The organism is Micromonospora sp. NPDC047521 (genome assembly GCF_055587305.1).
In genome coordinates, this window is record NZ_JBVJGN010000011.1 from 111897 (window position 1) to 163219 (window position 51323).

Annotated in this window: 71 protein-coding genes, 1 tRNA gene and 1 pseudogene (2 of these 73 cut by a window edge); 23 read left to right on the forward strand and 50 right to left on the reverse strand. The window is 71.7% G+C overall.

What is annotated here, in order from left to right; genetic code table 11:
• The 26 genes and pseudogenes from ACZ6N8_RS23205 to ACZ6N8_RS23330 form a co-directional block, all read right to left on the reverse strand.
• Positions 1–87: the beginning of a recombinase family protein gene (locus ACZ6N8_RS23205; RefSeq protein WP_466012631.1), read on the reverse strand. The gene continues 651 nt to the left of window position 1, outside the view; 87 of the gene's 738 nt are visible here — the first part of the coding sequence; the start codon lies at positions 85–87; its stop codon lies off the left edge, out of view.
• Positions 84–311, reverse strand: coding sequence for a hypothetical protein (locus tag ACZ6N8_RS23210; RefSeq protein WP_466012633.1), 228 nt, complete (start codon positions 309–311; stop codon positions 84–86). The genes ACZ6N8_RS23205 and ACZ6N8_RS23210 overlap by 4 nt, the downstream gene beginning before the upstream one ends.
• Positions 312–405: 94 nt before the next feature.
• Entirely contained in the window at positions 406–594 is a 189-nt protein-coding gene (locus ACZ6N8_RS23215; RefSeq protein WP_466012635.1) for a hypothetical protein, read from the reverse strand.
• 55 nt (positions 595–649) lie between these two features.
• Positions 650–1144 carry an endonuclease VII domain-containing protein gene (locus ACZ6N8_RS23220; protein WP_466012637.1) on the reverse strand — a complete coding sequence of 165 codons (495 nt, stop codon included), beginning with the start codon at positions 1142–1144 and terminating at the stop codon, positions 650–652.
• 60 nt (positions 1145–1204) lie between these two features.
• Positions 1205–1387, reverse strand: coding sequence for a hypothetical protein (locus tag ACZ6N8_RS23225; RefSeq protein WP_466012638.1), 183 nt, complete (start codon positions 1385–1387; stop codon positions 1205–1207).
• The gene (locus tag ACZ6N8_RS23230) at positions 1384–2304 is read right to left on the reverse strand and encodes an endonuclease VII domain-containing protein (RefSeq protein WP_466012640.1); all 921 of its coding nucleotides are present in this window, start codon (positions 2302–2304) and stop codon (positions 1384–1386) included. Before ACZ6N8_RS23230 ends, ACZ6N8_RS23225 begins: the two co-directional genes overlap by 4 nt.
• Entirely contained in the window at positions 2301–2693 is a 393-nt protein-coding gene (locus ACZ6N8_RS23235; protein WP_466012642.1) for a dATP/dGTP pyrophosphohydrolase domain-containing protein, read from the reverse strand. The genes ACZ6N8_RS23230 and ACZ6N8_RS23235 overlap by 4 nt, the downstream gene beginning before the upstream one ends.
• Before the next feature lie 309 nt (positions 2694–3002).
• Positions 3003–4541 carry a YfjI family protein gene (locus ACZ6N8_RS23240; RefSeq protein WP_466012644.1) on the reverse strand — a complete coding sequence of 513 codons (1539 nt, stop codon included), beginning with the start codon at positions 4539–4541 and terminating at the stop codon, positions 3003–3005.
• Entirely contained in the window at positions 4538–5032 is a 495-nt protein-coding gene (locus ACZ6N8_RS23245) for a hypothetical protein (protein ID WP_466012646.1), read from the reverse strand. Before ACZ6N8_RS23245 ends, ACZ6N8_RS23240 begins: the two co-directional genes overlap by 4 nt.
• Before the next feature lie 92 nt (positions 5033–5124).
• The gene (locus ACZ6N8_RS23250) at positions 5125–5583 is read right to left on the reverse strand and encodes a single-stranded DNA-binding protein (protein WP_466012647.1); all 459 of its coding nucleotides are present in this window, start codon (positions 5581–5583) and stop codon (positions 5125–5127) included.
• Complete coding sequence (locus tag ACZ6N8_RS23255) at positions 5580–5882, reverse strand: hypothetical protein (protein ID WP_466012649.1); 303 nt, start codon at positions 5880–5882, stop codon at positions 5580–5582. The genes ACZ6N8_RS23250 and ACZ6N8_RS23255 overlap by 4 nt, the downstream gene beginning before the upstream one ends.
• Entirely contained in the window at positions 5882–6769 is an 888-nt protein-coding gene (locus ACZ6N8_RS23260) for an ATP-binding protein (RefSeq protein ID WP_466012651.1), read from the reverse strand. Before ACZ6N8_RS23260 ends, ACZ6N8_RS23255 begins: the two co-directional genes overlap by 1 nt.
• Positions 6770–6777: 8 nt before the next feature.
• Positions 6778–6921 carry a hypothetical protein gene (locus tag ACZ6N8_RS23265; RefSeq protein ID WP_466012653.1) on the reverse strand — a complete coding sequence of 48 codons (144 nt, stop codon included), beginning with the start codon at positions 6919–6921 and terminating at the stop codon, positions 6778–6780.
• On the reverse strand, positions 6918–7280 hold the full coding sequence (locus ACZ6N8_RS23270) for a hypothetical protein (RefSeq protein WP_466012655.1): 363 nt from the start codon (positions 7278–7280) through the stop codon (positions 6918–6920). Before ACZ6N8_RS23270 ends, ACZ6N8_RS23265 begins: the two co-directional genes overlap by 4 nt.
• Positions 7281–7483: 203 nt before the next feature.
• A pseudogene (locus ACZ6N8_RS23275) lies at positions 7484–7678 on the reverse strand (WhiB family transcriptional regulator); the annotation flags it as partial.
• Positions 7679–7713: 35 nt separating this feature from the next.
• Positions 7714–8133, reverse strand: a complete 420-nt coding sequence (locus tag ACZ6N8_RS23280) for a hypothetical protein (RefSeq protein WP_466012656.1) — start codon at positions 8131–8133, stop codon at positions 7714–7716.
• Complete coding sequence (locus ACZ6N8_RS23285; RefSeq protein WP_466012658.1) at positions 8130–8771, reverse strand: hypothetical protein; 642 nt, start codon at positions 8769–8771, stop codon at positions 8130–8132. The genes ACZ6N8_RS23280 and ACZ6N8_RS23285 overlap by 4 nt, the downstream gene beginning before the upstream one ends.
• Complete coding sequence (locus ACZ6N8_RS23290) at positions 8768–8926, reverse strand: hypothetical protein (protein ID WP_466012659.1); 159 nt, start codon at positions 8924–8926, stop codon at positions 8768–8770. The genes ACZ6N8_RS23285 and ACZ6N8_RS23290 overlap by 4 nt, the downstream gene beginning before the upstream one ends.
• Positions 8923–9417 carry a DUF4326 domain-containing protein gene (locus ACZ6N8_RS23295; RefSeq protein ID WP_466012661.1) on the reverse strand — a complete coding sequence of 165 codons (495 nt, stop codon included), beginning with the start codon at positions 9415–9417 and terminating at the stop codon, positions 8923–8925. The genes ACZ6N8_RS23290 and ACZ6N8_RS23295 overlap by 4 nt, the downstream gene beginning before the upstream one ends.
• Positions 9414–9647, reverse strand: a complete 234-nt coding sequence (locus ACZ6N8_RS23300) for a hypothetical protein (protein ID WP_466012663.1) — start codon at positions 9645–9647, stop codon at positions 9414–9416. The genes ACZ6N8_RS23295 and ACZ6N8_RS23300 overlap by 4 nt, the downstream gene beginning before the upstream one ends.
• The gene (locus tag ACZ6N8_RS23305; RefSeq protein ID WP_466012665.1) at positions 9647–10372 is read right to left on the reverse strand and encodes a DNA-methyltransferase; all 726 of its coding nucleotides are present in this window, start codon (positions 10370–10372) and stop codon (positions 9647–9649) included. The genes ACZ6N8_RS23300 and ACZ6N8_RS23305 overlap by 1 nt, the downstream gene beginning before the upstream one ends.
• Positions 10372–10653 (reverse strand): hypothetical protein, encoded by a 282-nt coding sequence (locus ACZ6N8_RS23310; protein ID WP_466012667.1) that lies wholly within the window; start codon positions 10651–10653, stop codon positions 10372–10374. The genes ACZ6N8_RS23305 and ACZ6N8_RS23310 overlap by 1 nt, the downstream gene beginning before the upstream one ends.
• Complete coding sequence (locus ACZ6N8_RS23315; protein ID WP_466012668.1) at positions 10650–10862, reverse strand: hypothetical protein; 213 nt, start codon at positions 10860–10862, stop codon at positions 10650–10652. The genes ACZ6N8_RS23310 and ACZ6N8_RS23315 overlap by 4 nt, the downstream gene beginning before the upstream one ends.
• Positions 10859–11107 carry a hypothetical protein gene (locus ACZ6N8_RS23320; RefSeq protein WP_466012670.1) on the reverse strand — a complete coding sequence of 83 codons (249 nt, stop codon included), beginning with the start codon at positions 11105–11107 and terminating at the stop codon, positions 10859–10861. The genes ACZ6N8_RS23315 and ACZ6N8_RS23320 overlap by 4 nt, the downstream gene beginning before the upstream one ends.
• Complete coding sequence (locus ACZ6N8_RS23325) at positions 11104–11772, reverse strand: hypothetical protein (RefSeq protein ID WP_466012672.1); 669 nt, start codon at positions 11770–11772, stop codon at positions 11104–11106. Before ACZ6N8_RS23325 ends, ACZ6N8_RS23320 begins: the two co-directional genes overlap by 4 nt.
• A 278-nt stretch (positions 11773–12050) precedes the next feature.
• Positions 12051–12305, reverse strand: a complete 255-nt coding sequence (locus tag ACZ6N8_RS23330; protein ID WP_466012674.1) for a helix-turn-helix transcriptional regulator — start codon at positions 12303–12305, stop codon at positions 12051–12053.
• A 233-nt stretch (positions 12306–12538) separates the two neighbouring features.
• On the opposite strand from ACZ6N8_RS23330, the gene ACZ6N8_RS23335 reads away from it, so the two are divergent.
• The 4 genes from ACZ6N8_RS23335 to ACZ6N8_RS23350 all read left to right on the forward strand — a co-directional run bounded on the left by ACZ6N8_RS23335 (position 12539) and on the right by ACZ6N8_RS23350 (position 16419).
• Positions 12539–12976, forward strand: a complete 438-nt coding sequence (locus ACZ6N8_RS23335; protein ID WP_466012676.1) for a helix-turn-helix domain-containing protein — start codon at positions 12539–12541, stop codon at positions 12974–12976.
• 29 nt (positions 12977–13005) lie between these two features.
• The gene (locus tag ACZ6N8_RS23340; protein WP_466012678.1) at positions 13006–14412 is read left to right on the forward strand and encodes a recombinase family protein; all 1407 of its coding nucleotides are present in this window, start codon (positions 13006–13008) and stop codon (positions 14410–14412) included.
• Between the two features lie 349 nt (positions 14413–14761).
• Complete coding sequence (locus ACZ6N8_RS23345; RefSeq protein ID WP_466012680.1) at positions 14762–15202, forward strand: HPF/RaiA family ribosome-associated protein; 441 nt, start codon at positions 14762–14764, stop codon at positions 15200–15202.
• Positions 15203–15366: 164 nt separating this feature from the next.
• Positions 15367–16419 (forward strand): alpha/beta hydrolase, encoded by a 1053-nt coding sequence (locus ACZ6N8_RS23350; RefSeq protein ID WP_466012682.1) that lies wholly within the window; start codon positions 15367–15369, stop codon positions 16417–16419.
• Between the two features lie 10 nt (positions 16420–16429).
• Here the strand turns inward: ACZ6N8_RS23350 and ACZ6N8_RS23355 are convergent, their stop codons facing one another.
• Positions 16430–17125 carry a hypothetical protein gene (locus ACZ6N8_RS23355; RefSeq protein ID WP_466012684.1) on the reverse strand — a complete coding sequence of 232 codons (696 nt, stop codon included), beginning with the start codon at positions 17123–17125 and terminating at the stop codon, positions 16430–16432.
• A 157-nt stretch (positions 17126–17282) separates the two neighbouring features.
• Between ACZ6N8_RS23355 and ACZ6N8_RS23360 the strand changes: the two genes are divergently transcribed.
• A tRNA-Arg gene (locus ACZ6N8_RS23360) sits at positions 17283–17355 on the forward strand.
• A 43-nt stretch (positions 17356–17398) separates the two neighbouring features.
• Here ACZ6N8_RS23360 and ACZ6N8_RS23365 read toward each other — a convergent pair.
• Positions 17399–18109: an SDR family oxidoreductase gene (locus ACZ6N8_RS23365; protein WP_466012685.1), complete on the reverse strand. Its 711-nt coding sequence runs from the start codon at positions 18107–18109 to the stop codon at positions 17399–17401.
• 58 nt (positions 18110–18167) lie between these two features.
• Here ACZ6N8_RS23365 and ACZ6N8_RS23370 point away from each other — a divergent pair, with 58 nt between their 5' ends.
• The 3 genes from ACZ6N8_RS23370 to ACZ6N8_RS23380 all read left to right on the forward strand — a co-directional run bounded on the left by ACZ6N8_RS23370 (position 18168) and on the right by ACZ6N8_RS23380 (position 21405).
• Positions 18168–18530 carry a MerR family transcriptional regulator gene (locus tag ACZ6N8_RS23370; RefSeq protein ID WP_466012687.1) on the forward strand — a complete coding sequence of 121 codons (363 nt, stop codon included), beginning with the start codon at positions 18168–18170 and terminating at the stop codon, positions 18528–18530.
• A gap of 222 nt (positions 18531–18752) precedes the next feature.
• On the forward strand, positions 18753–20834 hold the full coding sequence (locus ACZ6N8_RS23375; RefSeq protein WP_466012689.1) for a PQQ-dependent sugar dehydrogenase: 2082 nt from the start codon (positions 18753–18755) through the stop codon (positions 20832–20834).
• A 115-nt stretch (positions 20835–20949) separates the two neighbouring features.
• Positions 20950–21405 carry a hypothetical protein gene (locus tag ACZ6N8_RS23380; protein ID WP_466012691.1) on the forward strand — a complete coding sequence of 152 codons (456 nt, stop codon included), beginning with the start codon at positions 20950–20952 and terminating at the stop codon, positions 21403–21405.
• Positions 21406–21415: 10 nt separating this feature from the next.
• Here ACZ6N8_RS23380 and ACZ6N8_RS23385 read toward each other — a convergent pair whose 3' ends face one another.
• Together ACZ6N8_RS23385 and ACZ6N8_RS23390 are read right to left on the reverse strand one after the other, a co-directional pair.
• On the reverse strand, positions 21416–21847 hold the full coding sequence (locus ACZ6N8_RS23385) for a VOC family protein (RefSeq protein ID WP_466012693.1): 432 nt from the start codon (positions 21845–21847) through the stop codon (positions 21416–21418).
• Between the two features lie 45 nt (positions 21848–21892).
• Positions 21893–22444, reverse strand: coding sequence for a hypothetical protein (locus ACZ6N8_RS23390; RefSeq protein ID WP_466012695.1), 552 nt, complete (start codon positions 22442–22444; stop codon positions 21893–21895).
• Between the two features lie 108 nt (positions 22445–22552).
• On the opposite strand from ACZ6N8_RS23390, the gene ACZ6N8_RS23395 reads away from it, so the two are divergent.
• The 5 genes from ACZ6N8_RS23395 (at position 22553) to ACZ6N8_RS23415 (ending at position 26905) form a co-directional block, all read left to right on the forward strand.
• Positions 22553–22948, forward strand: coding sequence for a VOC family protein (locus tag ACZ6N8_RS23395; RefSeq protein ID WP_466012697.1), 396 nt, complete (start codon positions 22553–22555; stop codon positions 22946–22948).
• Between the two features lie 118 nt (positions 22949–23066).
• Positions 23067–24245, forward strand: a complete 1179-nt coding sequence (locus ACZ6N8_RS23400) for a sensor histidine kinase (RefSeq protein ID WP_466012698.1) — start codon at positions 23067–23069, stop codon at positions 24243–24245.
• Entirely contained in the window at positions 24235–25425 is a 1191-nt protein-coding gene (locus ACZ6N8_RS23405; protein WP_466012699.1) for a hypothetical protein, read from the forward strand. Before ACZ6N8_RS23400 ends, ACZ6N8_RS23405 begins: the two co-directional genes overlap by 11 nt.
• A complete protein-coding gene (locus ACZ6N8_RS23410) occupies positions 25398–26111 on the forward strand; it encodes a response regulator transcription factor (protein ID WP_387120898.1) in 714 nt (237 codons plus the stop codon). The genes ACZ6N8_RS23405 and ACZ6N8_RS23410 overlap by 28 nt, the downstream gene beginning before the upstream one ends.
• A 71-nt stretch (positions 26112–26182) precedes the next feature.
• Positions 26183–26905: a hypothetical protein gene (locus ACZ6N8_RS23415; protein WP_466012700.1), complete on the forward strand. Its 723-nt coding sequence runs from the start codon at positions 26183–26185 to the stop codon at positions 26903–26905.
• On the opposite strand, the gene ACZ6N8_RS23420 is transcribed toward ACZ6N8_RS23415, so the two are convergent.
• The 6 genes from ACZ6N8_RS23420 to ACZ6N8_RS23445 all read right to left on the reverse strand — a co-directional run bounded on the left by ACZ6N8_RS23420 (position 26787) and on the right by ACZ6N8_RS23445 (position 32364).
• Entirely contained in the window at positions 26787–27767 is a 981-nt protein-coding gene (locus ACZ6N8_RS23420) for a GlxA family transcriptional regulator (protein WP_466012701.1), read from the reverse strand. The two genes, ACZ6N8_RS23415 and ACZ6N8_RS23420, sit on opposite strands and share 119 nt — an antisense overlap.
• A 4-nt stretch (positions 27768–27771) precedes the next feature.
• Complete coding sequence (locus ACZ6N8_RS23425; protein ID WP_466012702.1) at positions 27772–28380, reverse strand: isochorismatase family protein; 609 nt, start codon at positions 28378–28380, stop codon at positions 27772–27774.
• 84 nt (positions 28381–28464) lie between these two features.
• Positions 28465–29217, reverse strand: a complete 753-nt coding sequence (locus tag ACZ6N8_RS23430; protein ID WP_466012703.1) for a lysophospholipid acyltransferase family protein — start codon at positions 29215–29217, stop codon at positions 28465–28467.
• Positions 29218–29311: 94 nt separating this feature from the next.
• Positions 29312–31372: an amylo-alpha-1,6-glucosidase gene (locus ACZ6N8_RS23435; RefSeq protein ID WP_466012704.1), complete on the reverse strand. Its 2061-nt coding sequence runs from the start codon at positions 31370–31372 to the stop codon at positions 29312–29314.
• Positions 31372–31743: an SCP2 sterol-binding domain-containing protein gene (locus ACZ6N8_RS23440; protein WP_466012705.1), complete on the reverse strand. Its 372-nt coding sequence runs from the start codon at positions 31741–31743 to the stop codon at positions 31372–31374. The genes ACZ6N8_RS23435 and ACZ6N8_RS23440 overlap by 1 nt, the downstream gene beginning before the upstream one ends.
• 204 nt (positions 31744–31947) lie before the next feature.
• Positions 31948–32364, reverse strand: a complete 417-nt coding sequence (locus ACZ6N8_RS23445) for a CBS domain-containing protein (protein WP_357990259.1) — start codon at positions 32362–32364, stop codon at positions 31948–31950.
• A 176-nt stretch (positions 32365–32540) separates the two neighbouring features.
• On the opposite strand from ACZ6N8_RS23445, the gene ACZ6N8_RS23450 reads away from it, so the two are divergent.
• Complete coding sequence (locus tag ACZ6N8_RS23450; protein WP_466012706.1) at positions 32541–33119, forward strand: nucleotidyltransferase family protein; 579 nt, start codon at positions 32541–32543, stop codon at positions 33117–33119.
• Between the two features lie 10 nt (positions 33120–33129).
• On the opposite strand, the gene ACZ6N8_RS23455 is transcribed toward ACZ6N8_RS23450, so the two are convergent.
• From ACZ6N8_RS23455 to ACZ6N8_RS23470, 4 genes are all read right to left on the reverse strand, one after another.
• Entirely contained in the window at positions 33130–33603 is a 474-nt protein-coding gene (locus ACZ6N8_RS23455; RefSeq protein ID WP_466012707.1) for a PPOX class F420-dependent oxidoreductase, read from the reverse strand.
• A gap of 83 nt (positions 33604–33686) precedes the next feature.
• Complete coding sequence (locus ACZ6N8_RS23460) at positions 33687–34712, reverse strand: aspartate-semialdehyde dehydrogenase (protein ID WP_466012708.1); 1026 nt, start codon at positions 34710–34712, stop codon at positions 33687–33689.
• 162 nt (positions 34713–34874) lie between these two features.
• Positions 34875–36218 carry a M16 family metallopeptidase gene (locus ACZ6N8_RS23465; RefSeq protein WP_466012709.1) on the reverse strand — a complete coding sequence of 448 codons (1344 nt, stop codon included), beginning with the start codon at positions 36216–36218 and terminating at the stop codon, positions 34875–34877.
• A complete protein-coding gene (locus ACZ6N8_RS23470) occupies positions 36215–37507 on the reverse strand; it encodes a M16 family metallopeptidase (protein ID WP_364373658.1) in 1293 nt (430 codons plus the stop codon). Before ACZ6N8_RS23470 ends, ACZ6N8_RS23465 begins: the two co-directional genes overlap by 4 nt.
• Positions 37508–37608: 101 nt before the next feature.
• Between ACZ6N8_RS23470 and ACZ6N8_RS23475 the strand changes: the two genes are divergently transcribed.
• Positions 37609–38346 carry a phosphodiesterase gene (locus tag ACZ6N8_RS23475; RefSeq protein WP_466012710.1) on the forward strand — a complete coding sequence of 246 codons (738 nt, stop codon included), beginning with the start codon at positions 37609–37611 and terminating at the stop codon, positions 38344–38346.
• On the opposite strand, the gene ACZ6N8_RS23480 is transcribed toward ACZ6N8_RS23475, so the two are convergent.
• The gene (locus ACZ6N8_RS23480; RefSeq protein ID WP_466012711.1) at positions 38313–38528 is read right to left on the reverse strand and encodes a hypothetical protein; all 216 of its coding nucleotides are present in this window, start codon (positions 38526–38528) and stop codon (positions 38313–38315) included. The two genes, ACZ6N8_RS23475 and ACZ6N8_RS23480, sit on opposite strands and share 34 nt — an antisense overlap.
• Before the next feature lie 274 nt (positions 38529–38802).
• Between ACZ6N8_RS23480 and ACZ6N8_RS23485 the strand changes: the two genes are divergently transcribed.
• From ACZ6N8_RS23485 to ACZ6N8_RS23495, 3 genes are all read left to right on the forward strand, one after another.
• A complete protein-coding gene (locus ACZ6N8_RS23485; RefSeq protein ID WP_466012712.1) occupies positions 38803–39897 on the forward strand; it encodes a 3-deoxy-7-phosphoheptulonate synthase in 1095 nt (364 codons plus the stop codon).
• Positions 39898–40157: 260 nt separating this feature from the next.
• Positions 40158–40391 carry a hypothetical protein gene (locus ACZ6N8_RS23490; RefSeq protein WP_466012750.1) on the forward strand — a complete coding sequence of 78 codons (234 nt, stop codon included), beginning with the start codon at positions 40158–40160 and terminating at the stop codon, positions 40389–40391.
• A 23-nt stretch (positions 40392–40414) separates the two neighbouring features.
• Positions 40415–40609, forward strand: a complete 195-nt coding sequence (locus ACZ6N8_RS23495; protein ID WP_466012713.1) for a hypothetical protein — start codon at positions 40415–40417, stop codon at positions 40607–40609.
• A 52-nt stretch (positions 40610–40661) separates the two neighbouring features.
• Here ACZ6N8_RS23495 and ACZ6N8_RS23500 read toward each other — a convergent pair whose 3' ends face one another.
• Genes ACZ6N8_RS23500 through ACZ6N8_RS23510 form a run of 3 tightly spaced genes read right to left on the reverse strand, consistent with a single transcriptional unit; the run spans position 40662 to position 41899 of the window.
• Positions 40662–41201 (reverse strand): DUF1360 domain-containing protein, encoded by a 540-nt coding sequence (locus ACZ6N8_RS23500; RefSeq protein ID WP_364373673.1) that lies wholly within the window; start codon positions 41199–41201, stop codon positions 40662–40664.
• Between the two features lie 60 nt (positions 41202–41261).
• Entirely contained in the window at positions 41262–41594 is a 333-nt protein-coding gene (locus ACZ6N8_RS23505; protein WP_364373676.1) for an SRPBCC family protein, read from the reverse strand.
• Complete coding sequence (locus tag ACZ6N8_RS23510) at positions 41594–41899, reverse strand: DUF6158 family protein (protein WP_466012714.1); 306 nt, start codon at positions 41897–41899, stop codon at positions 41594–41596. Before ACZ6N8_RS23510 ends, ACZ6N8_RS23505 begins: the two co-directional genes overlap by 1 nt.
• Before the next feature lie 129 nt (positions 41900–42028).
• On the opposite strand from ACZ6N8_RS23510, the gene ACZ6N8_RS23515 reads away from it, so the two are divergent.
• Positions 42029–42457, forward strand: coding sequence for a hypothetical protein (locus tag ACZ6N8_RS23515; protein WP_364373682.1), 429 nt, complete (start codon positions 42029–42031; stop codon positions 42455–42457).
• Between the two features lie 26 nt (positions 42458–42483).
• A complete protein-coding gene (locus ACZ6N8_RS23520; RefSeq protein WP_354822632.1) occupies positions 42484–42813 on the forward strand; it encodes a DUF3817 domain-containing protein in 330 nt (109 codons plus the stop codon).
• A 16-nt stretch (positions 42814–42829) separates the two neighbouring features.
• Here the strand turns inward: ACZ6N8_RS23520 and ACZ6N8_RS23525 are convergent, their stop codons facing one another.
• Positions 42830–43351, reverse strand: coding sequence for a DUF6232 family protein (locus ACZ6N8_RS23525; protein ID WP_466012715.1), 522 nt, complete (start codon positions 43349–43351; stop codon positions 42830–42832).
• 500 nt (positions 43352–43851) lie between these two features.
• Between ACZ6N8_RS23525 and ACZ6N8_RS23530 the strand changes: the two genes are divergently transcribed.
• Positions 43852–44829: a C40 family peptidase gene (locus ACZ6N8_RS23530; protein ID WP_466012716.1), complete on the forward strand. Its 978-nt coding sequence runs from the start codon at positions 43852–43854 to the stop codon at positions 44827–44829.
• Positions 44830–44894: 65 nt separating this feature from the next.
• Here ACZ6N8_RS23530 and ACZ6N8_RS23535 read toward each other — a convergent pair whose 3' ends face one another.
• The 4 genes from ACZ6N8_RS23535 to ACZ6N8_RS23550 all read right to left on the reverse strand — a co-directional run bounded on the left by ACZ6N8_RS23535 (position 44895) and on the right by ACZ6N8_RS23550 (position 49222).
• On the reverse strand, positions 44895–45884 hold the full coding sequence (locus tag ACZ6N8_RS23535; protein ID WP_357993907.1) for a sigma-70 family RNA polymerase sigma factor: 990 nt from the start codon (positions 45882–45884) through the stop codon (positions 44895–44897).
• A gap of 377 nt (positions 45885–46261) precedes the next feature.
• Complete coding sequence (gene murQ / locus ACZ6N8_RS23540; RefSeq protein WP_208760886.1) at positions 46262–47218, reverse strand: N-acetylmuramic acid 6-phosphate etherase; 957 nt, start codon at positions 47216–47218, stop codon at positions 46262–46264.
• Positions 47215–48129 (reverse strand): MurR/RpiR family transcriptional regulator, encoded by a 915-nt coding sequence (locus tag ACZ6N8_RS23545; protein WP_139583574.1) that lies wholly within the window; start codon positions 48127–48129, stop codon positions 47215–47217. The genes murQ and ACZ6N8_RS23545 overlap by 4 nt, the downstream gene beginning before the upstream one ends.
• Positions 48130–48205: 76 nt before the next feature.
• Positions 48206–49222, reverse strand: coding sequence for an NAD-dependent epimerase/dehydratase family protein (locus ACZ6N8_RS23550; protein ID WP_466012717.1), 1017 nt, complete (start codon positions 49220–49222; stop codon positions 48206–48208).
• 104 nt (positions 49223–49326) lie between these two features.
• On the opposite strand from ACZ6N8_RS23550, the gene ACZ6N8_RS23555 reads away from it, so the two are divergent.
• A complete protein-coding gene (locus tag ACZ6N8_RS23555) occupies positions 49327–50019 on the forward strand; it encodes an SDR family NAD(P)-dependent oxidoreductase (RefSeq protein ID WP_466012718.1) in 693 nt (230 codons plus the stop codon).
• Here ACZ6N8_RS23555 and ACZ6N8_RS23560 read toward each other — a convergent pair.
• Positions 50004–50771: a dTMP kinase gene (locus ACZ6N8_RS23560; RefSeq protein ID WP_466012719.1), complete on the reverse strand. Its 768-nt coding sequence runs from the start codon at positions 50769–50771 to the stop codon at positions 50004–50006. The genes ACZ6N8_RS23555 and ACZ6N8_RS23560 overlap by 16 nt on opposite strands.
• 57 nt (positions 50772–50828) lie before the next feature.
• Between ACZ6N8_RS23560 and ACZ6N8_RS23565 the strand changes: the two genes are divergently transcribed.
• A protein-coding gene (locus ACZ6N8_RS23565; protein ID WP_466012751.1) for a nucleotidyltransferase family protein crosses the window boundary here: on the forward strand, positions 50829–51323 show its 5' portion. It continues 198 nt past the right edge of the window; the window shows 495 of its 693 coding nt (coding positions 1–495); it begins with the start codon at positions 50829–50831; its stop codon lies off the right edge, out of view.

Consider the following 51323-nt stretch of genomic DNA (forward strand, 5'->3'; position numbering starts at 1 on the left):
TTCTTGGACGTGGAGGCCGTAGCCTTCGTCGGCTTGGCGGTCGGTACTGACGCGGAGGTACGCGACCAGCGGCGGCAGGGTGATCACTGCCCCGTGCTCTCGTAGCTCGCGACTACCTCTTCGGTGGTCACGACTCGGTATCGCACGACCTGACCGCGGGGCACGCCGGCCGGACGGTTGGCCGCGAGGCGGTAGGCGCGCTCCTTGGCTGTCTCGCGGATGTTGTCGCGGGCCGGCATCTCGTCCAGCACGTCTCCGTCGGAGTCGAGCCAGCGGTACGCCCACTCGAAGTGCTCGCCAATCTCGGTCATCTCTCGTCCTTTCATGTGCTCTGACCTGCGGTGCCGTAGCTATTGAGATAGATCCGGCGCTTTCGGTGTCTGATTCGGGGTGCTCTGGGTGCTTTCAGCGGGCCAGCAGGTCCGCGATGTCGTGGAAGCCGTGCCGACGGAGCAGGCCGGGCTCGTCTGTGTCCCTGCGGATCAGCTCGGCGATCTGGGTGTCGAGGATCGCGGCGAAGTAGTCGTTGACCTTCTCGCGGTCCGGCACGTCGCGGTCGGCGATCTCGTTGATGCGGGTCAGCGTGCGGTCCATGTCGGCGCTCCTTCGTCTTGGGCCACTACTCGGGCCATAACCTCGGTCTGATGGCTCACGGATTGGTCACTGGCTGTTGATGTGCCTGAGGGTTGGAAGTGGCATCCCCGCTTCTGCGCTCAGTGAGGTAGCGGATCGCGGCGGCGAGCACCGCCGGCGAGTCCTTCAGGAGCCCGAGCGCCGAGTTGCAGGCGACGCAGAGCAGCCCGCGAACCTCGTTCGAGTCGTGGCAGTGGTCGACCACCAGACGGAAGCCCTCACTCGGCCCTGACCCATCCAGGCGGGGGCGGCCACCCCGGGACGTCGAGAGGTCGTCCTCGTGGGTGCGGCAGATCGCGCAGCGGTAGTCCTGCTCGGCACGGAGCGCGTCGTACTGCTCCGCCGTGATCCGGTACTTGCTCCAGAGGTTCATCGTGCGGACCCGGTCCGGCGTGCGCAGCGTCGACTTCCGGTCGCGGCACGGCCGGCACATCGCGGTCGGTGAAGCGCTGACGAAGGCGTCGCCCTCGCGGGACCGTCGGCACTTCGGACACTGGCGGGTCGTGATCACGTCTACCTCCTTGATCGTTTGGAGGGGGTTATAGCGGGGCTTATGGACCTGCGGGGTTGGTCAGCGCCGCCGGCGGCGGTACGCCCGGCGGGTCGCGGAGATCCGCTCCCGCACCGCGTCCCACTCGACGCAGCCGGCGCAGCCACGCCGGGCCACCCGCACCCACGAGCGCGGGACCGTGTCCCAGTCCACGAACTCGGCGCGCACGGAGAGCGGCGAGTGGTCGCTGAGGTCGGTGGTCACGACGCCACCTCCGCGGGCAGGGGCACGTCGGTGGCGGGGAGGGCGCCGGTGTGCCGGTACGGGGCCACCACCGGCCGGTCCGGTTCGCCGTAGCCGGCGGCGCGCAGGAGGGTGACGGCGTCGGCGAGCAGCTCGGGCGGCGTGGAGCCAGGGACGTACTTCGGGTCGCCGAACACCTCACGCGGGGCGAACTCCTCGAGGTAGTCCGCCGCGCGGCGCAGGCGAGCCGGGTCATCGTTGGCGGAGCCGAGCAGGTCTCGGTTGCATCGGGAGCAGAGCAGCCCGCGGATCTCGCCGGTCTTGTGGTCGTGGTCGACTGCGAGCATGTGGCGCCGGGGGCGTCCGCCGCAGATGGCGCACTTGCCGTCCTGGCAGGCAAGCAGCAGCTCGTACTCGTCCCAGCTGAGACCGAAGGTCAGCTTGATGCGGCGCTCGGTGTTGTAGAACCGCTGGCAGGGCTTGCAGTACGACGCCGGCTTGCCGCCGCCCTTCCGCTGTGGGAACGAAGTGAGCGGGCGGAACTCCTGGCACCGGGCGCACCACTTCTGACCGGGCGGCACGTCCTTGCGCCGGGACTTGATCCGCTTGCCCTCGGCAAGCTTTCCGTCCAGCTTCGCCAGGTAGCGGCGTCGGCTGCGTTCCTGCTCGAGCTGCTGCGTGGTGTCGGCGTGGAGGCGCTTGCACTCGGCGCAGAATCGACCGCCGCGGGTGCCAAACTCCTTCTGCCCTCCGCACCGCTGGCAAGCCTGCATGCGGCGCTCCTGCCGGGCGCGGTGCTGCTCGGCGTAGCCGACCCCGGCGCACTCCTCGGAGCAGTAGACGGGGCGACCCTTCGGCCGCTGCTTGCCGCAGATCTTGCACGGGCGGACGGTGGCGTCTTCGGCGGCGGTGCCGATGTCGCGGGGCCGGCGCTTCACGACTGCACCTCGGCGGTCCGGTCGTGCTCGATCGCCTGGCCCGGCTTGGCGGTGCGCCAGTCCGGCCAGACGCGGGCCTCGTTCTTTGCCTGCTTCGCCACGATCGCGTCGATGATGGCCTGCGGTTCGTGTCCGGCCCGCCAGGCTCCGTCGAGGCCGAGGATGACGACGTCGACCCACTCGTACAGGTCGTGGGGCGCGGCCTCGATCTCGATCAGCTCCTTGCGGATGTGGTCGAGCACGCCCTCGGTGCGCGGGCCGGGGCCGAAGGTGCGGTGCGAGAAGTCGCGTTGGCGGCTGAGGTGGTCGGCGTCGATGACGGCGGGCGCCGGGTCCTCGGGGCCCCAGATGTCGACGTTGGTGTAGGTGGTCTGGTTCGGCTGGGTCATGACGGCTCCCTGCTGGTTCGGATGGCGGGCTTCTGGCTGCGGAGGCGGTCGAGGACGCCGCGGCGTCGGGCGGTGAGGTCTGGGTCGTCGGGTTGCGCTGCGAGCCGGTCGAGGAACTGCTCGGCGAGAGGACCGACGGACTCGGGCTCCGAGGGGTGGACATCAGGCCCGGGGGGTGGACAGGTGGACATGTCCACCCCCGACCCCCCGAGGGTTTGCCTCGCGCGCGTCACGTAGTCAGGGGTTTTTTTGTTAGTTGATCTTTCTTTTATATGGTCAGGGCCCATGTTGCGATCTGTAGTCGTTTCGTCACTCACTGTGATTCACCCCAATTCCGGCTCCCGGAGCCCCTTTTTCGCCCCCAGGGGGTGGACACGTGTCCACCTGTCCACCCCCCCTGTCCACCCGCGCCGGACCGGGCACCACGTAGCGGTCGTCATCGATGACCGCCCACCGCAACGCCTCAGCGTGAGATAGACCGGCCTCGAACCAGTCGCGGTCCCGAGCGGGCAGCAACTTGCGCAGCGCGCCCTTGGCGATGCGCTCCTTCTCGCGGACCTTGTCGCAGATCCAGGCCGCGACCCGCTCCACCGTGGAGTCGACGCCCCGCTCGGCCAGCCGGATCGCCACCGCCTCCTGCCGCCGCTTCTCGATCTGCGCCAGGCGGGTCCGCTCGGCCTCCTGCCGCCCGAACTCGATGAGCCGGTCGCGCACCGCGCACGACGTGGCCCAGATCAGCCCGCCGAGCTCCCAGTCCTCCCCGGTGACCTCGAACCGCTCATCGAGCAGGGCCAGGAGGGCGGCGAGCTTGCAGCGCATCAGCGGCACGTGCGAGTCGAGCTCGTCGATCACGACCTCGCCGCGCTGGCGGGCCAGCTGCTCGCGACGCAGCTGCGCGCGGAGCTCCGGCGGGAACGAGATCACCGGGTTGATGTCGCGGACCAGGTCGCCGCCGAGGGTGAGCCGGGTCGGGTCGGGCAGCGGCACCGGCTCGTCGGGGATGTTCGGGTCGATCGCCGACAGCCACAGGAACCGCTGCGGGGTGCCCGGTCCGCCGTCGGCGAGCAGGTGCTGGGCGACCTGCGGCTGGTAGCCGATGATCAGGCCCATGGCGTAGGTGCCGTCGGGCAGGAACCGGGTGTTCTCCTCGCGGGCGTTGGACTGGCCGAGAGCGCCACCGGTCCAGGCGGTGCGGATGGCCATGCCGACGGTGGAGCCCTGCCGCTCCTGCATCATCTTCGCGAGGGTCTGGCCCTCGTCGACGTAGAAGAACGCGTTGTGGCGGACCTGGGCGCGAACCTTCTCCATCTTCGGTTCGCCCTTGCGGTCGAGCTCGCCGGTTTCGCGCTGCACCCAGCCCATGTACGCCTCGGCCATGCCCTCACCGGTGCCGAGGCCGATGCCGTCGCGGTAGAGCTCCGGGTCGGCGCTGCCGTCGAGGCGGGCCAGGTAGCGGGGCGGCAGGATGAGCCGGGTGGCGGTGCGCATCGCTTCGGTCTTGCCGGCGCCGGACTGGCCGATGAGGTTGACGAAGGTGTTGAGCGAGCCGGTGGGGCCGCGGCCGGAGTCGAACTTGATGTGGTGGTGGACCATCGCCGAGGCGCGGGCCAGCAGTGAGCCGAGGACGGCGTCGGCGGAGGTGACTGACGCCCATGCGGCTTCGCGTACGTGCTTGAACAGTGGCCGGGCGCTCCAGAACGCGTCAGGCAGGTTGACCAGCGGCACGGTGGGGGCGCCGGAGTCGAGGGCCTGTTGGGCGACCTCGGCGGCCGGCTCGAAGTGCTCCCACCCCTCGGGCCAGAGCTCGTCCGAGTAGCCGGTGAGCGGGTCGACGTCGAGGTCGGTCACGCCGCTGCCTCCAGGTGCCGGACCGGTCGGCCGGTCTCCCAGTCGACGCCGAGCCCGCCGCCGGGATAGTCGCCGACGCGTGGCGTGGGCCGGTCGGCGACGCGTCGCGCGTCGCGCTGCTCGACGGCCCGCGTGTGCCACCAGATGGCGTCGGCGGCGGTGAGGGTGCCGCGTACGCCGTCCTTCGCGGCGCGACGCGGCCCACTGAACCCGTACCGCAGCCCTTCCCAGACCTCGGCGAGGGCGGCTTCGTCGCCGTCACTGAACCCGTTGGCGTAGCCGGTCTCATAGGCGAGGTTCCACAGCGCCGGGTCGTCGCCGCGCTGCTCTGTGGCGTCGCAGCCGACCTGGAAGGCGAGGGCCATCAGGTAGGCGACCTGCGTACGGGTGAACGTCTCCTGTCCGCTGGTGAGGGCGGTGATGGCGCGACCGGCGGCCGGCATGTGTGGCAGGGCGCGGACCTCGTCGGCGCTCGGGGTGGTGCTGGTCATCAGGTCCCCCCTGGTGGTCGTGGTCTTCGGTGGTGCCGGATGGTCGGAGCCCCGCACCGGCAGGTGCCGATGTGGGACTCCGGCGAGCCGGATCAGAACGGGATGTCGCTATCGGCGCCGGGGACGCCGCCGGTCGACCACTGGTCGTCGCTGCTGCCGCCGCGCGGGGCCTGACCGCCGCTGGAGCGGCCCATCTTCTTGACCTGGGCGGTGGCGTACCGCAGGCTCGGGCCGATCTCGTCGACCTCAAGCTCGATGACGGTGCGCTTCTCGCCCTCCTTCGTCTCGTACGACCGCTGCCGCAGCCGGCCCTGGACGATCACGCGTGCTCCACGCTGGAGGCTCTCGGCGACGTGCTCCGCGGCCTGCCGCCACACGTTGCAGGCGAGGAACAGCGGCTCGCCGTCCTTCCACTCGCCGGAGGCCTTGTCGAGGAACCGCGGGGTGGATGCGAGGCGGAACTTCGCGACCGCAGCCCCCGACGGGGTGAAGCGCAGTTCGGGATCGTCGGTCAGGTTGCCGATGACCGTGATGGTGGTGTCGCCGCTCATGACTGGCCTTTCTGGATTCGGGCGTGGCAGGGGCATTCGCAGTTGGAGGCGGTGCAGTGGCGGTGGCGCCGGCCGTAACAGGACGGGCCGAGTAGCAGCCGCCGGCTGGCGGTGACGAGCCGGCGGACCTCGGCGCGGGTGAGCCGGTCGCCGCGTGGGAGCCGGGTCGTCTCGCGGTGGCCGCAGTGCAGGCAGTGGTGCTGGGTGGTGTTGGTGGCCCCGTCGGCGGGCTCGACGGTCAGTGCCTTGCTGCACTTCGGGCAGCGCTGGTCGGATCGCTGTTCGTCGACGGGGCGCATCAGGCCGCTGCCTTGCGGGTGTTTCCCAGGCGGGCCAGCAGCGCGCCCAGCGGGGTCGAGTTGCCGTTCTCGTCCTCGACGGCGGCGCCGAGGCGGCCGGCCTTCTCCTCGGCCTTGTACAGCTGGCCCAGCTCCTCGAACGTGGTGGCCGGGTCGAGGGCCTTGCGACGGACCTCGGAGACGGTCATGCCCGGGTCGGAGCCGTCGGACAGCCAGGCCAGCACGGTGCCGCCGAACGCCCCGTCGGGCTCGCGGATGACAGCCTTGGCCAGCGCCTTGCAGCGGGACTTGGCGACGATGAGCGTGTTCTCCAGGTCGAGGTCGCCGACGATGTCGAACTCGTACTCGATGCCGTCGCGCTGCTCCGGCTTGGTGCCGATCTTGCGGGGGATCTTCCGGCCGCGGTCGTTCTCCTCGACCACGTACTCGGTCTTGGTGCGCATGGTGACGATGACGTGCCCGGGGTAGGCCAGCAGCGCGTCGACCATGGCCCGTTCCATCGGCCGGGCCTCTTTCCACCCGGCGAAGGTGTTGCCGCCACCGGAGCGCTTGGCGGCCTGGTCGACCTGCTCCAACATGCCGCCGGTGCCCATCCAGAAGTGCGACAGGCTGTCGACGATGACGACGTCGTAGCCGGCGCCTCCGGCGGCGGCGAGGGCCTTGACGAGGTCGCGCGGGTCGTAGGTGTGCATGGCGAGGGTGTCGAAGGTGAACAGGTCGGCGTACTTGGCGGCGCTGCCGCGTTCGGTGTCGATGACAGCGATGCGTCCGCCGAGGGCGGTGGCGGTGACGAGGCTGGTGTAGGTCTTGCCGCTGCCGGACGGGCCGGCGAAGGCGAGGCGGGCTTTGGCCTGGGCCTTGGTGGCGGGTGCGAAGGTGAATTCCACGGCGTCTCTCACTTCTGGGTGTTCTGTCGGGTGGCCTGCTCGTTGAGGTCGTGCCGCTTGCAGTGCGGGCACTGGCTGGCACCGGCGGCGTACAGCGGGTCGAAGGGCGGCCAGTTGGTTTCGGGCTCGTCGCAGGTGACGCAGGTGTTCACCGCCGCCCTCCTTCGATCAGCCGGAGCGCGGGTCCGACGCTCGCGGTCCGCTCGTCGCCGGCTTGCTCGGCGCAGGTCTTGTGGCAGGGCCGTCCGCTGGCGTCGCGCATGAATGCCGGGTCGCCGCAGAGGCGGCAGGGGCGGCGTTCGCTGGCCTTGTGGCCGGACCAGTCGAGCCCTCCCACCAGGACGCGCGGCGCCGCCGTGGGCGCTTCGGCGGCTGGGGCCGGCGTAGGAGGCTGGTCGCGCCAGTAGGTCGGCGAGCTCGGGCAGAGTTGGCAGGCGTTGACCAGGGCGGCGCCTGCCACGCCCGGAGGCTTCGTGCCGCAGCAGGCTGCGGCGACCTGGTCGACGGTCATGCCGCCAGCTCTTCCTGTGCTGCGGCGGCCTGCTTCTGCCGCCCCCAGTACGCCTTCACGGCGTCGGTGCTGTAGCCGATGGCCTGGCCGATCTCGGCCCAGGTGGCGTCCCGGTCGAGCATCTCGACGATGGTGGTGTGGTGGTCGGCGAGGCCGGCGCGGCGCCGCTGGCGGATGGGTTGGACGGATGCGCCGCGGATCTGCTGCTTCTTGAGTGCGCGCCGTTCCCTTTCGGAGAGTCCGCCCCACACCCCGAACTCTTCGTTGTTGTCGAGGGCCTCTTTGAGGCACTTGAGGCGGACGTCGCAACCACGGCAGATGCGCTTGGCGGGTGTGGCGTCGCCGCCCTTGGGTGGGTAGAAGAGTTCGGGGTCGACCTGGGCGCAGACGGCACCCATCTGCCAGTCGGGCAGGACGTTGGGGAGGAGGAGTTTCACTTCCCTGCTCCGATCAGCTCGTCGTGGATGTGGGCGGGCTCTAGCGGTCCGGGGTTGAGGCCGCCGAGCCACTCGTCGTAGATGGCGTAGTGGCCGGTGGCGCCGATGGCGGCGACCGCTTTGCGGGGTGGGTTGGGCAGGATGCCGGTGGCGTCGTCGATGCCGGCGTGGATCTGCTGGTCGGTGCCGGTGGCGTATTGGAGGCCGGCGGGGGTGAGCCCGTGTCCGGGGTTGACGGGGCGGATGCGGTCGGGTCGGTGGTTGCCGGCGGCGAGGTCGTTGGCGGGTGACCAGGTTTCGTCGGCGCCGGTGTGGTCGGTGTCGCGGCCGATCCAGCCGGCGATGCGTTGGCGGAGGGTGGTGCGGCCGGTGGTGGGGCAGGCGATGACGTCGCCGTCGCGGAGGTCGGTGGTCACGACGCCACCTCGGCCTTCTCGCCGGCCGTCTCGTGGTCGTCTTCTTCGAGGTCGCACCGCTGGCAGGTCAGCACGTCCGGCCCGTCGGGCTTGAAGGCGTGCGGCTTGTACTGGCAGTTGGCGCAGACCGGCTCGTCGCCGACGTACCGCCAGTCCTCGCTGTCGACGATCGACCGGGCGTCGTCGAGGTTCGCGAAGTGGATCGTGACGCCGTCCTGCTTGAACGGCTCGCCGCAGTCGGCGCAGTTGACGATCAGGCATGGCTTGCCCTGGTTGGCCCAGGCGGTGTTGGCGGTGACGGCGGAGCGGAGGTCGGCTTCGAGTCCGGCGGCGCGGCGGTTCGCGGCGGTGAGCTGGCCGCGGGCCTCGGTGAGGGCGGCGGTCAGCTCGTTGACGCGGTTCGTGAGCCACCCGGCGGTGCCCCTCGGGTTCAGCTCGTGGTCGTGCTGCTCGGCGAGGATGGCCAGCACTGCGCGGGATTCGTCCAGCGTCGGGTTGCCGAGGACACGGACGACGTTCTCGACGACCGCCATGTCGCGGCTGTCGCTGTCGGGGTACATGGCCATCTCGTGCTGCTCGAAGTCGCGGTAGTTGGCGGCCCGCTGGGCGCACCAGGCGTGCAGGTTGATGTCGGTCACGGCTTGTCTCCGTTCGTGTGCTGCTCGCTGGCGACGACCAGTTCGGCGAGGCGCTTGATGTCGCGGCGGCGTGCGGCCTGGCGGCGGGCGGCGGGGGTGATCAGGTGGGTGATGGCGGCGGCGATGGCGTCGCCGACCATGCGCAGGCGGGTCACGGGGCACCGCCGTTGGCGATCTCCAGGAGCACGTCGGCGTGGCAGGGCTGGTCGAGCGGGCACCAGCAGGCGAGGTTCTTGCCGACGAGGTGGGTGCGGATCTCGTCGGGCGTGACCTTGAGGAAGTGGCCCTGGCGGCTCGGGTACGCCCAGCGCATTCCCAGCGTCGGAGCGGTCAGGGTCAGCCGGAACAGCTCGACCAGCTCCGCCCGGGTGCCCCACCGGACGTACGTCTCCACCTGGTCCAGCTCGCGCGAGCCGTCGATGGGGAGGAACATGTCGTGGCGGTTGCCGTCCCCGCTGATGCGGCCCTCGTGGTCCCAGTCGCGGCCGAACCGCTCGTGGTGCTTCGGGCCGTAGTGGACGAGCCCCCACTGGCCCCGGTAGGTGAACGGGTTGCCGAACAGGGTGGGCCGGCCGACGTAGACGGTGTTGTCGGGCATCCGCCAGCCGGCGGTGCGCTTGCGCTGGATGCGCTTCGGGGTGGTCACGACGCCCTCCGGGTGTGGAAGTGGAAGCGGGGCAGGTGAAGGCGCGGGAGCCGCACGATGGCCCGGACCTGCGCCCGGTAGCCGTCGAGCACCTGCGCCAGGTAGGCGGGGTCGCTGATGGCGTTCTGCGCGGCGAGCATCTGGTGGCGCAGGCCGCGCCAGCGCAGCCACCAGCCGCCGGCCTTGAAGGCGATGAGGGTGATGGCTAGTTCGATCAGGAGGCGGGCCATCACAGACCCCCGGCCATCAGTGCGACCTGCTCCGCAGCCCGCAGCCGTTCGACGCCCAGGTCGGCGTAGCGGCGCTCCGACTCGATGCCGACGAAGCGGCGGCCAGCGAGCAGAGCGGCAACACCGACGGAGCACACGCCGGCGGTCGGGTCGAAGACGGTCTCGCCGCGCAGCGACGACGACTCCACGATGGGAAGCAGCAGCGGCACCGGCTTCTCATCCGGATGGCGCACCTGCCCCGAGTTGGGTCGGGCGGCCTGGATGACGGAGCCCTGACGCAGGCGGGCGGCGAGCCGACCGGATCCTTTGTCGCGGTTGCGGGCCGACCACTCGTAGACACCGAACGTGAACCGCTCGTGCTCGGGCCCCCACGGCACGGACAGGTTGCCCGGGCCGAGGTGCTGCTTGTCCCAGATCAGCTCGGCGGTCGCCCCGAGGTCGCAGCGCTTGGCGACCTGGTCGGAGGTGTAGCCGAACACGTAGGCGTGGCGGTGGTTGCGCAGCAGCCGCCGGATGGCGTCGCCGATGATGGCGGGCCAGTCGGTGGTGCCGTCGTCGCCGTCCATGAGGTCGAATCGGTCCGTGCGGCGGCTGGACTGCCAGTTCACCCCGTAGGGCGGGTCGGCGATGAGCAGGTCGATGGAGCGGGCGGGCAGGGTGGGGATGATGTCGCGGCAGTCGCCGAGGTAGAGGCTGGCCAGGGGCGTCTGGTAGTAGGGCTCCATCAGGCCACCTCCCCGAGTGCCCGGTGCCGGGCGATGCCGGCGGCCAGTTCGTCGCCGCCGCGTCGGATCTCGGCGATCAGGTCGTCGGTGCTGGTGGTGAGCGCGGTGAGGGTGGCCCGGTCCGCGTTGGGTGCCCAGCGGTGAAGTTCGGGGTCGTCGCTGTGGCGGGGGCCGGTGTCGGGCATCGGCGACGGGAACGGGGTCGTCGGTGTGGGCTGGGGGGTGGTGGGCGCGGGAGTGGCCCAGTCGGTGTGGGCGAGCATGTCGGCGAGGTCGATCACGACGCACCGCCCTCGGCGGGAAGGGCGGCAACCGCCTCGATCCCGTTCTGGACGGCCCACATGATGTCCTGCCAGTTCGTCAGGAACGTGATGTCCTTGTGGCCGGAGTCTTGGTGGTCCTGAGGGGCGAGCTTCCACACCTCGCGGCTGATCGCGGCGTACACGTCCTCCCACGTCAGTTCGGCGCCGGCGCTGATGTCGGTGCTCATCGCTTCGCCTCCCAGCGGGTGGTCGGGGCCATCGCGGCGACCAGCGCCGCGTGCGCGGTCTCGATGTCGTGGCGGACGGCCTGCCGGACCTCGATCTCCTCGTCGATGAGGTGCCGCACCGTGGCGGCGATGACGCCGGGCAGGGCCGCCCAGTAGGCGGCGGTCGCGGCCAGCTGCTCGTCGGTCGCGTCGGCCAGCTTCAGGCGCAGGTCGGCGAAGTTGTTCGTCTTGATCGCCGCGCTCACCGGGTGCCGCCCTTGCAGCCGTCGATGCACTCGTGGCCGCGGCCAGCACCGGTCAGCGGGTTACCGGGGCGCAGGATCAGCCCCGACGTGGCCCCGCAGTAGCGGCAGCGGCGGTCCGGGTTGGTCGGCGCGACGACCGGTGCCGGCATGGTGTCGGTGGCGGCCTCGGACCAGCCGCGAAGCCAGCCGGCGCGGAACGCCCGGGCGAACCTCGCCGGCAGGACGTTGAGGGCGACGAGCAGGTCGACCGCCTGGCGGACGCTGTCGGCCTGGTACTCCGTGGACATGCCGGTGAAGTGCGGGGCGTCGGCGGGCTTGCGCCACACCTCGAAGCCGTCCTCGTTCAGCCGGACCGCGACGGTCGCGCCGTCCTCGAAGGCGGCGTTCTGGTAGCCGCGCCATCCGCCGACGCGCCAGTCGTTGCGGTGGGCCCAGGCGGACACCTCGGCGAGCAGCTGCCGGTCGGTGATGGGGCTGAGTGCGCTCGTCTGCTCGTCGATCCGGTAGGCCTCGACATCGGTGGGCTGTCCGTCACCGTGGACCTGGTTGCCTTCGGGTAGGCCGCAGACCCCGCAGAGGGGGGCGCGGTGGTGCTGGCGACGGCCAGTCGGCTCGTAGTCGTGCGGTGTGCGCCTCGCCTGGCGGGCCGCGTCGTTGTTGGTCACGTACTCTGTCCCTTCGGTTGGCGGCGTCCCTGGGTCTTGGCGGATCGGGGGCGTCGCTTGCTTTCCGGGCCCGGTCGGGCACCGGGTGGATCAGGCGGCGTCCGTGGACGCGGCTCGGTCGCCGCGTCGGCGGGCGATCGTGAGGTGGATCTCTGCGAGTGCCTGGCTCAGGGCATCTGCTGCGGCCTGGCCGGCTTCGCTGTCGGGGTCAAGGGGCGTGATCCGCTCCCTCGGCCCGGACGGCGCGGTCGGGGTGTGTGGGCCGGACGGGGGGTGCGTCATGGGGTCACCTCGAACAGCTCTTCGACGGTCGTCCCGAGGGCCTCGGCCATCCGCATCGCGGTCTCCAGAGTCGGCGTGACCCTGCCCTCACGAATGCGGTAGAGGGTGGTGCGGTCGACACCGATCAGCCGGGCCAGCTCGGTTTCGCTGACGTCTCCCCACCGCTCCTTGACGAGGCCGTCGAAGGTGTCGGTGCGCAACTGGACGGGGAGAGGTGTTGCAGGGTTGCTACGGGGAGGTGCTGCGCTCATGCAACGACCATAGGCCGCCGACGCGGCCTGTTGCAACCCTGCAACACATCATCCGTTCGGATGATTTGAGCTGACCCCTAAAGTCACCTACCGTTGCACCCATGCAACGTGGAGAAAAGGTGAATCGTGCTTGGTCGCGACGGAGTCTGAGATTGCGGCAGGAGCGCCGCACAACCCATCCAGACCCTTCCCGACCTGCGGAGATGCCCCACGGACTGCTCTACCGTGTCCCGGTGGGCAACCCTGCATCGCAGGCCCGTGGCGCGTGGGCCGCATACGTGACCGCCGTCCGCGAGCGGGTCGGCATGTCCAAGTCCGAACTTGCGAGGCGGCTCGGCGTCGACCGCGGCACCGTTCACCGGTGGGAGTCAGAGACCAGCCGGCCAGAAGACGCCACGGTGGTCACCGCGTTCGCCGAGCTGTTCAACCTGGACACCGACGAGGCGCTCACGGCCGCCGGTCTGCGCGTCAGCGCGACCCCGCCGACCAGGCCCACCCGCGACGCGCCCCTCGACCCTGACCTGAAAATCATCATGAGGCGGCTCACCGACCCAGCCACCCCTGAGCCCGAGAAGACGAGCATCAGGGCAACCCTGCGGTACCTCGCGCAGATCGCCGAACAGCAGGAGCGCGGCGGCAGCCGCGGCCAGGACGACCGCGCCGCGAACTGATGCCCCGCCGTCGCGGCAACATCGCCTCCGTGCCGGACCAGCCGGGCCGAGTCGTGCTCTACGTGCGCGTGTCCTCGCTGATGGGCCGCGGCGGCGATGACTTTCACAGCCCGGACGTGCAGAAGTCGGCGATGCGCCGCGCCACGATGGGCATGCAAGAGGTCGGCGTTGTCGACGACATCGACGTCTCCGGCACCCACTTCAGCCGCGACGGCATCGACAAGGTACGGGCCATGGCCCGCGCCGGACACATCGACGCCATCGCCGTCTATGACGTCTCTCGCTTCGGCCGTGACGTGCTGGAGTCGCTGCTGATCCTCCGCGAACTCGCACAGCACGGCGTCACGATCATCTCGGCGTGCGAAAGGATCGACACTTCCACGCCGAGCGGGGAGTGGATGCTGACCAACCTGCTCGCCATCGCGCAGATGAGAGCCAAGGAGATCGGCCGCAGCTGGTCGGGGGCGATCTCGCAACTCGCGGAGAACGGCAAACATCACGGGCGCCCGCTCGGCTACCTGAAAGTCGACAAGCAGTTGGTGCCGGACCCCGTTGTTGGGCCTGCCATTACTGAGGTGTTCCGCCGGTACGCCGCTGACGAACCGATCGGCGAGGTCACCTCCTACCTGGCCGCCGTGCGTGGCAAGCCCATGCACACCGCCAACGTCAAATCCCTACTGCGGAACCCCGCCTACCTTGGTCGGGTAGTCGCCGGGGGTGAAGTCCTCCCCGGTGTACACGCGCCCCTGACTGATGAGGTCACCTGGCAGCGAGTGCAGAACCGCCTCGCCGCAGAGGCGGGCACTCCGCCGCGACATCTCGCGCCGACATGGTCGCTGGTCGGCCTGTGTGAGTGCCCCTACGGGCACCGGCTGCAACGGCAGGCCGACCGGCTGGTTTGTGGCCAGGGCCGCGGGGATGTCAAGGGCAGTGCCTGCGAGGGGGTGGGGCGCCCGCTGCTTGCCCGGGTTGAGGCCGAGGTGCTGCGGCAGACCGCCGAGTGGGCGTCGAAGCTGCGCACCGACCACATCGCGCGGGCACGTCGTCTCGCAAGGATCACGTCCGACCGGGCGGACCGGGCGAGCCTTGAACGTGAGGTGAAGCGTGCCCGGGCCGGCATGGTCAAGCTGGTGAAGGACAACGCCATGGACGGTCTTCCAGAGGACGTGTACCGGCAGGCGATGGCGGAGCTGCGGGAAGCCGAGCGGATGGCGGGGGCGCAGCTGGCCCGCCTCGGGGTTGATGAGCCGTCACCGGACCCAGAAGTCGCAGCCCGCGGTGTTGACGCGCTGCTTGCGCTCTGGAGCAACCCGGAGGCGACGCACGCAGACCGGAACAAGGCGCTGCGGTCGGTCGTCGATCGGGTCGTACTGCGGCCTGCGGCCTTCTGGCGGGAGCCAGAAGAGAAGCGGGTGCAGGTGTCGTTCCGCTGGTGACCGAGTATTCGCGGTCTGTGATGTCCCACGATCGTGACGTACGTGTCGAACATCGTCCCTCCAGGGGATCGGGAAGCCTGCCAGCGCGAGTCGACTCGCCACCGAGCCTGGGCGTCGGCGCCGGACGTCGCCAGCACGATCGCCGGGCCTGTGGACGACGAGGCCACCTGTGGACAACGGCCTGATCACGCCCGGATGTGGTACGGCCGACGCGCCGTCGGCGGTTTCCGGGGCCGACCGAACTGGGTAAGGACTTGATCAACGCACCACCGACAGCTCCACGTCGACGAGAGGTCAGCGCCATGATGATCACCACCATCGGCTCCGCACCCACCACCGAGGCGCAGCAATGAGCGCCGTGGCGAACCCCGCCACCGTGGCCGAGTGCCTGCGGGTGGGTGCCGGGTTCTCGCAGGGCGACCGCAACTGGATCGCCGAGCAGTTCGCCACCCTCGACGCCCGGCTGGCCGGTTTCCACGCCGACGCCACCGAGCTTGAGGTGTCGGTGAAGGACCGCGAGGCCAGGGGGCAGAAGGTCACCCTGGAGTGCTGGATCGCCGGCCGGCAGAAGATCGTCACCACCTCCACCGAGGAGGATCTGCACGCCGCCCTCAACGACGTCCGCGACGACCTGCGCCGCAAGCTCAACGACGCCAAGACCCGCCAGGAGCCCCGGCACAACAAGCACCTGCGCGACGTCCCGCCGCCGCAGAGTGAGCTGGACCTCGCCGACGGTCAGGAGCAGCTGCCCGCCGCCGACCCCAGCCGCGCCGACGCGGAAACGGTCTGACCCACGCCTCGTGCCCCGCGATCCTGCACCTTCGGGGCCGCGCACGCAGCAGGCAGAGGCTGCGCCACGGCAACAGGAGCAGGATCGCGGGGGCGGGCCAGGATCGCGGGGCGGACCAGGGCGCGGGCTACCGCTGGGTAGGTTCGCGGCGTAGCGTCGCGTTCGTGGAACCGGACGTGTTGGGGCCGCCGTACGAGCGGCAGACGATCGACCTGGGCACCGACGACGAGGGGCCTGTCGTCGCGACACTGGTCCGGCGGCGGGCCGAGCGTCCTACCGGGCGGGCAGTGCTCTACGTGCACGGCTTCGTCGACTACTTCTTCCAGACCCACCTTGCCGACTTCTTCGCCGAGCGTGGCTGGGACTTCTACGCCCTGGACCTGCGCAAGTACGGCCGCAGCCTGCTCCCCGGCCAGACCCCGAACTTCTGCCGCGACATCAGCGACTACTTCCCGGAGCTGGACGCCGCCGCCGAGATCATCCGGTCCGACGACGGGCACGACACGCTGCTGGCGATGGGTCACTCCACCGGCGGCCTGATCATCTCGCTCTGGGCGGACGCCCGCCGCGACGCCGGCACCGTCGACGGCCTCGTGCTCAACAGCCCCTTCTTCGACATCAACGCACCCTGGGCGGTGCGCAGACCCCTCGCGGCCGCCGTCTCCCGGCTGGGCCGCCGGGCGCCGCACCGCATCCTGCCGTTCGGGCTGGGCACTGTGTACGGCGAGAGCCTGCACGCCGACCACCGGGGCGAGTGGACCTACGACCTGACGTGGAAGCCGCTGGCCGGGTTCCCCGTACGGGCCGGCTGGCTGAACGCGATCCGCACCGGTCAACGCCGGCTGCGCGCGGGGCTGGACATCCAGGTGCCGGTGCTGCTGGCCTGCTCGACCCGCTCGTTCCGGGGCACGAAGTGGCACGACAACGCGACCCTCGCCGATGCCGTGCTGGACGTCGAGCACATGGTCCGGTACGCGCCCCGCCTCGGCCGCCACGTCACACTGGCACGGTTCGACGGCGGGCTGCACGACCTCACGCTCTCCGGCCCCGCCGTCCGGAAGAAGGTCTTCGACGAGGTGGGCCGCTGGGCCGAGGCGTTCCTGGCGGCCGGCCCGACCGCCCCAGCCGACGAGCCCGCCGACACCGGTGGGACCTCCATCCCGGCGGGCCGGCAGCCGACGGACGACCCGGCTGGCATGGCGACGCCCAACGGCTGAGCCAGCCGGTTCAGGCGTCGCCGGGCGTCGCCGGCAGGACCGCGCCGATCCGGTCGAAGGTCGCCACCCGGTGACCGTCGACGCCGGGCAGGACCAGGCCCAGGCAGTACAGCGACACCTCACCGGTGGCGTCGACCTGCACGACGAAGACGGGCGCGCCGACGTACCCCGGTGGCAGCTCGTCGGTGATCCGCACGTCGTCCCCGTCGCGGACCACCCGTTCGATCGCGACCTCCAACGGGCGCGACCCGTCCTCGCGTACCCCATGGGCCAGCACGAAGGCGGAACTGGCGTCGGCGCCGAGGCGCGCGACGACCTCGGCCCCGGCGGCGATCGCTGCCGGCACCGGCTGCACCCGCCACCGCCAGCCGCCGTCGCCGGCGTGCCGGTGCAGGCCGGCGGTCGGCAGCACCGCCACCCCGTCGCCCGGGTAGCGGGACCAGCCGGGCACGATCTCGCCGTCGGAGAGCGCGTCGGGGGCGACCCCGTCCGGCTCGGTGACGCTCCCCCGCAGGCCCAGCTCACCGTTCGGAAAACCGACCAGGTCGGCCGCCGTCACCAGCGCCTCCCCCACCGGGTCGTCACCGCTGCGGAAGAAGAACGCGGTACCGAGGCCCGCCGACGTACGGTACGGAAGAATGGCACGGCCGACGACCTGGCACAGCTCGTAGGCGACGCCGCTCTCGGCGTCCGGATCCAGCAGCACCAGCCGAGGGTACGGTCCGGTGCCGGGCCGGCCAGCGGGAACCCGGATGCCCGCCCCCGGGCCGCCGTGAGACCCTCCCGGCAATGTGGACGCGGCCACCCGTTGGCCCGACGCGCGGTGGGTTGGCGGTACCCTTCTGGCGCGACATCCACGCCGCGCGCCCGTAGCTCAGCGGATAGAGCAGGGGACTTCTAATCCCAAGGTCGTAGGTTCGAACCCTACCGGGCGCACAGGTACCTTCCCCTCCTGACCGGCTGAGCGGGGATGGTGGTGTCAGCCGAAGAGGGCGCCGGGGATGTCGGCGTAGAAGAGGGCGGGGTCGCGCGACAGCGACGCCTTGACCTTGGCGGTGGGGCTGTCGGCGATCACCTCGAGCTTGCCCGCCTCCAGGCCGTCCAGGGCGATGGCCACCACCTCGCGGGGTGGGAGCTTGGGGATGTCCACGGCGGCCATCATGTCGGTGTCGGCGATGGCCAGGGCCAGTGCGGTGACCTGGGTTCCCTGGTCGGCCAGTTCGAGTCGAATGCCGTTGGTGAGAGACCATTCCGCGGCCTTGGAGGCGGCGTAACCGTTGCTGGCGGGGGCGAAGGCGTACCAGCTCAGCGCCGAGATGACGTTGAGGATGGCACCCCCGGCGAGCCTCGGGGCGAAGGCGCGGACGACGTTGAGGGTGCCCCAGAAGTTGGTGTCGAACTCGCGGCGGATGTTCTCCGTGGAGGGCCCGAGCAGTGGCGCGTTCGTGGAGATGCCGGCGTTGTTGACGAGGATGTCGAGGTCACCCACCTCGGCTGCCGCTGCGTCGATGGACGCCGGGTCGGTGATGTCCAGCTGGAGTGGTACGACGCCGGGGATGTTGATGTTGTCGGGGCGGCGGGCGGTGGCGTAGACGGTGGTGGCGCCGCGGGCGACGAGAGCCTCGGCGAAGGCCTTGCCGAGGCCACGGTTGGCGCCTGTTACGAGGGCTTTCGTGCCGTTGATCTGCATGGAGCTAGGCTAAAACCTCACGTTGACGTCAGAGGCAAGTATTGCGAGGTGGGTCACTGTGCGGATCGGGGACCTGGCGACCCGGACGCGGGTCAGTGTTCGCGCGCTGCGGTACTACGAGGAGCAGGGCCTGCTGGTCTCGACGCGGTCGGAAAGCGGGCAGCGGCGCTACGGAGACGCGGCGGTCGACCGGGTGCGGCTGATCCAGCAGTTGTACGGCGCGGGACTGTCCAGCAGGACGATCGCGGAGCTCCTGCCGTGCGTGGACGCCGGGGTCAGCACCCCGGAGTCGCGCGCACGCCTGGCGGCGGAGCGGGACCGGATCAACGCGCAGATCGCCGAGCTGACCATCACCCGGGACAGGCTCGACGCCATCATCGACGTGACGTCGAGGCCGAACCCCCAGTGCGACTACGTGTGAGCGTGGCGAGCTGACACTGACCCCGGGGCGGCGTCAGGCCGTACCGGAATCTTCAGGCGATTCTCTTCGGCGCGGACGTCGCGTCGGCCTCCGGTTTTGTCCCTCATCGAGCGACATTGTTGACTTGGGTGGGTAATTCATCTTTGATGATCGATGTCAACTGTTCGACATGGTCGGGCGACAGGTCGCCTGGGGCGGCCGGTCGACGATCCTGGAGGACGGATGCGATTCTTCGCGCGCACCAAACCACGCCAATCCCGCCGACGGCTGCTACCGGCGGCGGTGGCGGCCGTGACACTGCTGACCGTGGCGGTCGCCGTGCCCGCTGCGGCGGCTGCTCCCGCGACCGTTGTCGGCGTAAGCAGTGGCCGCTGCCTGGACGTGGTCGGCAACGTCCGGACGGCAGGCACCGGCCTCAACATCTACGACTGCAACGGGCAGGCGAACCAGTCGTGGGCCTTCACGTCGGCCGGTGAGTTGCGGGTGTACGACGAGACGATGTGCCTGGACGTGGTCGGGCAGGACACCACCTCGCCCGCCGCGATCCAGATCAACGGGTGTACGGGTGGCGCGAACCAGCGCTGGCGGATCAACACCGACGGGACCATCGTCGGCGTCCAGTCCGGCCTGTGCCTGGACGTGACGGGCGCGGCGACCGCCAACAGCACCCCCGTCAATCTCTGGACCTGCCACGGGCAGGCCAACCAGCGGTGGACGACGGCCCTGGGCAGTGCCGACAGCCAGCCGCCCACCGCACCGGGCAGCCCGCGGGTGAGCGGCCTGACCTGCAACTCGGTGACCTTCGCCTGGAACGCCTCGACCGACAACGTGGCCGTCGCCTTCTACGACGTCTACCACGACGGTCAGCTCATGAAGTCGGTGAGCGGCACGACGCTGTCCACAAGCCTCACCGTGGTCGCCGGCGCGACCTGGGGGCTGTACGTCAACGCCCGCGACGCCGCCGGCAACGTGTCGCAGGCAAGCGCCACCGTGTCGATCACGCCGCCGCCGTGCCAGGCCGACACCCAGGCGCCCACCGCTCCGCAGCAGCTCACCGGCACCGCCTCGGGCACCACTGTGACGCTGCGGTGGACCGCGTCGACCGACAACATCGGGGTACGGGCGTACGACGTCTTCCGCAACGGCGTGAAGGTCGGCACGGTTACCGGCGCTCCCCCGGTCACCACGTTCACCGACAGCGGCCTCGCGGCGAACACCGCCTACCAGTACCAGGTGGTGGCCCGGGACGCGCAGGACAATGTGTCGCCGCGCAGCGGCACCGCGACGGTGACCACCGGCGCCGGATGCGGCAGCCCGGTGTGCGGGGTACGGCAGGTCACCACCGACACCGACATCCCGTGGGGGCTTGTGACGTTGCCGGACGGCAGCGTCCTCTACAACCGCCGCGACGCGCACGACATCATCCAGCTCAACCCCACCACCGGGGCGAAGACCAACCTGGGCACGGTGCCGAACGTGCAGAGCACCGACGGTGAGGGCGGCCTGCTGGGCCTGGCCATCTCGCCGAGCTTCACCAGCGACAGGTGGCTGTACATCATGCACACCTCCCCCACCGACAACCGGGTCGTCCGGATCAGGTTGGAGAACGGTGCGCTCAACACGGCCAGCGAGCAGGTGCTGATCAGCGGCATCCGGCGCAACAAGTACCACGACGGCGGTCGCCTGCGGTTCGGCCCGGACGGCAAGGTGTACGCCAGCACCGGCGACGCGCAGAACGGCAACTACGCGCAGGACCGGTCGAGTCTGGAGGGCAAGATCCTGCGGCTCAACCCGGACGGCACAGTCCCGTCGGACAACCCGTTCGGCAACTACGTGTGGAGTTACGGCCACCGCAATCCGCAGGGGTTGGCTTTCGACTCGCAGGGTCGACTGTGGGAGCAGGAGTTCGGCAACTCGATCATGGATGAGACCAACCTGATCACCAAGGGCGGCAACTACGGCTGGCCCGCGTGCGAGGGCACCAGCGGCACCTGTGGCACTGCCGGATTCATCGCACCGGCACGCACCTACCCGACCGCGGAAGGGTCCTGCTCCGGCATCACGATCGTGCGGGACGCCCTCTACGTGGCCTGCGCACGGGGTGCCCGGATGTATCGCGCGGTGATCAGCGGCAGCAGCCTGACGAACGTGCAGACCTACTTCAGCGGAACGTACGGCAGGTTGCGGACGGTGGAGCCCGCCCCCGACGGTGGGCTCTGGCTGACCACCACCAACCAGGGTGACAAGGACAGCACTCCGAACAACAGCAACGAACGCATCCTGCACGTCACTCTCGGCAACTGACAGGTGGGCCACCTCCGGCGCGGGCGGCAGGTTGCGCCCGCGTCGGAGGATGTGCACCGTGACGAGACGACGGCGCGGATCCCCGGCACCGACCCCGGCTGGCATGCGCCCGCGAATGCGGATCCTGCTGATCTCGATGGCGATGCTGCTGCCGGGGCTGGGCCTGGCCGGGGGCGCCCTGGCATACCGGTGGCACGTGTCGTCGGAGGCGGACCGGTTGCGGGCCGACGGCGTGCCGGTCACGGCCTACGTGTCCGACCGGGCAGGAGACGGTGGCCGGGGCAGCGGCATCGACCGGATCGAGGTCTCCTACCTGTACGAGTCGAAGCAGTACAGCACCTGGATCCCCTGTGCCGGTGGGACCGGCTGCCACCGGACTCCCGGACCGAAGATGGCCCTGTGGGTGGACCCGGCGGCCCCGGAGAAGTTCGTGGCGGCGAACGGGCACACCAACGGCTCGTTGTCGTTCCTGATGTCCTGGACGGCCATCCCGGCCGGGCTGGTGTTCGCCGTCCTCGGCGGCGTCGGGGTGGTGCTGGTCATCCGCACCCGAGACGACCAGTGGGCGTAGCGCCGCCCCGTCAGGCAGCGGTTGCGGCGACGCAGAACTCGTTGCCCTCGGGGTCGGCCATCACCACGTGGTGCCTGTCGACCTCCTCCAGGACGAGCCCACCCGCCTCGACCAGACGGTCGACCTCCGCCATGATCCGCGCCCACCGCTCGTCGGGGCTTCCGCTGCCCTCCACCCGGATGTCGATGTGGAGGCGGTTCTTGGCCGTCTTGGGCTCGGGGACGTCGAGAATGGACAGGCGCGGGCCGACTCCGTCGGGATCGCACAGCCACGCCCCGCCCGCCGGGTCGTCCTCCGGCAGGTCGAACTGGGCGAGCCACTCCGCCCGGGTCGCGAAGGGCGGTGGCGGCGGTTCGTCGATGTAGCCCAGGGCCGTCTTCCAGAACGCGGCGAGCACCTGCGCGTTCGTGGAGTCGAGGGTGAGGTCGATTCTGGCTGGCATGGACGGACCGTACGGCACGCCTGCGACGTTTCCACCTGCGCCGACTCAGAGGGGACCGAGCAGGCCGGCGAGCGCGGTTCGCACCTCGACGCGCGGTTTGCCGCAGGCGTCGGTCGGCAGGTACGGGCGCAGCCAGCGGCCCCGTTCGTCGAGCAGGGCGAGCCACGGCGGGACGATCATGTCGAGGGTGCAGGCGAACTCGCCCCTCGGCCGCTGCTGGTCGGGCAGGCGCAGCGCCTCGACGAGCGCGTCGATCTCGTCGGCGTGGCGCTCGGTGGCCACCTGCTCCTGCCCGCCGCCGGGACGCGGCCGGATCTCCCTGCCGCAGAGCACCGCGGAGGCCGGGGTGAACGCCTTGTCGATCCGCCCGATCTCCGGCCCGTTCCGCGCGGAGGCCGGCGGTGCCGGCGAGCCGGTGTCCGCCGGCGGGGCCGGTACCTCCGCGCCTGCCTGCGGGGCCGCCTCGGCGCAGGAGGTCCACGACCCGACGATCTCGGCCGGGCCGGGATCGTCGACCGGCCCGCCAACCGTTTCCCCGCAGCCACTCAGGGCCACCCCGAGCAGCGCCACCACCAGGACATTGCGACCCTTTGGCATGACTGTGGGACGACCGCGAGCCGGGCCTGGTTCCCGGGCGGCGTGACGCCTCCGACCATCGCTGACGCCACCGGTCCGGCCCGGAGCGGCGGTGGGCATCATGACCCCATGGCACATCTGGGACTTGTCGCGTTGCTGGTCGGGGAGTACGACGAGGCGATCGACTTCTACGTCGGGAGCCTCGGCTTCGAGCTGGTGGAGGACACTCCCCGAGCGGACGACTCGCGCTGGGTGGTGGTGCGTCCGCCGGGTGCCGGGGAGACGGCGTTGCTGCTGGCCCGGGCGCGCGGTCCGGAGCAGCGGGCCCGGGTGGGCGACCAGACGGGTGGCCGGGTCGGCCTGTTCCTCTACACCGAGGACTTCGCCCGGGACCACGCGCGGATGGCGGCGGCCGGGGTGCGCTTCCTGGAGGAGCCGCGGCACGAGCCGTACGGCTCGGTGGCGGTGTTCGCCGATCTGTACGGCAACAAGTGGGATCTGCTCCAGCCTTGCAGCACAGAGTGACACATTAGCGACAGTCCGCGCACAAAGGATGATCGACGCCCACGGGTCGTGCTATTCTCCGACGTCGATCTCTGCCGCGCGGACCCGGACCGGGTCGTTGTCGGAAGGACACTTCCCGATGCCGGCCGTTGCCGCCCCGAGCGTGCCGCCGCCCGCGCTGGACAATCCGGCCGGTGGCGTGCTGAACCTCATCTTCACCACGACTCCGGCGCTGCTGCGGCTGACCTGCGGGTTGGTAAGTGCGGCGGTGGCCCTGTCGGTGCGTACCCCACCTGTCGAGACGGCCCTGCTGCTGCCGGTCGTGGCCGCGCTCACCGGCTGGTCGTTGTGGTACGCGATCCGCGCGCTGCGGCACGGATTCACCCCGGCCCTGACCGCCGCTGACGTCGCGATCACCGCGGTGGTCTGCCTGCTCATCCCCGTGCTGGTGGCGCCCGGGGTGCTTCCCGGCGAGGGCAGCTGGATCGCGGTGCTCGCCAGCACCACGGTGATCAACGCACAGGCCACCGGCACGCCGCAATGGTCGGTTCCGGCCGGGCTGCTGGTCACCGCCACGTACGCGGTGGGCACGTACTCCGCCGGCAACCCCACCGAGGCACGCGCCCACGCGGCCACGCTGCTGGTGCAGACCGGCTGCACGGCGATGATGACAGCGGTGATGCGCCGCCGGATCGGCCGCGCCGACCGGGCGTTCGCCGAGCATCAGCGGCTGACCAGGGAGGCGCTTGTCGCCCGCGCCGCCCGGGAGGCCGAACGGCAGCAGAACCGCGACCTGCACGACACGGTGCTCGGCACGCTGACCATGGTGGGGCTCGGCGCGGTGGCCGGGCCGTCGGCCGCGTTCCGCGAACGGTGCGCGTCCGACCTGCGTACCCTCGTCGCGGTGGCCGGCGACGGCCCGGTGGCCGGCGACGGCCCGGTGTCCCTCGACGGGCGGTTGCGCAGGGTGCCCGACCGGCTGCCCGAGCTACCGGTGAGCGTGGAGCTGGCGCCCTGCGCGGTGCCCGCCGGGGTGGCCGACGCGATCACCGAGAGCACCTACGCGGCGCTGTCGAACGTGGCCAGGCACGCCCCGGGGGCGCGGGCCTCGCTGCGGCTCACCCGCGACGCGATCGCCGTCGTGGTCGAGGTCGCCGACGACGGCCCGGGTTTCGACCCGGCCACCGTCCCCGCGCACCGGTACGGGCTGCGCGAGTCGATCCGTGGCCGGATGGCGACGGTCGGCGGACGGGCGGAGGTGGACTCGGCGCCCGGTCAGGGCACCCGGATCCGGCTGGAGTGGCCCGGTGTCGGCTGACCTCGACGCCACCGCGCCGGCACCCGTCCGGCTCGACGTGCCGGTGCCCCGCGAGTCGACCCAGGCGGAGGCGCTCGCGGCGCCGGCCGCGGTGGCCCACGCGTCCGATCGGGGTGCCCGGATCGTCGCCGTCGCCATCGCGCTGGCCTGGCACCTCGCCAGCGGGCTGCCCGCGGTGCTGGCCGCCCGCGCGGATTTCGCCGCGCCGGTGGTGGTGATCGGCGGCTGGGTGCTGGTCCTCGCGGCCGGTACGGCGGCCGGGGTGCTCCTGCTACGTGACACACCGCTGCCACCGTGGCCGCTTGCCGGTCTTCTGGTCGTCGTCGACGCGGCGGTCTTCGCCGCCGCCGGCGAGCGCCAGCTGTTCACGGCAGCCAACTGGGTGTGGGGCACGCTCGGCTGGTTCTTCCTGCTGGCGCTGTGGGGGCGGCGGGTCACCGGGCTGGTGGCGCTGCTGACCGTGCACGCGTTGATCGCGCTGGTCGCCGTCCTCGGGCACGGCATCGACGAAGCCGACCTGGCCCGGTACGTCATGTACGTGTACGGCACGTTCTCGCTACCGGTGGCGATCTTCGTGGGCAGCACGATGATCGTCGGGTTGGGTCGGGACCGGGCCGCCGCAGCGGCCGCCATGCACACGATCGCCGCGGAACGGGACGCCGCCGAACGGGGCCTGCGCGAACGCCGCGACCGGCTCGCGCTGGTCGGGGCGACGGCCGGCCGGGTCCTCGGCGAGTTGGCCGCCGGAGAGGCCGACCCGGACGACCCGGAGGTGCAGCGGCGGTGCGTACTCGCCGCCGCCCGGCTACGCCGCCTGATCGCCGAGTCCGACGACGTGCCAGACCCCCTGCTGCACGAACTGCGGGCAGCCGCCGACCTGGCCGAACGCAACGGGCTCCCGATCGACCTGGTCACCATCGGCAGTCCGCCGCCGTTGCCGGTGGAGATCCGCCGCCAGTTGGCCGACCCGCTCACCGCCCTCCTCGCGGGCGCCCGCGACTGGGCCCGGCTGACAGTGGTGTCCGGGCCGGACGAGGTGGTGGTCAGCCTCGTCACGCCGGACCGGCCGGCGCCGGAGGCGACCGGTCCACCGCCCGGGGAGTACGACGACGGGCCGGTGCAGCACCTCTTCGAACGGGACGGGGACATCAGATGGGCGCAGACCCGGTGGCGGAGATGACCGGCGGGCGGCCGGTCGGCGTGGCGATCGTCGACGACCATCCGGTGGTCGTCGAGGGGGTCCGCGCGTGGCTCGCCACCGAGGCGCGACTGACGGTGCTGGCCACCGGGGACGACCCGGACGAGGTGCTGCGCGCCGCCCCGCACGCCGACGTGGTCCTGCTCGACCTGCGGCTGCACGGCAGGATGGCGCTGGACAAGCTGGCCGAGCTGAGCGCCGCCGGGCGGCGGGTGGTGGTCTACTCCGAGCACACCGACCCGGACACGATGCTCGCGGCGCTGGACGCGGGAGCGGCGGCGTTCCTGGCCAAGCACGAGGGCCGGGAGCACTGCGTGGCGACCGTGCTGGCCGCCGCGAGCGACCGCCCGTACGTGCCGCCGGCGCTCGCCGGCGCGATGGTCGGCGACCCGCGACCGGACCGGCCGATGCTGTCGGACAAGGAACGGGAGGCGTTGCTGCTCTGGTTCCAGTCGATGTCCAAGGCGTCGGTGGCCCGGCGGATGCAGATCAGCGAACACACGGTCAAGCAGTACGTGGACCGTGCGCGGATCAAGTACACCCGGGCGGGGCGTCCGGCTGCCACAAAGGCGGCGTTGCTCGCCCGGGCGATCGAGGACGGCCTAGTCCGCCCGGAGGAGATTGGCATCTACCGGTCACAGGCGATGCACGACCGGCCGACCCCCTAACGGGCGTCATGACAGCGGCTGTCGCGTCCGCCACGCTTTGGAGACAGCCAGCTGACCGGAAGGTCGTGACGATGCACTGCGACGCGTCTCCCTTCTTTATCGGGCCGCACCGGTTCGACACCATGGACGACGACGTGGGGCCGGTCCTGGACCGCCGGTACGACCTGCGTCCCAGGCCCGGTGAACGGGTGCTCGGCCGGTACAGGATGCTTGTCGCCGGCTACCTGCTCGGGCCGACGGAGGCGCGGCGGGGCTGGGGGTTGCCCGGTCCGGTCTCGGTGACCGTCACCGACCAGCGGGTCTGCTGGGTGGGCACCGGTTCGCAACTCTCCCTGGTCGCCGACGACACGCCCCGCACCCGGCTCGCCGGTCGACTGCCGGGGCTGATGAGCGGGCAGATCCGCTGGCAGTGGCCGTCCCGTCTGGAACTGCCGCCGGCCGCCAGGGACACCCCTGCGCAACTGCTGATCGTCTGCGACGCGCTGCGCACCATCCAGCAGCCGGCGTTGGCCCTCGGCGGGCCGGTCGGCGAAGTCACCGCGCTGGCCCAGCAGGTCCGCCGCGCGGTGGCGATGTTCCGGCTCACCCGGCCGCAACTGGTCGACCTGTCGGCGCAGGAACGCGACGTGCTGCTGCAGCGGGCCGGCCCCGGCCTGCTCGCCGGGGACACCCGGGTCACGCTGCCGGGCTCACTGCCTGTCGAGTTCCGCTCCCGCGACGACTACTACCGGGCCGGGCCGGAGCAGACCCCGTGGACCGGGCTCGCAGGCGGCGCAGCATCCGGGCATCGGTGAACCCGACCGTTCGGGCGGCCGACTCCACTGTCGTGCCGTGGCCGATGAGGTGCTCGGCGCGTTCCACCCGCAGCAGCTGCTGGTAGCCGAGCGGGGTCAGCCCGGTGGCCGCACGGAACAGCCGGGTGAGCGTCCGCTCGGCGACGCCACCCGCGGCGGCCAGCTCGGCCAGCGGCAACGGCTCGGCGTACCGGCTGTCGATCAGGTCCTGCACCCGGTGCACCGCCTCGGACAGGTGTGAACGGTGCCGCATCATCGCGCTGGCCTGGGGCTCGTGCCCGTTGCGCCGGGCGTAGACGACAAGCGTGCGGGCGATCCGGGCGGCGGTCGACGGGCCGTGCCGGGTGGCCACCAGGTGCAGCGCCACGTCGATGCCGCTGGCGATGCCGGCGGAGGTGACCACCCGGTCGTCGACGACGTACAGCACGTCGCGGGTCACCCGCGCCGCCGGGTGACGACGGGCCAGGTCGTCCTGCACCTCGTGGTGGGTGGTGCAGCGGCGGCCGTCGAGCAGGCCGGCCCGGCCGAGGGCGTACGCGCCGGCGCAGACGCTGGCCACGGTGCCACCGGCGGCGTGGTGCTCGGCGAGTCTGCGCAGGTCGTCCGCCGACACCGGTCCCTGCGGGCCGTGCGCCGACGGCCGCCAGCCCGGCACCAGCACCAGGTCGTCAGGGGTCAGCTCGGGCCACCGGGTGTCGGCCACCAGGGGTACGCCCTGAACCGTCGACACCTGCTCCCGCTCGGCGACGTAGTGCAGCCGGTAGTCGTGGCCGAGGTCGGCGGCGCTGGAGAAGACCTGGGCCGGCCCGGCGAGGTCCAGCAGGTGCAGCTGCGGGACCAGCAGGAAGACGACCCGGGTCATCGGCTCAGCCCCGGGTGCCGGCGAGTGTCGCGCCGGTCACCTCGTCCACGGTCCGGATGGTCGCGAACCGACCTGCCAGCGCGTACTCGGTGCGGGTCACGATCTCCTCGTTGCCCAGGGTGCGCGGGTCGGCCAGGATCTCCGCGACGGTGGCGGTCTCCGGCAGGTCCCGGTGCGGGATGGGGAAGGTGAGCGTGGCGTCGGTGACGACTGTCATCCGGTAGCCGAGGTCCGCCCCGACCCGGGCGGTGGTCTCCACGCACTGCTCGGTCCGGATCCCGCACACGGTGACGTCCGCGACACCGGCAAGCGTGAGCACCTGCTGAAGGTTCGTGGTGGTGAACGCGTTGTGCGCGGTCTTCACGAGCGTCGGCTCACCCTCAGCCGCTGCCAGACCGTCGATCAGGCGCACGAACCCCTGGGCCGGGTCGAACACGCCGCCCGTTCCGGGCTCGGAGTGCAGGACCCAGACCACCAGGTCACCGCGCTCCCGGGCGGCGGAGACCAACCGCTGCACCTGCCCGACCAGACCCGGGTTGGAGCCGTACGCCCAGATCGGGCGCTGCCGGAACGATTCCTGGACGTCGATCACCACGAGTGCCGCTCTGTTCATGACATCGATCCTGACCGGCCGGTGACCGTGACGGCAGACACCATCGCGCCCGGATGCGGACCGATCTGGTCACCGGCCCGCCGCTCAGACGCTGGGGCTGCGCTGCTCCCCCGCCGGGTCCATGGCGGCGGCCTCCTCGGGCGTCGGGGCGCTGCCGCCCAGGTGCGCGGGCAGCCACCAGGTGTCGTCCGGGCCGGAGGGGGCGTCCGGGTACTCCCGCTGGGCCCGCTCGACGAGTGCCGTGAGCCGGGTCGTCAGCTCTGCCGCCAGCACGTTCGGGTCCGGATGGTCGGCGGGGTGGATCGGCTCGCCCACCAGGATCGTGATGGGCGTGTGCCGGCGGGTCAGCGTGCGAGGGCGGCCCTTCGTCCAGAGTCGCTGTGTGCCCCACAGGGCGACAGGCAGCACCGGCACCTTCGCCGAGCGGGCCATCCGCACCGTGCCGCTCTTGAGTTCCTTCACGGTGAACGACCGGCTGATCGTCGCCTCCGGGAAGACACCCACCACCTCGCCGTTCTTGAGCGCGGCCACCGCCGCGCGGAACGACGCCGCGCCCGCGTCCCGGTCCACCGGGATGTGCTTCATCCCGCGCATCAACGGCCCGCCGATCCGATGCGCGAAGACCGACTGCTTGGCCATGAAGCGGACCAGCCGACCGGAGGGGTTCGCGCCGAGGCCGGCGAAGATGAAGTCGAGGTAGCTCACGTGGTTGCTGGCCAGCACGGCCCCGCCGGTGCGGGGTACGTGATGGGCGCCCTCGATGTTGATCTTCAGGTCGAGGACCCGGAACATCGTCTTGGCGGCGGCGATAACGGGCGGGTACACGAGCTCCGGCATTGGCAGAATCTACCCTGCCCAGCTGGGGATCGCCTGGGTGCCGACCGACGGCGACGCCTGTGCGCGCCGCCGCCCGGTCGGCCGGCCCGTCCGGTCAGTCGGCGAGGTTGTCCAGGTCCACCCGACCCCTGGCGAACGCGTCCACCCGACCCCAACGACCAGGAATGTCAAGCACCTCGATGCGGCCCATCCCCACCGGCAGCCGCGGCTCGACCGCCAGGTGCCCCTCGTGCGGCTCCAGGCCCAGCATGGTGCGCAGCAGCAACAGCGGCGTACCCGTCGACCAGGCCTGCGGGCTGCACGCCGTCGGGTACTCCACAGGGAACTTGGTCAGCTCCCGGGGGTAGCCGCCGAACGCCTCCGGCAGCCGCCCGTCGAAGTAGGTGGCCGCGTCCAGGATGCCGTTGGCGATGCAGGCCGCCTCCTCGGCGAAGCCGTACCGGCGCAGACCCCAGGCGATGAACGAGTTGTCGAACGGCCAGACCGTGCCGTTGTGGTAGCCGATCGGGTTGTACCGGGCCTCGCCCTCGGCAAGTGTGCGTACCCCCCAACCGGTGAAGAGCCGCGGCCCCACCAGGTGCTCCGCGAGCTTCTCCGCCCGCTCCGGCTCGGCGATCCCACTCCACAGCAGGTGACCGATGTTGGAGCTGAGGACGTCGCACTGGCGGCCGTCCGGGTCCAGGGCCAGGGCGTAGTACTCCCCGTCGGCCACCCACCAGTCCCGGTTGAACCGCTCCTTCAGCTCCGCGGCCTCGCGCTCCAACTGGTCGGCGAACTGCGGGTCACCCCAGAACTCGCGGGCCATCCGCGCCGCGCGGACCTTCGCGTCGTACGCGTAGCCCTGCACCTCGCAGGTGGCCCTCGGGAACGGCGGCAGCGTGCCGTCGGCGTAGGAGATCGAATCCCACGAGTCCTTCCAGCACTGGTTCTCCAGGCCGGTCTCGGTGTTGCGCCGCTCGTACCAGATGTAGCCGTTGCCGACCAGGTCGGCGTAGCTGTCGATCCACCTCAGGGCGGCCCGGGACTCCTGCTCCAGTTCCTTGACCAGCGCGACGTCCCCGGTCCACCGCTCGTACTCGTCGAGCAGCACGACGAACAGCGGGGTCGCGTCCACCGAGCCGTAGTACGGCGAGTGCGGCTGCTCCTCGAACGCGGCCGTCTCGCCGTACCGCATCTCGTGCAGGATCCGACCGGGGTCCTCGTCGCGGAAGTCGTCGAACCGGCTGCCCTGCAGCGACGCCAGGATGCGCAGCGTGGTTTTCGACAGCTGCGGGGTGAACGGCAGCGTCTGAAGGCAGGTGAGGATGCTGTCCCGGCCGAACATGGTCATGAACCAGGGCAGGCCGGCCGCGGGTAGCGTGGCGCCGCCGAGCGACAGCGGCGAGAAGCGCAACGCCGCCAGGTCGATGAGACTGCGCCGGTACGTGCTGGCGACCCGACCGTGCTCACTGTTGACCTTCGGGGCGTCGGCGATCCACTGCTCCAGGTCGTGCTGGAGGGCGAGCCGCTCGGCGCCGTGCGCCCGGACTCCCATCCGCAGGTCCCGGCCTCCGGGCCCGAGCGCGTGGGTTCGCACGTCGATCGCCGTGTTCCACTGCTCGTTGGGTTCCAGATGGACGGTGTACGCGAAACCCCTGCTGTCGTAACGGGCCTCGGTCGACGAGGAGATGACCGTCTCGCGCCGGAAGTTGCCCCGCCGGTAGCCCAACCGCAACCTGTCCGGCTCGACCTCGGAGTAGTTCTCGCCCTTCTTGTTCAGGATCTCGTCCTTGACCTGGAACAGGTCGGCGAAGTCCGACGCCGCCTCCATCCGGATCTCCAGGTCGACGGGCTTCTCGTCGTGGTTGAGGATGGTGAGCTGCTCCCGGAAGCTGCCGCCCACCGCGCGCTCCCGGATGATCGACAACTTCGCGTCCACGTAGTGCGTGGCCATGCCCGGCACCAGGAAGAACCGGGACTCGAAGTACTGCAGGTCGTCGAAGGAGAGGGAGTTGAGGCGCTCACCGTTCACGGTGAGCACCCAGGTGGACAGGAACCGGGTGTCCAGCGAGAACAGCCCGGTCGGCTCGCTCGGTGTCGCCTCGATGTCGCCGGTGTCCTCGCAGACGACGAACGTGCTGCCGTCGAGGATCCGGACCGTGTTGCTCTGCCCCATCAGTACACCTCCTCGGTGAAGCGCCGACGCGGCCCGCGGGCGTCCGGGGAACCTGGGAAGATCCGCTCCACCTGCACGACGAGCCGCGCGTCACCGGAGACCGTCATGTCCCCGCGCAGCAGGGCCGCAAGGCCGTGTTCACGGCCGGTGGCGATGTCCTCGAAGAGGGCCGGGCTCGCCCCGATGACGGTGTCGGCCTCCTGGTCCTCCTGACTCACCTCCAGCCGGCCGTGGTCGATGGCCAGCAGCCAGTGCCGGGTCTGCGCGCCCTCGTGCAGGTCGATGCGCAGCGTTCCGGAGGCCTTCGCCAGCAGGGGCTCGTACCCCCGCCGGTCCAGGTCCTCGAAGAACCTCGTGGTCGCGTCCACCATCGGGTCCACTCCTCCCAGTTCGCCGGGCCCGGGATCCCACCCGGCGCGCTCGCGTCGCGCGCACGGCCGGCTTGGCACGTCCCCGCACGGGTCCCCGCCGGGTACACCGTCAACCTCGCCCGGATCGGGTGAGCCGCGCGGGACCCCTGACGCGCGACGCCGGCCCTCCCGCGAAGGGAGGGCCGGCGTGTCCGCGGCGGACGGTCAGTTGTTCGGGTCGTCGGCGCTGATGTCGGCCAGGACCGACTGCGGTTCGCGCTCGACCGCGAGGTCACCCATCGAGACCAGGCCCACCAGGCGTCCGTCGTCGATCACCGGCAGCCGGCGTACGGCGTACGTGCGCATGAGGTCCGCGGCGGCGACCGCGTCGTCGTACTGGCTCACGGTGATCACGTCACGGGTGGTGATCTCGTTCAGCCGGGTCGACCCCGGGTCCATGTTCTCCGCGACACCCCGAACGGTGATGTCCCGGTCCGTGACGATTCCGACCACGTTGTCGCCGTCGGTCACCACCACGTCACCAATCGCGCTGTCCCGCATCTCCTGCGCGGCCGCGATGAGCGTGTCGTTGCCGTCCATCGTCACCAACCGGGTCGTCATGAACTCTCCGACCGTTGTCATGGTGCTCCCCTCTCGGTGTCGGCACGGCCCGTCTACCCGCCGCTCGGCAGGGGGTAACGCCACCGGTTCCCCGATGTCCCGCGACGTCGGCGCGGCAGGCAGGTATACCCGCCGGTTCACGTGACACCCGCCCGCCGGGGCGGCGCGGCCCGGGTTCCGCCGCCTATCGTGGGCCGGTGGCGCACGAGCGGGAACTGCGGGAACTGGTCGCCGGCAACAGGTGGTTGACCCGGGCGCTGACAGTGGTGCGCGACTCGGGTCTGCCGGACGCGTGGATCGGCGCGGGCGCCCTGCGCGACCTGGTCTGGGGCGAGCGGTACGGCGACGGGTTCGACCCGGCGACGGTCCGGGACGTGGACGTGGTCTTCTTCGACCCGACCCGGCTGACCCGCGAGGACGACGACCTCGCCACCGCCCGGCTCACTGCGGCGTGGCCGCAGCCACCGTGGGAGGCGCGCAACCAGGCGGCGGTGCACACCTGGTACGCGGCGAAGTTCGGCGGCGACCCGATCGCCCCGTACCGGAGCGTGGCCGAGGCGGTCGCCACCTGGCCGGAGTACGCGACGGCGGTCGCCGTCCGCCTGGGCTTGGCCGGCCGGTTGGAGATCTGCGCGCCGTACGGTCTGGCCGACCTGCTGGGCGGGGTGTGGCGGCACAACCCGGCCCGGGTGGATGTGGCCCGGTCCCGGCGGCGGCTGGCCCGGCACCGCCCGGCGCAGCGCTGGCCCGGCGTCACAGTGATCGAGCCGGGGTGAGCGGTCGGGCTCAGCCCCGGGGCGGCATCCCGTAGACGCGCTCCACGTGCAGACGCAGCACCAGCCGCCGGTCGTCGACCATCACCTGGCGGTACTCGTCCCAGTCCGGGTGCTCGCCGCTCAGCGCCCGGTAGAGGTCCACCAGTTCCTCGACCGTGGCGTCGCCGGGCTCGGCGGCGGGCGGGGTCAGCTCGGCGCGTCCCTCCGCCACCGCGTACGCCCAGCCGTCCTCGCTGCTGACGTGGAAGCTGGCCCGCGGGTCCCGACGCAGGTTGGCGGTCTTGGCCCGCCCCTCGGTGACGGAGACCCGGATCAGCCCGGCGTCGGTGTCGAACGAGTAGACCACAGTGGACAGCTGCGGCCGCCCGTCCCGCTTGATCGTCGCCAGCACGCCCATCGAGCGGCCGGCGATCAGATCGGTCAACGCCTGCTGGGTGTGGTCGTCCGGCACGGTTTCCTCCAGGGGACGTCGGGCTCCGTCCATCCAAGCACGCCCGGCCGGCAGTAGCCCGGAACGTGACCGAGCCCCCGCCGGCGACCGGCGGGGGCTCGGGGTGACGCGACGGGTCAGCGGCGCTCGGCGGCGACCAGCTCGGCGAGCTGCACCGCGTTGAGCGCGGCGCCCTTGCGCAGGTTGTCGTTGGAGCAGAACAGGGCCAGCCCGTACTCCACGGTCTCGTCGGCGCGGATCCGGCCCACGTAGGTCGGGTCCTGACCGGCGGCCTGCAACGGCGTCGGAACGGCGGTCAGCGCGACCCCGGGGGCGTCGGCGAGCAGCTCGTGGGCCCGTTGCGGGGTGAGCGGCCTGGCGAAACGGGCGTTGATCTGGAGCGAGTGGCCGGTGAAGACGGGCACCCGGACGCAGGTGCCGGACACCTTGAGGTCGGGAATCTCGAGGATCTTGCGGCTCTCGTTGCGGAGCTTCTGCTCCTCGTCGGTCTCGAACGAGCCGTCGTCGACGATCGAGCCGGCCAGCGGGAGCACGTTGAACGCGATCGGCTCGGCGAACGACCGCGGCGCGGGGAACTCCACCGCCGAACCGTCGAAGGCGAGGCCGGCGGCGTGCTCGGCGACCTTGCGGACCTGCTCGTCCAGCTCGGCGACGCCGGCCAGCCCGGCGCCGGAGACCGCCTGGTACGTCGACACGACCAGGCCGACCAGGCCGGCTTCGGCGTGCAGCGGGCGCAGCACCGGCATCGCGGCCATCGTGGTGCAGTTGGGGTTGGCGATGATGCCCTTCGGGCGGTCGGCGGCGGCGTGCGGGTTGACCTCGGCGACCACCAGCGGGACCTGCGGGTCCATCCGGAACGCCGAGGAGTTGTCGATCACGACGGCGCCGGCCCCGGCGACCCGGGGGGCCAGCTCCCGGGCGGTGCCCTTACCCGCCGAGAAGAGCACGATGTCCAGCCCCGAGTAGTCGGCGCTGGCCGCGTCCTCGACGACCACCTCGCCGTCGCGCCACGGCAGCGCACGCCCGGCGGACCGCGCCGAGGCGAACAACCGCACCTGCTCCGCCGGGAACTCCCGCTCCGCCAGCACCTGCCGCATAACGCCACCGACCTGGCCGGTGGCCCCCACAATGCCGATCCTCATGACCGCGAGGCTACCGAGCCCTCCCCCACAACCGGGAGCCCTTTCCCACCCCCCGGGTCCCGCATCACACCGCCCCACCTCGGTTGATCATGAAGTTGTTGTGACGACACGCCGCGGCGGAGGACGACAAGTTCATGATCAACCGAGGAGAGCGGGGAGAGGTCAGGGGTGATTGACGAGGTTGCCCAGGGCGGCGGCCTCCAGGTCGTCCCGGATCACCGCCGCGTCGCCCTCGATCACCAGGGTCAGCGCGTCGGGGTGCAGATGGGTGGAGGCCGCCGCCGACACCTGGTCCACGTCGGCGGCGAGCAGGGCCTCCCGCAGCTGCGCGTGGTAGTCGTCAGGCAGGTCATGCACCACGAGCGTGGTCAACGCCGAGGCGATCGCCCGAGGGCTCTGCAACTCGACCGAGAGCTGCCCGGCCCGCCAGGACCGGGCCACCGCCAGCTCCTCCTCGGTCACCCCGCCGGCCTGCGTACGGGTGATCTCACCTACCGCCTCGACAAGCGCCGGCGTGGTGACCGCCGTCTGCACACCGGAGCTGACCGTGAACCGGCCGAACCGCCGGGACGACGCGAACTCGCCCCGGATGCCGTACGTGTAGCCGCGCACCTCGCGGATCAGGTGGTTGAGCCGGGAGGTGAACGCCCCGCCGAGGACCGTGCCGGCGAGCGTCATCGGCACGTGGTCGGGGTGCGCGCGGTGCGGTGACGGGTGACCCAACCGCAGCGTGGACTGCACCGAGCCGGGCCGGTCCACCAGGATGATCCGCCGCTCGGTGTGCAACGGCACCTCGATCGGGCCGCCCCTGTCGACCGGACCACCGCCGGTGCCGGCGAACGCGGCGGCGGCCAGCGCGTCCAGGTCGATCCGGTCCAGGTCACCGGCGACGACCAGGGTGCCGGGGCGCAGGAACCACTCGGAGTGGAAGACCGTCACGTCCTCCACGTCCAGCCCGGCCACCGAATCCGGGTCGCCGTACATCGGGCGTCCCCAGCGGTTGTCCGCGCCGAACAGGTCGGCGCGCAGCGCGGCGTCGGCACGCGGACCGGGGTTGGCCCAGTCCATCCGCAGCGCTGTCGCCTCGTCGTCGCGGACCCGCCGGACGTCCGCCGGGTCGAGCCGGGGTGTGCGGACGGCCTCGGCGAGCAGTTCCACTGCGGCGGTCAGCCGGTCCACCGGCACCTGGACGCTGACCTGGAACGAGTCCCAGTCCAGCCCGGTCACCAGCTCGGTGCCGAGCGCCTCGATGGCAAGCGCGTACGTCGTGGCGTCCCGCTGCGCGGTGCCCTCCTCCAGCGCCTTGGCCAGCACCCCGCCCAGCCCCTCCTTGCCGTTGCGTTCCCGGCCGGCGCCGGCGTCGAGCAGCAGCAGGGCGACGGCGAGGGTCTGCCCGGGCAGGTGCGCGGCGACGACCTGGCCACCGGCCACGGTGCGGCGGACCACCGGCGGGAACCGGTACGGGCGGGCGGCGCCCGGGCCGGGACGGTCGGCGATCAGCGTCATGCGGTCTCCTCGGGCAGGTAGGTCAGGGTCACCCGGTCGGCGGCACCGAGCACCTCGGCGGCGGTCTCGGCGATCTGCTCGGCGGTCACGGCGAGCCAGGCCGGCAGCCGCTCGCCGGCACGGGCCGGATCACCGAACTGGGTGGCGTACCGGCCGAGCGTGTCGGCGCGTCCGTCCACCGTCGACATCTGCCGCCACCACGCGGTGCTCAGCAACGCCTTGGCGCGGTCCAGTTCGGCGGCGGTCACCGGCACGGTGGCCAGTTCGTCGACGACCTCGGCCAGCCCCTCGGCGAGCCGTTCGGCGCTCACCCCGGGGCGGGCGGTGGCGGTGGCGATCAGCGGCGCGGGGGCGTGTGCGAGGTCCACCCCGTACGCGCCCACCAGGTCCGGCTGGGCGATCCGCTCACCGTCGGCGAGCCGCTGGTAGAGCCGGCTGCCCCGGCCGCTGCCGAGCACGGTGGCCAGGACGGTGAGCACGTCGTACCCGGGGCTGCCGAAGGGGTGACCGCGGTGCGCGACGTACACGCGGGGCGCCGGCACGTCGGCGGTCACCGTCTCCGTGGCGGGCTGCCCGGTCGCCGGGACGGTCCGGCCGTCCGGTGCGGGCGGGATGTCGTCGCGGGCGGGCAGCGCTCCGAAGTACTTGTCGGCAAGCGCGAACACCTCGGCGGCCTGGGCATCGCCGACGACAGTGAGCACCGCGTTGTTCGGCGCGTAGTACATCTCGTGGAACGCCTGGAAGGTGGCGAGGTCGGCGGCGTTCAGGTCGGCCATCGAGCCGATCGTCGAGTGGTGGTACGGGTGCCCCGGCGGGTAGAGCAGCGGCAGCAGCCGAAGCCAGGCGTCGCCGTACGGGACGTTCTCGTAGCGCTGGCGCCGCTCGTTCTTGACCACCTCGCGCTGGTTGTCGAGCGTCTCCTGGGTGAGCGCGGGGACCAGACCGCCCATCCGGTCGGCCTCCAGCCAGAGCGCCAACTCCAGGTGCTCGGCCGGGACCGTCTCGAAGTAGTTGGTCCGGTCCGGGTTGGTGGTGGCGTTCAGCGAGCCGCCGGAGCCCTGGATCAGCTTCATGTGCTCGGTCTTGGCCACGTTCACCGAGCCCTCGAACATCAGGTGCTCGAAGAGGTGGGCGAAACCGGTCTGCCCGGCCGGCTCGTGCCGGGAGCCGACGTCGTACCAGAGATTGACGGCCACGGCGGGCGCGGTGCGATCCTCGCTCACCACCACGCGCAGGCCGTTGTCCAGTCGGGACGTCTCGATGGGCCAGGGGTAACCGCTGTCGGGCATGGCACGACGCTATCCGATCTCGGGGGCGGAAAGGTGACGTGCGGTCGGTCGGCGAGCCGACCGACCGGCATCGGGGCCGCCGCTCGGGGTACCGGAGGGGCATGACCGTCACCCCACGCCCGTCCCGGCCCGCCGGCACCGTCGAGCGCGCCGCCGCCGCGCTCGGCAGGCTGCGCCGCGGTCGGTTGCTGCATCCCGCCGGTCGCTCGTTCGCGGGCGAGGTGTTGATCTGGGGTACGCCCGGACCACCCACAGGTGTCGCAGTGCTGGACGACCCCGGCCGGTACCAAGCCACCGTCCGGCTGTCCAAGGGCACGCCCACGCCGGGCAGCTGGCCGGACGTGCTGGGCCTGGCGCTGCGCCTGCGCACCGACACCGGTCGCCCGTTCGACCTGCTGGTCAGCTCCAGCGGCGCGGCCCCGCTGGCGCGGAACCTGCCGCTGCCGCGCCGCGCCTTCAGCGGGACGTACAGCACGATCACGTGCTACCGGGTGGGCAGGCGTCGGCTCTGGCTGGCCGTGCTTGCCGACCCCGAGTCGGTCGACCTCGGCCGCAGCCTGACGGCGGTGGCCGCCGCGACCCGGGCGGACGCGCCGCGCCTGGTGCTCGCTGTCGCGTCCGCCGTGGGGCCGTGGCGGCCGGTCGGGCAGGTCAGCATCGGCGCCCAGCTCAGTGCCCGGGAGGACGCCGCGCTCGCGTTCGACCCGGTGCGGAACCTGCCACCCGAACTGCGGGCGACAGGTCCGCTGGCCTGGTTGCGGGACCACACCTACCGGGGCTCACGCCGGGCGCGCGGGGCGGACGGTCAGTCCGGGGGTTCGACCGCGACCACCGTCTGATCGGAGGTGCGGCGCTCCAGCACCGTGTCCGGTGCCGCGTTCTGGTCCGCCTCGCGGATGTCCGACTCGGCGAGGATGGCCTCCGCCTGCGCCTGCGGGTCGTCACTGCCCACCGCCGCCTCCTCGGGAAGGAGGTGCGCGCGGGACTCCACGCGGTCCTGGTCGCTCTGCTGGTCAGTCATGGCTCCCCTGTTACCCCGAGCCCGGCCCTGGCACGCGATGTTCACTCCGCATCTTGGGACGACACACCGGTCCTCGCCGTCGGGTCGGGTACGCTGGCCCCCGTGACGCGTTCGTATCGATGGTTTAGGCAGCCGGCTCGCACGCCGGTGACTTCACCATGATCTGACGTCACCACGGACCGAGCCGGCTGGGCAGGAGCTGTCGTTCCTGCCCTTTTGCGTACGAGCAGCCGGCTCGTCCCGGGCACCGGCCCCGGGCACGGTCGGCGGAAGGATGCCCACCGTGACGACCCCGGAGACCGATCGGGTAAGCGATCAGCGGATCGACCGTGTCGTGCCGTTGACCACGCCCGCCCTGCTGCACCACGAGCTGCCCCTGGACGCCCCGCTCGCCTCGGCCGTGCTGACCGGCCGGCGCGCGGTCGGTCGCGTACTGGACCGCGAGGACGACCGCCTGCTGGTGGTGGTCGGCCCCTGCTCGGTGCACGATCCGGCCGCCGCCCTCGAGTACGCCCACCGGCTGCGCACCGCCGCCGACCGGCTCGCCGACGACCTGCTGATCGTCATGCGTGTCTACTTCGAGAAGCCCCGCTCGACAGTCGGCTGGAAGGGGCTCATCAACGACCCCGGCCTGGACGGCAGCGGCGACGTCAACACCGGTCTGCGACGGGCCCGGGCGCTGCTGCTCGACGTGCTGCGGGTCGGCCTGCCGGTGGGCTGCGAGTTCCTCGACCCGATCACGCCGCAGTACATCGCGGACACTGTGGCGTGGGGCGCGATCGGCGCCCGGACGGTGGAGAGCCAGGTGCACCGGCAGCTCGCCTCCGGCCTGTCCATGCCGATCGGGATGAAGAACCGCCCGGACGGCAGCATCGGCACCGCCGTGGACGCCATCCGCGCCGCAGGCGTGCCGCACGTCTTCCCCGGCATCGACTTCTCCGGCACCCCGGCGATCATGCACACCCGGGGGAACACCGACGGGCACCTGGTGCTGCGCGGAGGGGGTGGCCGGCCCAACTACGACGCGGGATCGGTCGCCGGCGCGCTCGACCTGCTCCGCGCCGCCGGACTGCCGGAGCGGCTGGTGATCGACGCCAGTCACGCCAACAGCGGCAAGGACCACCGCAATCAGCCGCTGGTGGCCGCGGACGTGGCCGCCCAGCTGGCCGACGGGCAACGCGGCATCACGGGCGTGATGCTGGAGTCGTTCCTGCTGCCCGGCCGACAGGACCTCGACCCGACCCGGGAGCTGGTGTACGGCCGTTCGGTCACCGACGCCTGCCTCGGCTGGGACGAGACGGCGGACGTGCTCGACCACCTGGCCACTGCCGTGCGGGCCCGCCGCGCCACCCTGCCGACCCCGGCCTGACTGGTGTGACGGCCGGCACGGCGGTGCGCGGAACACGGACGGGCGTCGCCTGGTTAACTCAGGTGTCGGTGTGTCAAGTGTCCCCGGGCCTCACCTAAATTGCCCTCGCGGAATACCGTTCGGCTGGAGCCGCGTCGTGCCACTCGCCGAGAGGCGACCTGCACACCGACACCAGCGCCGCCCCCGGCCCACAAGGCCGGGGGCGGCGCTGTCTGTACGCGGGCCACGGGGTGACGTTTGACCGATTCCGGCCCGGGTAGCTGATCGAGGTGACCGATGACGCATCCGTGGCCGGCGAGCCGGACACCCGGGCCCTCGACGACCTGCTCGACGACATCTACCGGGGTCAGGAGCGGGTCACCCAGGCGGAGATCTACCGCCGGGCGGTGGCCACCGAGCTTCCGCCGGACCTGCTCGCCCGGATCGACGCGCTCCCCGAGGGCGAGTACGCGGTGGACGAGGCGAGTGAACTGCTGGGCGGCTCCGTCGCCTGAGCGACCGCAGAAGGGACACCGTCATGACGCACCACGAGGACCACGAGGAGAAGGTCCCGGCACTGGGACAACCGCCGAAGGGCGTGGACACCACCCCCGAGCCGGACTTCGCGAACGAGCACGACCGCACGGCGGTGGACCGGGACATCATCACCGGCGCCGACAAGGACGAACGGGAACCGGAATCGCCGCACGGCTGGTCGGGTATGCAGCGTTGACGGACGACGAGAAGGGGCCGGCGGACGCCGGCCCCTTCTTCGTGTCTTCCCGTCAGTCCTCGTCATGCCCGCCCTCGGCGGCCTGCTGCGCGGCCGCGTACGCCATCTGGAGGAAGTCGGACGCGGCCACCGCGGTCAGCGCGGTGGCCACCAGCCGGGTCAGCCGGGGCGCGAGCACCAAGCCGCCGGTCAGGCCGGTGGCCACCCAGACCGCCAGGCAGAACGGGCAGCTGAGCAGCTCGCCGATGGCGTGCCGGGTGGGGCTGCCCGAGTCGCGGACCTGTTCCATCACCTCGCCGCTGCCGATCGGCCTGTCGTACCTGGTGAACGGCGCCCGCAGGGGGCTGGTCACGGCGTCCTTGGAGAGCAGGCGGCTGAGCTTGTGCGTGGCGATGGAGAGCAGCACCACGTCGGCCGGCGCGGGACGCTCGGGCACCGGCCGTCCGGTCGCCTTGACCAGGCCGGCGAGCGCCCCGGCCACTCCGGCGTAGGTGCCCATCGCGGCCAGGTAGCCGCCGAGTGGCCGGTGCTCGTGCGGCGCGTACGCCCGGCGTAGCCGCGTCGCCTTCTGTCGCAGGCCGGTGTCGGTCACCCGGTCTCCTCCCAGGTCGTGGTGTGCGTAGGTGGTGATTCGGTACGGCTGACGACGGTGTCAGCCGGCCTGGAGGTTGTCCGCGACCTCGCGGATCAGGTTGGTCAACGCCTCGTCGACGAGCTGGTCGGGGTCGGGCCCGCCGTTCCCGTCGGCCAGGTCGAGCTGGATCCGGGCGCCACCGGAGTCCGCCGGATCCACCCGGATCTCGGCGGACCAGTCCGCGTCGCCGCTCCAGCGGGCCCGCAGTTCCTCGCCGTCTACCTCGGCCGGCGGGCTGCCGTCGGCACGGAGCGCCTCCGGCAGCCAGGCCGAGGCGCGGGCGGGGTCGGTGGCGGTGTTGAACACCACCTCGGGTGGCGCGGACATGCCGCGCACCGCGCGGGCCGGCATCAGACGTCCCGCAGGCGGCTCGGGTCGACCTCCCGACCCGGGTGCCGGGCCAGGTACTCGGTCTCCAGTTCGGCGGTCCGCCGAAGGTGGTTGGCGAGCGCCGAGTCGGCGGCGTGCCGAAGGGTGTCCAGCCGGGTGCGGTGCAGGCTGTGCATCTCGCGGATCAGATCCTCGTCGCTCAGCTCCGTCGGGTCGACGCCGAGCGTGTCGCCGTCGAGGTCGGCGCCTGCCGGGTCGGCGAGGTGGTCGCCGCCCCACTCGGGCACCCGCTGCTCCGGGCTCATATCGGTGCTGCCGGTCATCATCGCCCCCCTGGTCTCGTTTGGGCTGGCGTCTAGACGGATGCCCACACCGGGTGACGCCAAACCATCCGACCGCACGGCACCTACGACACGGTGTCGGAGAGCGGCGTCCTCCCCGGTACCCTCGACACCATGAGGTGGCTCTGGACCCCGGCGTGGATCGCACGCCACGTGGCCATGGTCGTGCTGGTCGTGGGCTTCCTCGGGCTGGGCTGGTGGCAGATCAGCCGGGCCACCGCCGGCAACAGTCTGAGCTGGGGGTACGCGGTCGAGTGGCCGGTCTTCGCCGGCTTCGTGGTCTACGTGTGGTGGCGTGAGGTGAAGCTGGCCCGACGCCGCGCGCAGGGGGACGCAGGGGCCGACCCCGCCGAGGTCCCGGCCGTCGAGCCGGCGCCGGCCGACGCCCCAGGGTCCCGACCGGCGGTACGCCGACCGGTGCGGGTGGCCCGGGTGCCCGCCTCCGCAGCGGGTGCCGAGGACGCCGACCTGGCCGCCTACAACCACTACCTGTCATGGTTGAACGCCAATCCGGGCGCCCGGCCCGGTGACTACCCCGGCTGAGCCGGGCTTCGGAAGGACGGACGAAGGTGGGCGCTGCCCTTACCCGGTACCGCGTGATCGCCTGGATCGTGGGCGTGGCGCTGATCCTGCTGGTCGTGATCGGCATGCCGATGAAGTACGCGTTCGACAACCCGGTCGTGGTGGAGACGGTGGGGCAGGCGCACGGCTTCCTCTACATGGTCTACCTGGCGGCCGCGTTCGACCTGAGCCGCCGGGCCGACTGGCCGTTGAAGCGGATGATCCTGGTGATGCTGGCCGGTACCGTGCCGTTCGTCTCGTTCTACGCCGAGCGCCGGGTCAGCGCCTGGGCGGCCGCCCCACGCGAGGAGCGGACCCCGGAGCCGGTCGCCGGCTGAGCGTCCCCGGGGACGCTCAGCGGCTGGGCCGCCACGGGTCGGTCCCGGCGAGCGGATCGACCCAGCCGCCGTACCGGTTGACCTCGCGGGCGCGCAGCAGCGCCCGGGTGACCTGGCCGAACTGCCGCTCGTCGTCGGCACTGAACAGCAGCACCTCGGTGCCGCGGTGCCACCCCCACAACTCGTACGGCGGTGGCCGCCACCGGTCGCCGACCAGGGCGAGGGCCGCCGGCAGCAGGAACACCGCCCCGAGGATGAGGTACGCCCCGGCGGTCAGCCGTTGCAGGCCGCCGGTGAAGCCGAGCAGCAGTCCCACGCCGCCGAGCATGGTGGCGGTGATGACGACGGCCCGGACGGCGATCCGGTCGTGCGGGCCTCTGGTGGTGCGCAGGTGGGTCAGGTCGGCGATCCGGTAGCTGGTCCGGCCGACAGTGAACCGGTCGACGGTGACGATGATGCCGGGTCGCGCGTACAGCAGGGTCGACCTGGCGCCGGGCACCGTTCGCGGCGGTCGCGTCTTTGCGCCTTCACGATTCACGGTTCCTCCCGTGGGGCGGTTCGTCGGGTTGCCCCCGTCGGTCGCGGATCACCGCGTATCGACGGGAATCCCGACTCCGGTCCCCATTGTGTTGTGGCACTGCCACCTCACCAGGGCATTTACCGGCTTCCGACAGGTCACCCGGCCGGACGACATCGACTGGAAACCGCCTCCATTTCACCTTTTATCGGTTATGGAGCCCAGCTATCCGGCGGCATACGCCGGGAACGACGAAAGTCGTATATCCGTCAGAGTTCGTGAAAGGTGCGGAACCTCTCACGTCGGCGAGCGTCACGAACAACCGCAGATCCACCTGACGCCACCCGCCAGACGGACCACTCTGCCAACATTGACCCCTGCTTCAACTGCGCGTAACAGGCGTCCCGGGTTAGGTTGGGCGAGCCGGCCCGGCCCAGCGCCGTCCACCCGGATGGCCCCGGACGGTGCCGCCGAGGGCGTCAGCAGCCCGACGGCGGCCGTGGGAGAGGGGCTTTCCGCTCTTGTCATCCCTGAGGAACCTGCTGCGTATCGTCGCGTTGGCCGGGATGTCGGCCGCGCTGATCGCCCCGCCGGTGGTGGCCCGCGCAGAGCCGACCCCCGCCGACCTGACCCGCCAGATCGAAGCGTCCTCGGGCGAACTCGAGCGGGTCGTCGAGGCGTACAACAAGCTCCGGGAGGAGATCAAGACCAACGAGGCCTCGGTGGCCCGATTACAGGCCCGCATCGGCCCACTGGAACAGCAGGCCGAACAGAGCCGGGCCGACGTCGCCGAGTTGGCGACCACGGCGTACAAGAGTGGCGGTCTACGGACCGCCGACGCGCTGCTGCGTCCCGGCGGATCGGCCGCGCTGCTGGATCGTCTCGGCGCCCTCGACCAGCTGACCCGCCAGCGGCAGGAGCGCATCTCCGGCTTCACCGCGAACCAGCGGCGGCTGCTCGATGAGAAGACCCGCCTCGACGCCACGCTGACCAGGCAGGCCGCACAGGCCCGCCAGTTGGCGGCCGGTAAGAAGCGCATCGAGGAGGACCTGGCGAAGCTGTACGAGCTGCGCCGTCAGGCGTACGGCGCCGCCACCGAGCGTCCCGAACCCAGGGCCGCGGCGGCGGAGGCCAGGAACGTGCCGAACGTCTCCGGTAGCGCCGGGGTCGCGGTGCGATACGCCTTCGGCGCGTTGGGCAAGCCGTACGTCTGGGCGAGCGACGGACCCAACGGGTACGACTGCTCGGGGCTGACCTCGGCCGCGTGGCGGGCCGCGGGGAAGTCCCTGCCGCACAACACCCGGATGCAGTGGGGAGCGGTCGCCCACATCGGCCGGGGCGACCTGCGCCCGGGCGACCTGATCTTCTACAACGGGCTCGGCCACGTCGCTCTCTACGTGGGCGACGGCCAGGTGATCGACGCGCCGAGCGCCGGTCGCAACGTGCTCAAGCGCGGCATGAACATGATGCCGATCCAGGGCTACGGGCGGGTCCGCTAGCGGAAACGGCGAACGGCCGGCGTCCCCCTATCGGACGCCGGCCGTTCGCCGTCATTACTACCAGGTCAGGCGGCCTGCAGACCCTCCGCACGGGCCAACTCGCGGAGCCGGCCGAGGGCCTGGATCTCCAGCTGCCGGATCCGCTCACGGGACAGCGAGAACCGGGACGCGACCTCGGTCAACGAGTGCTCGCGGCCGTCCTCCAGCCCGTAGCGGGCCCGCATGATGCCGGCCGACCTGTCGTCGAGGTGGTTGAGCAGCCCTTCGATGCGCTGCCGCTCCAGACCGCTGAGGACGATGTCCTCAGGCGACGGGGCGTCACTGTCGGCGACCAGGTCACCCAGGTTGGTGTCGCCGTCGTCGCCGACCGGGGTGTCCAGCGAGACGGTGTCCTGCGACCAGCGGCGCAGCTCGTTGACCCGCTCGACGGTGACGCCGAGCGACGCGGCGATCTGCTCCGGCTCCGGGTCGCTGCCCAGTTCACGGGTGAGCTGCCGGGTCACGTTGCGCATCCGGTTGACGTCCTCCACCAGGTGCACCGGCAGACGGACGGTGCGCTCCTGCTGGGCGATCGCCCGGCTGATGGCCTGGCGGATCCACCAGGTGGCGTAGGTGGAGAACTTGTAGCCGCGCTCGTAGTCGAACTTCTCGACCGCCCGGACGAGGCCGGTGTTGCCCTCCTGGATCAGGTCCAGCATGGGCATGCCCGAACGCACGTAACGGCGGGCGATCGACACGACAAGTCGCAGGTTGGCGCGGATGAAGAGGTCCTTCGCCCGCTCGCCCTCGACGACAAGCCGATCCAGGTCGTCCCGGTCGACACCGTCGGGAACGGCGTCCTCACCGAGCAGGTGCTCGGCGTAGAGGCCGGCCTCGATCGCCTTGGAGAGATCGACCTCCATGGCGGCGTCCAGCAGTGGCGTCCGGGAGATCTCGTGCAGGTAGACGCCGACCAGGTCGCGCTCCTCGGCAACCTCGTCGGTTCGCATGCCGATGTTCTTGTCCACGTTGCCCACGGTCCCCTCGCTCGCGCCGGTTGCCCGGTTCCTTGCCATTCCCCACGTCCGTCAGCCCCTGGTAACTTCCGTTGTGCCCATCGGTGCTGACACCTACACAACAGATGAGACGTGTCGGGGATTCCATGTGGTGATTCGAAAGTGTCACGAATGCCTGAGTAGTAGCTGAGAGCGCGGTCCATGTTTGCTGTCAGCACCCCGGCGGGTGGCTCGCCGCTGCGCACACCACGTACGGGTCGCAACCATGGCAACACCGCCCGCCGCGGGGGCACAGCGACCCGGGTCACCAGCGTGGTGCGATCCTGGTCACTGCCAGATACGCACCGGTGGACCGGTCGGTTCATCCACGGGGGTGGTATTACCCCCCGCCCCGATGAACAATCCGGAGCCCCGTTCGCTTCCCGGGGTGTGCGGGGCTAGGAGGAGAGCAGGGCGAGGGCGCCGCGTACCTGGTCGGCGGAACGGGCCAGGGCGGCCCGGGCGGCACCGACCTCGGCGCCGGAGACCAGCGACACCAGGGCGGTCTTCAGGTCGCCGTCGGCCTCGGCGAGCGCCCGCCGGGAAACCTCCTCGGAGCAGCCGGTCGCCTCCATCAGGATCGAGATCATTCGCCCGCGGAGCTTCGCGTTGGTGGCCACCATATCGATCATGAGGTTCGAGTAGACCCGCCCGAGGCGCACCATGACGGCCGTCGAGAACGTGTTGAGCACCAGTTTCTGTGCGGTGCCCGCCTTCATCCGGGTCGACCCGGTGACCACCTCCGGTCCGGTGTCCACCCCGATGAACACGTCGACCGACCGGGCCGCCTCCGCTTCCGGATTGGCGCAGAGGAGCACCGTCGAGGCGCCCTTGGCGCGGGACGTGGCGAGCGCCCCGAGGACGTACGGGGTGCGTCCGCTGGCGGCCAGACCGACCACCAGGTCACCGGCGCGCACACAACTGGCGGCCTCGACCGCACCGCCCCGCTCGTCGTCCTCGGCGTCCTCCACGGCCCGCCACATGGCGTCCGGGCCACCGGCGAGGTGGGAGCAGAACCAGTGCCGGGGCGAGTTGAAGGTGGGGGCCAATTCGGCGGCGTCGAGGACGCCCAGCCGGCCGGACGTACCGGCGCCGAAGTAGTGCACCCGGTGCCCCCCGCGCAGCGCGTCGACGGCCAGGTCGACAGTGGCGGCGATCTCGTCGAGCACCGCGGCGACCGCCGCGGGCACCCGCCGGTCGGCATCGTTGATCACGGTGAGGACGTCCCGGGTCGACATCAGGTCGAGGTCGGCGCTCAGCGGGTTACGCCGTTCGGTGGGGGCGCCCACCCGGACCGTCGGGCGGGCGGGCGGCGCGGGCATGTCCTCGTCCGGCTCGATCGCACCGGCCGTCATGCCCGCCTCCGGTTGGCGCCCACCCGGTGCGACTGGACCGCCTCGGCGGTCGCCTCGAGGGCCTTGCGGGCCCGGGACCGGTTGCGGGCGGCCACACCGACGAAGAGGCAGTCCACCACTGTGAGCTGGGCCAGGCGGCTGGCGGTCGCGCCCGAGCGGTAGGTGGTCTCCCGCGCCGCGGTCGTCAGCACGAAGTCGGCCACCTCGGTGATCGGCGAGCGGGGGAAGTTGGTGAGCGCGACGGTGACGGCGCCCCGCGTCCGGGCCTGCTCCAGCACCTCGATCACGTCGGAGGTGGTGCCGGTGTGCGAGATGCCCACCGCGACGTCACCCCGGCCGAGCAGCGCGGCGGACGTCAGCGCGGTGTGCACGTCCGGGAAGTAGAAGGCGATCCGGCCGATGCGGTGCAGTTTCTGCTGGAAGTCGGAGGCGACGAACCCGCTGGCGCCGGCGCCGTAGATGTCGATCCGGCCGGCGCCGCTGATCGCCTCGACGACCTGCTCACAGACGGCCGGGTCGAGCTGCTCGGCGGTCTCCTCCACGGCGCGGGCGTCGTTGAACGCGATGGTGGCGATGATCTGGGCGAGGTCGGCTCCGGGCGGGATGTCGCCACCGACCACCCGGGCGTCCGGAGGCTCGATGCGGCGGGCGGCCTCGGCGGCGAGCCGGATGCGCAGTTGCGGGTAGCCGTCCATGCCCACCGAGCGGCAGAACCGGATGACTGTCGCCTCCGACGTCTCCGCAGCGGTGGCGAGGTCGGTGATGGTCCGCCGTGCGGCGGCGGCCGGGTCGGACACGACCAGCCGGGCGACGCGCTGCTCGGCGGGCGACAGCGACGGCAACAGCCCGCTGATGTGGACGATCAGCCCACCGGGCTCGTGACTCGCAGAAATCTTCGCACTCTTCGCCACGGATGAAACTTACTTTCACCAAGCGTGAGCGTCAACTATGACTGTCAGGGGTGGGAAAAAGTGTCGTCGACCGGCATCACCCGTCCCGTACAGCCTGCCACTCCCGCAGGACCACCGCCTCCTCCGCCGGGTCCAGTCCACCCTGCCGTACGTCGTCGGGCCGTGCTGTCATCCAGGTCGCGGTCGCCCGAACGGTGTCGGACAGCGGCCGGACCGTCAGTGAAGCGTCCAGCGCCGGCCGGGCGTCCCGGTCCATCAGGCCAGCCCACTCCGGCAGCCGCACCCAGAGCGGCAGCGCCCGCTCCCCCGACCACTCGCGGACGTCGCGGGCCAGCAGGAAGTCCTGGTCGACCCAGGTGAGGTGCGGGTCGGCGACGCCCAGCCCGGCCGCCACACCGGTCAGCAGCTCCTCCCGGGACATCGCCGGGCCGACCCCGTCGTACGTGCCGACGAGGCGGGCACCGGCGGCGTGCAGCAACCAACCGGCCAGGTCGGCCACGTCCACGAACTGCACCCGGTCGGTCGGCCGTCCCGGCGCGAGCACCTCCCCGCCGCGCGCCAGCCGTCGCACCCAGTACGGGAAGCGGTCGCTCGGATCCTCCGCGCCCACGATCAGCCCGGCCCGGCAGATGAACGAGCGGTCCTCGCCCATCCGTTCCCGGACCAGCCGCTCGATGCTGACCTTGCACTCGCCGTACCAGCGGTTGTCCGGGTCGGCCGGGGCGTCCACGTCCGGCGGGGCGGGCGGCAGCACCGGTGCGTCCGCCGCGGTCTGCCCCGGCGTGGTGTTGTCCGCGTACACCGAGATGGTGGACACGAACGACCAGTGACCCACGTGGTCGGCGAGCGCGGCCAGCGCGTGCCGGGCGTGGCTGACCTGGCGGGTCACGTCCACCACCGCGTCGAAGCCGTCGCCGGCGAGCGATGCCGGCGCCGCCGGGTCGTCGCGGTCGATCGCAACGAACCGCGCCCCGCTCGGCGCGACGCCTGACACACCCCGGGCCGCGCAGGTCACGTCGTGGCCCCGCGCGACGGCGAGCCGGGCCAGCGCCCGGCCGAGGAACCGCGTGCCACCGAGAATGAGGATCCGCATCCGCCGATCCTGCGCCGCCGCCGCCCGAGCGCGCCAACAACTCTGCTGCGGGCAGAGCACGGGTCGTCCGACGGGCCACCGGTGCGGACGCTAGCGTGTGGCGCATGGCGGAGCGCAGTGTGCTGGTGAGCGGAGGCTCCGGAGGGCTCGGCGGAGCGGTCGTCGCGTCGTTCGTCGAGGCGGGCTGGCGGGTGGTCGTACCCCTGCGGGGTGCCCTGCCCGGGTCGCAGCCGGCGGCGGGCGCGCTGGTCCCGGTCACCGCGGACCTGACCGACCCGGCCGGCGCGGCCCGGGCCGTCGAGGCCGCCGCCGGCGAACCGGCGGCGCCGCTGCGGGCGGTGGTCAATCTGGTCGGCGGGTACGCCAGCGGAGGCCTGGTCCACGAGACACCGGTCGAGGAGTTCGAGCGGATGCTCACCCTCAACCTGCGGCCCACCTACCTGGCCACCCAGGCCGCGCTGCCGCACCTGCTGGCCGGCGGTGGCGGCGCGGTGGTCTGCGTCTCGGCCCGCGCGGCTGTCGCCCCGTTCCCCGGCGCGGCCGGTTACGTCACGGCCAAGGCGGCGGTGCTGGCCTTCGCCAACGCCGTGGCGGTCGAGTACCGGTCCCGCGGCGTGCGCTGCAACACCGTGCTGCCAAGCGTCATCGACACATCTGCCAACCGGGCCGCCCAGCCCACCGCCGACCACTCGCGCTGGGTCACTCCCGCCGAGATCGCGCCGGTGATCCGCTTCCTCGCGTCAGACGACTCCGCTCCGACCAGCGGCGCCACCGTTCCCGTCTACGGGCGGGCCTGAGCCACGAGCGGGGTCGGGCCACCGCGTGCCGGCAGGTCGGTGCGGGGCGGCGGCTCCGACGGCGTCGGCGCGGGCGGCGGCACGTCGGACGGCGGCCGGGTCAGGTCGGATCGGGCGTCCGACGGCAGCCAGGTCGCCAGGTGGGCCTGGATCTGCTCGGTCACCTCCTCGGCCGGGCGTCCCGCGTCCACGAGCACGAAGCTCGGGTACTCGGGCAGGGTCCGGTAGGCGGTGTCCGCCGCGGTCAGCCAGCTGATCGTCTCGTGGTCGGTGCCCCGCGCCTCGATCCGCCGGTACGCCTCGGCCGGGTCGACGGTCAGCAGGAAGGTCACTTGCGGCGTCGGGAAGAGTCGGTAGCCGGCCCGGGCCAGCCGCTCCCAGCGGTGCCCGCCGTGCGCGCGGATGCTGGCGTACTGGCAGGCCGAGTAGCGGTCCATCACCGCCGTGCGGCCGGTGAGCAGGCAGCTGAGCAGGGCGATGGCGATGGCGAGCCAGCGCAGCACGGACTCCACAGCGAGCACGCCGTCGCGCCCGACGAGCCGCTGGGCGTCCGATCGGCCGAGCCGGTTGGCGACCCGGCCGAGCCAGCGACGTCCGCTGGCGTTGCGGCGGTACGCGGCGGGGCGGCCGGCGGCGGTCAGCGCGTCGGCCAGCCGGTGGGCCTGAGTCGTCTTGCCCGAACCGTCGATGCCGATCAGGGCGACCGTGCGCAACCGGGCCCTGCGGCGTCGCATCCCCGATGATCTGGCCACCCTCGAAAGGCTATCCGACCGACGCACGCGCTCCGCCGCATTTGTCCGGGTCTGACACTGTTCGCACCTGACCGGGATGCCGGCAGGTGTGGCCGACCGGAATGCCGGGTACCGGAGTTTGAAACCCAACCGCCTGTCCACCAACACGACCGACGGGAGAACCAGATGGCTGAGCGCGGGGACGAGAGTCTGGTGCACACCCTCAAGAAGGTCGCCGCCGTGCTCAAGCAGTCCGAGATCCCGTTCGCCCTGGGTGGCAGCTTCGCCGTGTACGCCCACGGCGGCCACTCCAGCGAGCACGACGTCGACTTCCTCATCCGGGAGGCCGACGTGGACCGGTCCCTGGAGGCACTTGTGGCCGCCGGCTTCGTGGCCGAGCGCCCGCCGGAGGACTGGCTGGTGAAGGTCTTCGACGACGGACGGATGGTCGACCTGATCCACCGGCCGATCGAGACGCCGGTGACCGAGGAGACGTTCGCCGACACGGTCATCCGGCCGGTGGACGCCATCCACATGCCGGTCCTGTCCGCGACCCAGCTGATGGTGCACAAG

Bases quoted from the DNA above. Each gene is read 5' to 3' on its own strand.
- ACZ6N8_RS23390 (WP_466012695.1), bottom strand. From the start codon at position 22,444: ATGCCAAAGGGTCGCAATGTCCTGGTGGTGGCGCTGCTCGGGGTGGCC.
- ACZ6N8_RS23460 (WP_466012708.1), bottom strand. From the start codon at position 34,712: ATGAGGATCGGCATTGTGGGGGCCACCGGCCAGGTCGGTGGCGTTATG.
- ACZ6N8_RS23245 (WP_466012646.1), bottom strand. From the start codon at position 5,032: ATGACCAGCACCACCCCGAGCGCCGACGAGGTCCGCGCCCTGCCACAC.
- ACZ6N8_RS23365 (WP_466012685.1), bottom strand. From the start codon at position 18,109: ATGCAGATCAACGGCACGAAAGCCCTCGTAACAGGCGCCAACCGTGGC.
- ACZ6N8_RS23380 (WP_466012691.1), top strand. From the start codon at position 20,950: ATGCGGATCCTGCTGATCTCGATGGCGATGCTGCTGCCGGGGCTGGGC.
- ACZ6N8_RS23485 (WP_466012712.1), top strand. From the start codon at position 38,803: ATGCCCACCGTGACGACCCCGGAGACCGATCGGGTAAGCGATCAGCGG.
- ACZ6N8_RS23435 (WP_466012704.1), bottom strand. From the start codon at position 31,372: ATGGGGCAGAGCAACACGGTCCGGATCCTCGACGGCAGCACGTTCGTC.
- ACZ6N8_RS23470 (WP_364373658.1), bottom strand. From the start codon at position 37,507: ATGCCCGACAGCGGTTACCCCTGGCCCATCGAGACGTCCCGACTGGAC.
- ACZ6N8_RS23410 (WP_387120898.1), top strand. From the start codon at position 25,398: ATGGGCGCAGACCCGGTGGCGGAGATGACCGGCGGGCGGCCGGTCGGC.
- ACZ6N8_RS23270 (WP_466012655.1), bottom strand. From the start codon at position 7,280: ATGACCGTCGACCAGGTCGCCGCAGCCTGCTGCGGCACGAAGCCTCCG.
- ACZ6N8_RS23465 (WP_466012709.1), bottom strand. From the start codon at position 36,218: ATGACGCTGATCGCCGACCGTCCCGGCCCGGGCGCCGCCCGCCCGTAC.
- ACZ6N8_RS23425 (WP_466012702.1), bottom strand. From the start codon at position 28,380: ATGAACAGAGCGGCACTCGTGGTGATCGACGTCCAGGAATCGTTCCGG.
- ACZ6N8_RS23400 (WP_466012698.1), top strand. From the start codon at position 23,067: ATGCCGGCCGTTGCCGCCCCGAGCGTGCCGCCGCCCGCGCTGGACAAT.
- ACZ6N8_RS23515 (WP_364373682.1), top strand. From the start codon at position 42,029: ATGAGGTGGCTCTGGACCCCGGCGTGGATCGCACGCCACGTGGCCATG.
- ACZ6N8_RS23415 (WP_466012700.1), top strand. From the start codon at position 26,183: ATGCACTGCGACGCGTCTCCCTTCTTTATCGGGCCGCACCGGTTCGAC.
- ACZ6N8_RS23210 (WP_466012633.1), bottom strand. From the start codon at position 311: ATGACCGAGATTGGCGAGCACTTCGAGTGGGCGTACCGCTGGCTCGAC.
- ACZ6N8_RS23510 (WP_466012714.1), bottom strand. From the start codon at position 41,899: ATGATGACCGGCAGCACCGATATGAGCCCGGAGCAGCGGGTGCCCGAG.
- ACZ6N8_RS23550 (WP_466012717.1), bottom strand. From the start codon at position 49,222: ATGCGGATCCTCATTCTCGGTGGCACGCGGTTCCTCGGCCGGGCGCTG.
- ACZ6N8_RS23430 (WP_466012703.1), bottom strand. From the start codon at position 29,217: ATGCCGGAGCTCGTGTACCCGCCCGTTATCGCCGCCGCCAAGACGATG.
- ACZ6N8_RS23480 (WP_466012711.1), bottom strand. From the start codon at position 38,528: ATGACTGACCAGCAGAGCGACCAGGACCGCGTGGAGTCCCGCGCGCAC.
- ACZ6N8_RS23440 (WP_466012705.1), bottom strand. From the start codon at position 31,743: ATGGTGGACGCGACCACGAGGTTCTTCGAGGACCTGGACCGGCGGGGG.
- ACZ6N8_RS23420 (WP_466012701.1), bottom strand. From the start codon at position 27,767: ATGACCCGGGTCGTCTTCCTGCTGGTCCCGCAGCTGCACCTGCTGGAC.
- ACZ6N8_RS23345 (WP_466012680.1), top strand. From the start codon at position 14,762: ATGAGCGCCGTGGCGAACCCCGCCACCGTGGCCGAGTGCCTGCGGGTG.
- ACZ6N8_RS23315 (WP_466012668.1), bottom strand. From the start codon at position 10,862: ATGAGCACCGACATCAGCGCCGGCGCCGAACTGACGTGGGAGGACGTG.
- ACZ6N8_RS23330 (WP_466012674.1), bottom strand. From the start codon at position 12,305: ATGAGCGCAGCACCTCCCCGTAGCAACCCTGCAACACCTCTCCCCGTC.
- ACZ6N8_RS23215 (WP_466012635.1), bottom strand. From the start codon at position 594: ATGGACCGCACGCTGACCCGCATCAACGAGATCGCCGACCGCGACGTG.
- ACZ6N8_RS23455 (WP_466012707.1), bottom strand. From the start codon at position 33,603: ATGGACGGAGCCCGACGTCCCCTGGAGGAAACCGTGCCGGACGACCAC.
- ACZ6N8_RS23445 (WP_357990259.1), bottom strand. From the start codon at position 32,364: ATGACAACGGTCGGAGAGTTCATGACGACCCGGTTGGTGACGATGGAC.
- ACZ6N8_RS23305 (WP_466012665.1), bottom strand. From the start codon at position 10,372: ATGGAGCCCTACTACCAGACGCCCCTGGCCAGCCTCTACCTCGGCGAC.
- murQ (WP_208760886.1), bottom strand. From the start codon at position 47,218: ATGACGGCCGGTGCGATCGAGCCGGACGAGGACATGCCCGCGCCGCCC.
- ACZ6N8_RS23555 (WP_466012718.1), top strand. From the start codon at position 49,327: ATGGCGGAGCGCAGTGTGCTGGTGAGCGGAGGCTCCGGAGGGCTCGGC.
- ACZ6N8_RS23395 (WP_466012697.1), top strand. From the start codon at position 22,553: ATGGCACATCTGGGACTTGTCGCGTTGCTGGTCGGGGAGTACGACGAG.
- ACZ6N8_RS23255 (WP_466012649.1), bottom strand. From the start codon at position 5,882: ATGCGCCCCGTCGACGAACAGCGATCCGACCAGCGCTGCCCGAAGTGC.
- ACZ6N8_RS23385 (WP_466012693.1), bottom strand. From the start codon at position 21,847: ATGCCAGCCAGAATCGACCTCACCCTCGACTCCACGAACGCGCAGGTG.
- ACZ6N8_RS23505 (WP_364373676.1), bottom strand. From the start codon at position 41,594: ATGCCGGCCCGCGCGGTGCGCGGCATGTCCGCGCCACCCGAGGTGGTG.
- ACZ6N8_RS23495 (WP_466012713.1), top strand. From the start codon at position 40,415: ATGACGCACCACGAGGACCACGAGGAGAAGGTCCCGGCACTGGGACAA.
- ACZ6N8_RS23235 (WP_466012642.1), bottom strand. From the start codon at position 2,693: ATGACCCAGCCGAACCAGACCACCTACACCAACGTCGACATCTGGGGC.
- ACZ6N8_RS23300 (WP_466012663.1), bottom strand. From the start codon at position 9,647: ATGGCCCGCCTCCTGATCGAACTAGCCATCACCCTCATCGCCTTCAAG.
- ACZ6N8_RS23250 (WP_466012647.1), bottom strand. From the start codon at position 5,583: ATGAGCGGCGACACCACCATCACGGTCATCGGCAACCTGACCGACGAT.
- ACZ6N8_RS23535 (WP_357993907.1), bottom strand. From the start codon at position 45,884: ATGGCAAGGAACCGGGCAACCGGCGCGAGCGAGGGGACCGTGGGCAAC.
- ACZ6N8_RS23375 (WP_466012689.1), top strand. From the start codon at position 18,753: ATGCGATTCTTCGCGCGCACCAAACCACGCCAATCCCGCCGACGGCTG.
- ACZ6N8_RS23475 (WP_466012710.1), top strand. From the start codon at position 37,609: ATGACCGTCACCCCACGCCCGTCCCGGCCCGCCGGCACCGTCGAGCGC.